Raw genomic sequence first — 57,671 nt, 5'->3', positions numbered from 1 at the left:
CTCCGGGCCGTCCGCGGCGGCGCGCCACGGGTAGCCCGTGCCCGCCACCGTACGGACCTGGCCGGTCGACAGGCTCAGGCCGCGCAGCAGGTGGTTGACCGTGTCCGCGACCACGACGTCGTACCCGGCCTGCTCCGCGACCGCGGGGGGCAGCAGGCACATGCCCTGCGGTTCGGAGAAACTCGCGGCGTCCGCCGGGCCGTCGTCGCGGCCCCGCTCGCCGGTACCGATCCGGCGTACCGGGGTCTCGCCGTCGGCGGCCAGCTCCACCAGGGAATGCCGAGCCGAATCCGAGACAAGTAGGTGCCCGGAGGGCAGCTCGATCGCCTTGCCCGGGAAGCGCAGCACCGTGTCCGATGCCGCGGGCGGCACGTACGGGCCGTCGCCGCGGCGCAGCGTGCCGGCCGCCTCGTGCTGGGCGATCAGCTCGTCCAGCATCCGGGACAGCCCCTCGGCGTGACCTTCCCCGGCCATGGACGCGACGAGGTAACCCTCCGGGTCGATCACCGCGAGGGTGGGCCAGGCCTTGGCCGCGTACTGCTGCCACATCAGCATGTCGGCGTCGTCGAGAACCGGGTGGCTGACGCCGTACCGTTCGACCGCCGCGGCCAGGGCCTGCGGGTCGCGTTCGTGCTCGAACTTCGGCGAGTGCACGCCGATGACCACGAGCGTGTCGCCGTACCGCTGCTCCAGCGGGCGCAACTCGTCCAGCACGTGCAGGCAGTTGATGCAGCAGAACGTCCAGAAGTCGAGCAGCACCACGCGCCCGCGGAGATCCTGCAGGCTCAGGGCCCGGCCGCCCGTGTTCAGCCATGCGCGGCCCTTCAACTCGGGTGCACGGACGCGGGGGCCGAGGGCGGGCGCGGGCGACGTCATGGGGTTCAGTGTGCCAACGGGCTCGTCCGGCGCTGATGCGGGGCCGAGACACGACAGTGTCCCGCGGTGTGGCCTCGCCCCGGGTCGGATGGTCGGCGCCTACCATGCTGGCGGTGACCGTATCCGCTTTATCCGTCGATGTCGGATCCGCGCCCGCGGCACCGGTCGCCGCCCCGCCGCGGCCCCGCCAGTACGCCCTCGACGCGCTGCGGGTCCTCGCCATTTGCGGCGTCGTCGCGATCCACGTGGTCAGCCAGTACGTGGACAATCCGGCCCGCGGCAGCCGAAGCTGGTGGATCGCCACCGCCATCGACCTCGGAGCGATCTGGACCGTACCCGTCTTCGTGATGATCAGCGGAGCCCTCGTCCTCGCCCCCGCGGCGCACCGCGCCGGACCGGCGGCGTTCTACCGCAAGCGGTTCGCCCGGATCGTCCCCGCGCTGATCGCCTGGCATGTGATCTATCTCGTCGTCGTCCGCATGCTCCTGCGCGGCGAGCACCTGACCGCCAAGAGCGTCACCAAAATGCTGATCGACGGCAAGACGTACACCGCCCTGTACTTCCTGTGGCTGATCGCCGGGCTGTACATCGTGGCGCCGGTGCTGGCCGCCTTCCTGCATGCCGGCATCGAGAAACGCGCGAAGATCATGGCCGGGGTGGCCCTGGGCTGGACGCTGGTCGCCTTCATGATTCCCGAGCTGGGCAGGACGATCGGCCTGAGCCGGCCCCTGACCCTCGGTGCCTGGACCATGTGGTGGCCCTACGTCGGGTACTTCCTGGCAGGCTGGGCCCTGCGCCGCACCCGGTTGGGCAGCCGCGGCATCGTCGTGGCCTCGCTGCTCGGCCTGGCCGTGCTCATCCCCACGATCCGGTGGTACGGGGCCGGTTACCCGCATCCCGCGCTACGGATCCTGTTCCCGGTGGGCTACCTCGGGGCGACCGCGGCCGTGGCCGCGATCTGCCTGTTCATCGTGGCGCTGAGCATCGGCGCACGCCACGAACCCGGACCGCGGGCGGCAACAGTGCTGGTACGCCTCTCCGACGCGTCGTTCGGCGTGTTCCTGGTGCACCTGCTGATCCTGGCGGTCATCCGGTCGGCGGCACCCGACCTCCCGATCGGTACGTCGCTGGCGGCGGCGTTGGCGACCTGGGCAGCCGTCGTCGTCACCTCGTTCGCGATCTCCATCGGTGCGGCACGGGTGCCGTACCTGCGCGCGATCTTCTAGCGGGTCAGCCGTTGGGTTTGAGGCAGAGGACCTGGGTCTTGTTGCCGTCCGTGGGGTTCAGCACGTACGGCTGGCCCGGGTCGGGGCACTTGTCCTTACCCTCCACGATGGACACCACCTGGTAGGACCCGGCGTCGCCACACGTCGCCTTGACCGCCTCATCGCCCGCACGCTTCACGCAGTCACCCTGGCTGACGCTGAACGCGGCACCGGAGCCGGAGCCACGCGAGATCAGCCACACGATGCCGAAAACGATGCCCAGCACGATCGCGGCGCCGAGCACCACCATGACGGTGACCGGCAGCACCCGTACATGCGGGGTTTCCGGCTTCTCCGGCGTCGCGTCGGGCGTACCCGTCGGCCCAGGATCGCCAGCCGCCACAGCCTGCCCTCCCGAACCGGGCCAATTGGGCGTCGCGTCGGATCCCGCCTGCCCGGGCCACTGGGCCGTCGGGTCGGCACCCGCGGCGGTGGGCCAAGGAGGACCGGGGTTCGCGTCGGCGGGCCACGGCGCGGCCGGGTTGGCGTCGGCGGGCCACGGCGCGGCCGGGTTGGCGTCGGCGGGGCCGGACCAAGGCGCGGACGGACCGGAATCAGCGGGGGCGGACCACGGCGCGACCGGGTTGGGATCGACCGGCCCGGCCCACTGCGCGGTGGGCTCGGCGTCGGCGGGCCCGGCCCACTGCATGGTCGAGTTGGCGTCGGCCGGGCCGGACCAGCTCGCGGCCGCATCCGGGCCGGGAGGAGTCACCGTGGCTCGCGCTGCCGCGCCGGGGAACACCCCGCCCGGCATGGAGCGCGGGTCCGGGCCGGGCTGCGGCGCCGCATCCGGCTCCGTCTGCGGCGGGAAGCCGTCCACCATAGGCGGGCGGGCATGCATCGACGGCAGCGCGGGCTCCGGCACATACGGCTTGTCGACCGGGTTGCGGCCCGCCATGTCGGTGGTGTCCTCGCCGTACCGGTCGAGAGGGTTGTCGCGTCCACGGCCCGCGCTGTCCGCACCGGAATCCTGGAACGGCGCGCCCGGTGACTCCGGCGCGACCTGCGGCGCCACGCGCGCGCTGGCCGTGGCCCGGGCCGGGGGACGGTTACCGCCCGGGGCCGGGGTCTTGGGGCCCAGCGGGGGCAGGTCCTGCGACGGGCCGCCGAGCTCACCGCCGGTGGGCTCATCGACCCGGCGGCCGGGGAACGGCGACACCGAGGCGAGGCTCTCGTCGGCCTGGGCCGCCGGGCGGCCGTAGACCCGTGCCTGCGGGGGTGCCGCCGGCCGGGGTTCCTCGGTGTCCGGCGCGACCCGGCTGGCTACGGGCACCGAGGCGCTGGCCGACACCGGGCGCGCGGAACCGGTCACGGACCCGGACTGCTCGCTGGGGTCGCGGGGTTGCGGGACACTGCGCCGCGCCTCGGCCATAACCGGGCCCGCGCTGCCCGGCGCGGCACCCGGCGATCCGGGTAGGGCGGGCGGGCCGTCCGCGCCGAACGATGCACCCGGGACTCGCTGGGCAAAGCCCGGGCCATCCGCGTCGGCGCGGTCCGGCGACGGAGCGCCGGAACCGAGCCGTGCGACCGGCGGCGCATCGAACGCTGCGGGGCTGCCGAACGGGCGCAGCCCGTCGGCCGGTGTCGTGTCGAACGCTGCGGGGCTGCCGAATGGGCGCGGCCCGTCGGACGGCGGCGCTTCAAAGGTTGCGGGGCTGCCGAATGGGCGCGGGTCATCGGTCGGCGGCGTGTCGAACGGCCGCGCGTTGGTGAACGGCCGCGGTCCGTCGGCCGGCGGCGTCGCGCCGGCGTTCCAGCCACCCGGGGCCGCCGGGTCCGCGCCGGCCGCGCCGAACGCCGAATCCTCGGGCCGACGGCCGTTGAGTGGCGCGAGTTCGGGCGAGTCGCCGTCGAGGGCGGGGCGGCGGGTGCGGATCGGCAGGCCGTTGTCCGCAACGCGTTCGCCGAAGGCGTCGGAGGCCGGTGTCGTACGCGCGGCGAAGCCACCGCTGTCACCGACCATCGAGGGCGGAGGGGCGTCGGGCAGAGCGCCGAGCGTGGCACCGGGCACGCGGGGCTGCTGGTCGCCGAACGCGGCAAAGCCCTGGGGAGCGTCGTGATCGGTGCGGGACGCGACCGGCGTGCGACGTTCGTCACCGGGGAACGTTCCGCGGACGTCGGGACCGAACCCGCTGACCTGCGGCGCTCCGGCGGAGGCGGGCTCGTCGCCGGACCGGCGCCCGAATGAGGACTCGGGGCTCCATGCCGAGCCCGGCGCGGGCGATGCCGCGGCGGTGGGGGGAGCCGGAGGCGAGAACGGTGACGGGGCCGCGTGCATCTCGCCGGCAGCGTCCCCGGGGTCGCCCAGCATTCCGCGCGTGGGCGATCCGGGTGCGAACCCTTGGATGTCGCCTCGGACGTCGAGCGGTGCGCTGGTCCCCGACCGGTACGGGTGTGGCTCCTCGGCAGCATCGAACGGATTCCGTTCCGACGCCGGGCCGGGGGTGGCAGGGGGCGGCGGCGCCCAGGCCGACGGAGGCGGCTGGTCCGAGCCGGGCGCACCCGAGGTGGGGCGGCCACCGGCGAACTCGGTCACCGGACCGGTCGGGGGCACCGCCGGAACGACGAACGGGGAGCCGCCGTTGGGGGTGGCGTGCGGTGGCGGGGCGTAGACGTTGGGGTCGGCGGCCGGCACCTGCGCCCGCCCGGCGGCCGGGGGGACCTGCGCGTGTCCAGCGGCCGGGGGAATCTGCGCCGATCCGGCGGCGGGCGGTGCCACCGACCGGGCGGACAGCGGGTGTCCGTCGGATCCGGGCGGGAACCGGTCGGCGCCGAAGTGCTCGGCTCCGTCGCCCGACGTGGCCTCGGCCGGCGGTCTGCCGGCGTGCTGCCCCTCGGACGTCATACGCGCCTCCTCCATACCTGTCGCCGTGCGGCCTTGCACGGACGCGGCCACCGGTCGTCGGACCGGCGGCCATGCCGGTTGCCCGGCCGGGCCGTGCGGGGTCGCCGGCTCCGGTGGAGCGGTGGCCCCGGTCGCCGTCCGGCCGGCCACGCCGGGTAAGACGACCAGTGCCCCACCGTACCGGTCGGTGCGGGTCGTCGGAATCCCGGTGTACTTCCTTAAGGTGCTCGTAAACCGCCGCTGGTTGCGCCGACCGGCGCCGCGACCTGCGTGTTTGTGATCACGACCGGCACGGGAAAAGGTGGGCTGTCCCGATGGCGGGAGCGCCCCGAGAAAGCCGAACGGCCCGCCCGGAAGGACCGGGCGGGCCGTTGTGCTGTCTGGATCAGATCGGCCGACGCTGGGCGAAGATCGCGATCTCGTCTCGCATGGCCTGAGTGGGTGCCGAGTGCCAGGCGCGGTCGATGGCGCGCTCCTGACTCTTGGCGATTCGGCGGCTTCGGATGCGGTCGATGGTGGTGCTGGCGCGGCTCACGGTCCCTGCCCTCGTCTTTGCTGCTCGTCTGTGTGGCACCACCAGTGTGGCGCACACGAGGACGAGACCGCAAACGATTCTGGGGTGATGACGCGCACTTGACCTAAGGATCGAAGGCCGAGAAACCCACTTGCCGAATAAACCTCGGCGGTCCTAGGTCCAGGACAGCAGCGCCCCCTCGGGGTCGGAGAGGAACGCGCCGACGTCGCGCAGGAACTTCGATCCCAGCTCGCCGTCGATGATCCGGTGGTCGAAGCTGAGTCCCAGCGTGGTGACCTGACGGACCTTGATCTTCCCCTTGTGCACCCACGGCATGGGACGGATCGCCCCGAACGCCAGGATCGCCGACTCGCCCGGAGGCAGGATTGGCGTACCCGTGTCGACCCCGAACACCCCGACATTCGTGATCGAGAACGTGCCGCCCTGCATGTCGGCGGGCGGGGTCTTGCCCGACTTCGCGGTTTGCACCAGCCCGTTGAGGGCGTCGGCCAGCTCACGCAGGGTGAGACGTCCGGCGTCCTTGACGTTGGGCACGATGAGGCCCCGCTCGGTGGCGGCGGCGATGCCGAGGTTCACGTACTCCTTGACGACGATCTCATTCGTCGCCCCGGACCACGTCGAGTTGACCATCGGGTGGCGCCGCAGCGCGACCAGGACCGCCTTCGCCACGAGCAGCAGCGGCGAGACCCGCACGTCGCGGAACTCGGGCCGAGCCTTGATCTTCTCCACCGTCTTCATCGTGCGCGTCACGTCGAGCGTGAGGAACTCGGTCACGTGCGGCGCGGTGAACGCCGACGCCACCATGTTCTCCGCGGTCAGCTTGCGCACGCCCTTGATCGGGATGCGCTGCTCGCGGGTGCCGTCGGTGACCAGGGCCACCGGTGCCGCGGCGACCGGCTCCGGCGCGGCGGCCGGGCGGGCCGCTGCCTGCTGGACGTCCTCCCGGGTCACCGAGCCGAGCGGGCCCGACCCGGCGAGCGTGCCGAGATCCACACCCAGGTCCCGGGCCAGCTTGCGGACCGGCGGCTTGGCGAGCACCGGACCGGCCCGGTGCGCGACCGGAGCCACGGCAACGGGAGCGGGCGCGGGTGCCACGGGTGCGGCCACGGCGGCGGGTGCCGAGGGAGCGGCAACGGGCTCCGTACCGCCGGTGCGGGGACGGCGCTTGGCCGCGGTGTTGCGCGGCCCGTAGCCGACCAGGATGGCCGTACGGCCGCCCGGCGCGGGGCCGCCGATGAGGCCCGGCTCCACCGCGCCCTCGGCCGGCGCGACCTCCACGGCCGCCAGCGACGCCGCGGACGGCACCGGTGCGGTGGGGGACTCCACGGACTCCGCGACCGGGCCCGCGCCCGGGTCGGTGTCGATCGCGATGATCGGCGAGCCGACCTCCACGGTCGTCCCGGCCTCGTGGAAGATCTTCGTGACCGTGCCGGCCCACTTGGCAGGGATCTCCACCGCGGCCTTGGCGGTCTCGACCTCGACGATCGGCTGGTTCAGCTCGATCGAGTCACCCACCTTGACCAGCCAGGACAGGATCTCACCCTCGGTGAGCCCCTCGCCCAGGTCGGGCAGGTTGAACTCCCTGATCCGCGACATCCGGGTCACCAGCCGAACGTACGGTCGACGGCGTCCAGCACCCGGTCGAGGTCCGGGAGGTATTCCTCCTCGACCCGCGCGGCCGGGTACGGGATGTCGTAGCCGGACACCCGCAGCACCGGGGCCTCCAGGGAGTAGAAGCACTCCTCGGTGACCCGGGCGGCGATCTCCGCGCCGAGGCCGACGTTGCCCGGGGCCTCGTGCACGACCACGCAGCGGCCGGTACGGCGCACCGACTCGAACACCGGCGCCATGTCCAGCGGCGAGAGCGTCCGCAGGTCGATGACCTCCAGGTCACGCCCGTCCTCGGCGGCCGCGGTCGCGGCGTCCAGGGCGGTCTTGACCATCGGGCCGTACGCCAGCACGGTCGCGTGCGCGCCGGGGCGGATCAGCCGGGAGGCGTGCAGCGGGTACGCGCCGGACAGCGAAGCGTCCAGCTCGACCGGGCCCTTCTCCCAGTACCGGCGCTTCGGCTCGAAGAAGATCACCGGGTCGTCGGACGCGATGGCCTGCTGGATCATCACGTACGCGTCGGACGGGTTGGCGCACGTCACGACCTTCAGGCCGGGGGTGTGCGCGAACAGCGCCTCGGGCGACTCGGAGTGGTGCTCCACCGCGCCGATGCCGCCGCCGTACGGAATCCGGATGACCATCGGCAGCTTGACCTTGCCCAGCGACCGGTAGTGCATCTTCGCCACCTGGGTGACGATCTGGTCGAACGCCGGGAACACGAAGCCGTCGAACTGGATCTCGCACACCGGCCGGTAGCCGCGGATGGCCAGGCCGACCGCGGTGCCGATGATGCCGGACTCGGCCAGCGGGGTGTCGATGACCCGGTCCTCGCCGAAGTCCTTCTGCAGGCCGTCCGTGATCCGGAAGACGCCGCCGAGCTTGCCGACGTCCTCGCCCATGATGACGACCTTGGGGTCGTTCTCCAGGGCGCGGCGCAGGCCGTGGTTGAGGGCCTTGCCCAGGGTGATCGTCTCGGCCATCAGTGGCCACTCCCCTCGAACGAGGCCTGGTAGCGGGCGAACTGCTCGCGCTGCACGTCCACCTCGGGCGAGCCGTGGGGGTAGGCGTTGTCGAACATGGTGACCGGCTGCGGGTCGGGCATGGCCAGGACGCGCTCGCGCAGGGAGAGGGCGACCTTGGCCGACGAGTCGTCGACCTCGGCGAAGAACGTGTCGTCGGCGAGCTTCTGCTTCGCCAGGAACGCGCGCAGCCGCAGGATCGGGTCCTTGGCCTGCCAGGCCTCGACCTCGCTGGCGATCCGGTAGCGGGTCGGGTCGTCCGAGCTGGTGTGCGCGCCCATCCGGTACGTGTACGCCTCGATCAGGGTCGGGCCCTGGCCGTTGCGGGCGTGGTCCAGGGCCGCGCGGGTCACCGCGTACGTGGCCAGGACGTCATTGCCGTCCACCCGGACGCCGGGGAAGCCGTAGCCGGCCGCGCGGCGGTACAGCGGGATGCGCGTCTGGCGCTCCAGCGGCTCGCTGATCGCGTACTGGTTGTTCTGGCAGAAGAACACCATCGGGGCGTGGAACACGCCGGCCCACACGAACGCCTCGTTCACGTCGCCCTGGCTGGTCGCGCCGTCACCGAAGTATGCGATCACGGCCTCGCCGTCGGGGCTGCCGGTCTTGCCGTCCATGGTGATGCCCATGGCGTAGCCGGTCGCGTGCAGCGTCTGCGAGCCGATGACGATCGTGTACGTGTTGAACTTGAACTCGTTCGGGTCCCAGCCGCCCTGGTCCACGCCGCGGAACAGGCCGAACGGCATGATCGGGTCGATGCCGCGGCAGTACAGCACGCCGTGCTCGCGGTACGTGGGGAACGCCATGTCCTGCGGGCGCAGCGCCCGGCCGGAGCCGACCTGAGCCGCCTCCTGCCCCAGCAGGCTGGCCCAGATGCCCAGCTCACCCTGTCGCTGCAGCGCGGTCGCCTCGGCGTCGAGCCGGCGGACCGTCACCAGATCCCGGTACAGCTCGCGGTACTCGTCGTCGGTGAAGTCGACCGAGTACGTCACGCCGTCGTCGGTGGTGACGCTGTCGACGCGCTCCCCGTCGGGGGTGAGCAGTTGCACGAACCCACCGGCCGGTACGTCGGCCCCGGGTTCGCTCGTGCCCTTCGCCATCCGTGTCTCCCTGTTCCTTCATCTGGGCCTGCGGCGGGTGTTGCCCGTCCGCGCGGCTGACCGCGCTCCCGGCACCCGCCGGAAGCTGTGTCGCCGCGCCTGGCCCGGGTGGGGTTGCCGCGCGGCGGTGTCAGCGGGGCAGGCCCCGCCGGGGAGCGACGGTCCCGCCGGGCGCTCCGCTGGTCGGCGAAGGCGACGGCGGCGGTGCCGTCGCCCCCCATCCTGACAGAGAACGTGAGTGGCACCACAGGTCGGGTCGATCACAGTCGGGAAATGTTGGCGAGCAATTGGCAGACTCCTTTGTCCGGTTAAGCACTTTTCGTGTGGTCACGAACGTACGAACAGCCGAGCTGCCCCGCTGCCGAACCGTGGATCCCTCGTTCACCTCAGCACTGGAGAGATAGCCGGATGCGATTTCGTTGATCTTCCGGCGGCCGGGTGCAGAGGAGGGTGCTGGTCGTGCCGGAACCGGACGACGACGACGGGCTCGTGCCGCCCATGAAGGTGTTGCGCAGGCGGCTCAACGGCGTATACCGCGCCGACGGGCTGTCCGCGCCGACCAGGCGGTACATCCTGATCGTCGTGCTGCTGGTGGGGCTCGCCTCGCTGCCCACCCTGGCCGCCATCACGGCCGGCCGGGACTACCTCGGCCGGGACCGCACCGGGGCCATGGACGTGCCGCTGTTGCCGCCCCCGTCCGGCGGTCAGGTCGTGCCGGCGCCGGGCGGTGTCCCCCAGATCACACCGCAGGCGAGCGCCGATGCGGGCGCGCAGCCGGCTCCCAGCGAGACTGCGCCCAGCGCGTCTGCCACGCCACCACCCGGGGATGCGGACCCGGGGGGCGAGCGGGCCACAGGGGCGGCCGGGCCGTCCGGATCGTCCGGATCGTCCGGATCGGAGGGTGGTCATCCGGAATCCGACGGCGAACGGTACGGGCACACCCGGCCGCGCCCGGGCGGCGGTTCGCCGACCGGAACCCCTGGCGGCTCGCCGTCCGGCGGAAGCAGGCCCGGCGGTTCGCCGTCCGGGGGCGGGAAGTCCGGGGGTTCGCCGTCCGGGGGTTCGCCGTCCGGTGGTGGCAGGCCCGGCGGTTCGCCGGGAGCCGGCGGTCCGCAGGGCGGAGGCGGGGAGCCCGGTGTCCCGCAGGGCGGAGGCGGGGAGCCCGGTGTCCCGCAGGGCGGAGGCGGGGAGCCCGGTGTCCCGCAGGGCGGAGACGGGGAGCCCGGTGTCCCGCAGGGCGGAGACGGGGAGCCCGGTGCTCCGCCGCCCGGCGAGAGCGGTGACCCGGGGACGCCGCCGTCCGCGGAGCCCGGATCCCCTTCGGCCGAGCCGGGCACGCCACCCGCGGGCGGGCCGCCCACCGAGCCCGGCACCCCGCCCGCGGAACCTGGAACCCCCTCTCCCGGGAATCCGGACACACCCTCGCCGGAAGAACCCGGGCCGCCCGCGGAACCGGACCCGTCGGGACACGAAGCGCCGCACGGGTGGCCGGACCATCCGTCCGAACCCCCGTCCTGGTGCACCGACGATCACCGCTGCTGGGATCCGTCGCCGGAGACCACCACCACCGGCCCGTCCATCGACAACTGGAGGTCAGACATGGCCGAACGACCGCGTAACCTGCGTACCGCCACTGCCGCGGCGCGGGCCCACAACAGTCACCGGTACATCGGGTACGGCAACGGCTGTCCCCAGGCCAACCGGCCGTACTGGGGCAGTCATCGGGCCGGGGACCGGCGGTGGGACGACTACGGCTGGCCGGGCTCCCGGGCGGGCCGCCACCACGCCGACCCCGACGATCCGCCGTCGTGGTGGTGAGTCAGGACGGGTCGCCGTTCAACCGGTGGCGGTTGGCGTCGATCCACGCGTCGATCGCCTCGGCGTCGTTCGGGTCGACTCCCTCGGAGATGAGCTGGGCCACCGCGGCCGTGGCCGGGCTGCGTCGCTCCCCGGTCGCGTAGAGCCGGGCGAACTCGTCGATCATCTCCTCGACCACGGTGCCGGTCTGCTCGACCGCGGCCTCGGGCAGGTCCCGCCGCCGGGTGGCGTACGCCGACCAGGCCCGGGTCACCCGCGGCAGCATCGCGGCGTCGTCCATGTCCAGCACGGCCCGGCGGTGCACCCAGTCCAGCAGGAACAGCCCTGCGACTGCGGGACTCCAGCGCAGCGGGTCGGCGTCGGGCAGCCCGGTCGCGTGATCGAGGATCAGGCTCAGGCAGAAGTGCAGCGAGGACAGTTCGTCGTCGCCGCGCACCGCGGCCAGCCCGCCGTCCTTCGCCTCGGCGGAGGCGAGGAAGTCGCGCACCAGCCGCTCACGGTCCGGCGCCGCCGGCTCGGCCGGCTCGGGCAGTGGCGGTGTGGTGGCGGCGGGCAGCAGCGCCAGCCGGGCGGCGGCCAAGGCCCGGTCGGTCGCGAGGGAACCGTCGTCGGGCAGATCGCCGAGGCCGTCCGTGACCTCCAGATGCCGGCCCACCTCGACCCGCACCCGGCCCGGATCCTCCTCGCGGAACCAGGTCAGCTCGTCGGTCGCGCACATCTGGCGGACCTGGCCGAGGATGCGCTGCGCCGGGCCGCCGACGAAGACGTCCTTGGTGATGCCGATGTTGTGGTCGATCAGCGCCACGACCGCGTGGTCCGGCCCGCCGTCGTCGCTGTCCTCGTACGCGAAAGTGACCAGATAGGACGTCTGGTCGCCGTACACGTCGCCGTACGCGTAGCAGCCGGTGGCGTGGACCCGGCCCAATTGCGCGCTCCACGCCGGAGCCTGCGCGCCGGGGCGGACCTCGGCTGCGCCCGCGGCGTCCGGCACGAGCGTCGCGAAGACCTCACGGATCGTGGTGGCCGCCGCGGTACGCCGGCGCGCGGTCGCGGTGAGGAACCGGCCGACGAACTCGCGCACCGCCGCGGCCCGGTCGTGCTCGGCGACCGCGTACACGCTGCCGAGCAGAGCGGTGCCGAGCATCTCGGCGTCCAGGGCGCAGTCCAGTTTTGCCACGTCGCGGGCGGCGTGCAGGACCGCCTCGTACGGAGTCTGGGGTGCGGCCATGCCGCTCAGCGTACCCGTCCGTGCGCATTGCGCAGCTAGTCGGAGCGCACCGCGATGAGCGCCTCGCGGGCCTGCGCGTACGCGTTCAGCACCTCGCGGACGGGCGCCACCACGTGCTCCCGGGCGACCTCGGTGACCGACGCGCGCAGGCGCTTCTCGGCCCGTCGCCGGGCGCGTCGGGCGCCCGCGGCGATCACCGGTCTGAGCAGTAGGGCGACCAGCACCCCGAGCAGCAGCCCGCCGAGCAGCAGCAGCGTCGGCAGCGGGACGGCACCCACCGTCGGGGCGCTCAGGTGCGGCAGGCCGAGCGCGCGTGCCGCGTACCCGATGATCAGCCAGCCGAGGCCCGCGAGCGCGGTCAGGGTGAGCAGCCACTGCAGCAGGCCCACGGCGCGCCACCACGTCGGGGCGCGGCCCATGCCGAGGTCGGTCGCCGCGACGGCCCGGTCGAGCGCGTCCGGCAGGTCCGCGGCGCGGGAGCGCGCGGCGGCGTGCAGCGGCGGCGCCCACACCGCGGGCAGCGGCGCGGCGGCCCGGTTCGCGACGGCCCGCACGCTGAGCGTCACCGCGGCGCGCTGCGCCGCACCGGCCTCCGGCAGGGAGGTACGGGCGACCGGTGCGTCCGGTGGTGCCTCACTGGCCGGTGACGTGTCCAGGTGCAGCCGCTTCAACGGGTCGGGCCGCAACCGGCGCAGCCCGCGTACCAGCGGCCACCCGGTCCCGGCCGCCGCCCGGTGCCGGTACGCGTTCCCGGCGGCCTCGGCCACCGCGGGCACCCCGGCGGAGGCGGCGAGCGACCCGGCGAGCTGCCGTACGGTCGCCCGGTCCACTTCGTCCTCGGCGGCCGGCGGGCCCATGGTGGCCGCCAGTTGTTCCCCGACGGTGTCCAGGTCGCTGCCGAGCCGCCGCAGCGCGGCGCGGCGCTGCGTCACGGTCTGCTCCAGGGCGCCGCGCAGGTCGGCCAGCATTCCGGGCTGCTTCGCGGAGGTCGCCAGGACCGGCGGCGCGCCCAGCCCGTCCTCGTCGAGCAGTCGCCGGAGATCGTCGAGGACCAGATCGGTGTCCGACGAGGACAGCCGGTCGGCCTGGTTGAGCACCACGATCGTGACGCCCGCGTGCCGCCGGAACTGCTTCAGGTACGCCTGGTGCAGGACACGGTCGCCGTACTTCTGCGGGTCCACCACCCAGATGATCAGGTCGACGAGGCCGAGAAGCCGGTCGGATTCGAGCCGGTGGCCGCGCTCGACCGAGTCGAAGTCGGGCAGATCCAGCAGCACGAGCCCGTGCAGGGCGGCCTCGTCGTCGCCGTCGAGGGCGCTCTCCCGCAGGAACCGCTGCCGGGGCAGCACACCGATCCAGTCGAGCAGCTGCGATGCCGGTTCCAGGGGGCCCCACACGCACGCGTGCGCGACACCGGTCGTGGGCCGGCGCACCCCCACGGGTGACAGTTTGAGCCGGGCCAGCGCATTGAACAGGCTGGACTTGCCGCTGCCGGTGCTGCCCGCGAGTGCGACCACGGTGTGTTCGCGGGACAGGGCCAGCCGGTTGCCGGCGCGCTCGACCAGGGTGTGCGCGGCCACCAGGTCGTGGTCCGGCAGGTGCGGGTCGACCGCCCGCAGGAACCGTTGCAGCGCGTCGATCCGGTCGGTGAGCCGGGTCGCGTCCGCCTCGGGCAGGTCGTCGTCGGTGCGTGGGTCGCGGACCCGGTCGATCAGGTTCATGGTGTGCCCGCCTCGGCGGGAGTCGGGGCGGTCAACGCGAGGTCCTCCCGGGCGCGTTCCACGTCGGCGGCGGCGCGGCGCAGCGCGGCCCCGGGCTCGGGGTCGAGGCCCACCGCGGCGGTCCGGGCGCGGTAGCGGGCGGCCTCCGCGTCCAGCAGGGCGTCGACCCGGGACAGCAGGTCCGTGCGGGCACGACCGGCCAGCGTACGGATCGCCTGGTCACCGAAGAGCGCTTCGAGCACCTTCTGGGCGGCGACCGTGGTCCCCGCGCCGACGGCCACTTCCAGCCCGGTGGGGATGAACGCGGTCGTCGTGAACACCGCGACCATCACGGCCAGCCCGGCGCCGTTCGCCGCGTACGCGGCACCGCGGGCCGCCACCCGCTTGTCGCCGCCTTCGGTGCGGACGAGGTCGAGCACGAAATGCTGCCAGTCGCGGACCACCCGCTCCGCGCGTTCGGGCAGGTCGGCGGAGGGCTGCTGCAGCTCGGGCTCCAGCAGGGCGGCACCGGCCGGGTGCGCCTGCCACGCCGCGTACGCCTGCTCCGCGGCGTCGGCGGCGAGGCCGCGGAGCAGCGTGACGAGCTGGGATTCGAGGGCCGCCTGCAGGTGGTGCCCGGGGGCGGGGCGTCCGGTGACGGCGGAGACGATCCGGTCGCGCAAGCGCCCGATCCGGGACTCCAGACTGCGCAGGAACTCGCCCGTACCCAGGAACTCCTGCCACCGCGCCAGCACCTCGCCGCGCAGCAGGTGCCCGTCGCGCAGCCCGTCCTCGATGGCCCGCCGGGCCGTCCGGTACGCCGCGGTGACCCGTTCGTCCAGCGTCCGGGCGGCCTCCGCCTGCTCGTCGGCCGCGGCGGCCAGCCCCTCCACGGCCGGGCCCAACGCGGCCAGCGCGCCGTCCAGCGTCTGCCGGACGACCGCGGCCCGGGCGCTCGCGTCCGCGGCGAGCCGTGCGAACCAGTCGTGCAACGGCCGGACCACGTCCTCGGCGAGCAGACCCTGACCGTCGAGCGTGGTCTCCGGGAGCACGAACAGCGGCGCCGCGGTCAGGTCGTGCGCGTCGAGCATCTCGCGCAGGTGGGCGGAGACCTCCCCGGCGGCTTCCTCGGGGGCGCGGTCGAGCACGAGCGCGATGACCGTGCCGCGCAGCCGCGCGGTGGTGAGCAGTTCCCACGGGACTGCGTCCGCGTACCGGGCCGCCGTGGTGACGAACAGCCACAGGTCCGCCGCGGCGAGCAACTGGGCCGCGAGCGCGCGGTTGCGGTCCACCACGGAGTCGATGTCGGGGGCGTCGAGGAACGCGAGCCCGGCGCCGAGCGCGGGCGCGGCGACCAGCCGCAACGCGCCCGGATCCGAGGTGGACTCCGCGGTACGGGTCAGCCCGGGCAGCAGCTCCCCCTGCCGGAACCAGGCCAGATCCGCCGGGTGGCTGACCAGTACGGGCGACCGGGTCGTCGGGCGCAGTACCCCGGCCTGGCTGACGGGCGCCCGGACCAGGCTGTTGACCAGGGTGGACTTCCCGGCGCCGGTGGAGCCGCCCACGACGACCAGCAGCGGGGCGTCGAGCCGTCCAAGCCGGGGCAGCAGGTAGTCGTCGAGCTGGGACACGAGTGCGGCCCGGACCCGCCCGGCCTCGACCGCGGACGGCATGACCAGCGGGTACGCCGTGCTGTCCAGGGTGGTCCGGAGGCGGGACAGCGCGGCGCGTCCGGCGGGCTCCGGGCGGACGGATTCACCCATGTCCGTCGATGTGTCGCCGGGGGGTGGGTTGCGGGGCTCGGGGAGTTGCGCCTCCCGCACCTTGGGTTTTCTGCCCGCCGTGGGACCTTCCGGGTCGTGTGCGGGGGCGACGGCGGGCAGGGCCGGTGCTCCGGCCGCGTCACCGTGCGTCGTCACGGGGTAAAGCGTGCCCGATCTATGCAACGCAGACAACAGGTGCCGCCCGGCCGTGACCGGACAGGTATGTCCCTCCGACCGGACTTGCGCCGGGTACGCTCAAGTCCGACTTGACGGTTGCCCCCCGCGTGGCATCATTGAGTCCGGTCCACTCAACTTGAGAGCGCATCCCTCGGGCGGCGCCCAACGGCCCGGGGACAACCAGGCCCGCAAGAAGCGAGGAAGCGAACATGGCACGAGCGGTCGGCATCGACCTCGGCACCACGAACTCCTGCGTCAGCGTTCTGGAGGGCGGCGAGCCCACCGTCATCGCGAACGCCGAGGGCTCCCGGACGACCCCGTCGATCGTCGCCTTCGCGCGCAACGGCGAGGTGCTCGTCGGTGAGGTCGCCAAGCGCCAGGCGGTGACGAACCCCGACCGGACCATCCGATCGGTGAAGCGGGAGGTCGGCACCAACTGGTCGATCGACATCGACGGCAAGAAGTACACCCCGCAGGAGATCTCGGCGCGGGTGCTGATGAAGCTCAAGCGCGACAGCGAGGCGTACCTCGGCGAGCAGGTCACCGACGCGGTGATCACCGTCCCGGCGTACTTCAACGACGCTCAGCGGCAGGCCACCAAGGAGGCCGGCGAGATCGCGGGCTTCAACGTCCTGCGCATCGTCAACGAGCCCACCGCCGCCGCCCTCGCGTACGGGCTGGACAAGGGCTCCAAGGAGCAGACCGTTCTGGTGTTCGACCTCGGCGGCGGCACGTTCGACGTCTCGCTGCTGGAGCTGGGCGAGGGCGTCATCGAGGTCAAGTCGACCTCCGGTGACAACCACCTCGGCGGCGACGACTGGGACCAGCGGATCATCGACCACCTGGTCAAGACGTTCCGTGGCGAGCACGGCATCGACCTGGGTGCGGACAAGATGGCGCTGCAGCGGCTGCGCGAGGCCGCGGAGAAGGCCAAGATCGAGCTGTCCGCGGCGACCACGACCAGCATCAACCTGCCGTACATCACGGCCGGCCCGTCGGGCCCGCTGCACCTGGACATGAACCTGACCCGGGCCGAGTTCCAGCGCATGTCGCAGGACCTCCTGGACCGCTGCAAGGGCCCGTTCGAGCAGGCGATCAAGGACGCCGGGATCAAGGTCGCCAGCGTCGACCACGTGATCCTGGTCGGCGGCTCCACCCGGATGCCCGCGGTCAGCGAGCTGGTCCGCCAGCTCACCGGCGCGGAGCCCAACAAGGGCGTGAACCCGGACGAGGTCGTCGCGGTCGGCGCGGCTCTGCAGGCCGGTGTGCTCAAGGGTGAGGTCAAGGACGTCCTGTTGCTCGACGTGACCCCGCTGTCGCTGGGCATCGAGACCAAGGGCGGCATCTTCACCAAGCTGATCGAGCGCAACACCACGATCCCGACCAAGCGCTCCGAGGTGTTCACCACGGCCGACGACAACCAGCCGTCCGTGCTGATCCAGGTGTTCCAGGGTGAGCGGGAGATCGCGGCGTACAACAAGAAGCTCGGCACGTTCGAGCTGACCGGCCTGCCGCCCGCGCCGCGCGGCGTGCCGCAGATCGAGGTCACGTTCGACATCGACGCGAACGGCATCGTGCACGTGGCCGCGAAGGACATGGGTACGGGCAAGGAGCAGAAGATGACGATCACCGGCGGTTCCGCGCTGCCGAAGGACGACATCGAGCGCATGATGCGCGACGCTCAGGACCACGCCGACGAGGACAAGAAGCGGCGCGAGGACGCGGAGACCCGCAACCTGGCCGAGCAGCTCCAGTGGCAGACCGAGAAGTTCCTGGCCGAGAGTGGCGACAAGCTTCCCGAGGACACCAAGGGCAAGATCGGAGATGCGCTGGGCGACCTGCGCAGCGCGCTCGGCGGCACGGACATCGACAAGATCAAGTCTGCTCATGAGGAGCTTGCCAAGGTCTCCCAGGAGGCCGGTTCGCTGCTCTACGCGCAGCAGAGTGCCGAGGGCGCCGAGGGCGGCCCCGGTGCGGGCGCGGGTGCCGGCGGCGCGCAGGGTGCCGGTGCGGGCGCGGGCGGCGCCGCTGCCGGTGGCGCCGACGACGTGGTGGACGCCGAGATCGTGGAGGACGACAAGAAGTGAGCAACGCGGACGACGGGAACGACGGTCAGGCGGCCGAGCGCGTCGTCATCCGCGACCGGCGCAAGATCGACCCGAACGCGAAGGGCTCGGCCGCTGCGGCGGCGAAGGACAAGGAGCCCACGGGCGGCGGCGCACATCGGGCACCGGGACAGGATGACGACGACCTCGCCGCGATCGGCCTCGGCGCGGAGCTGGAAGCGCTGCGCACCGAGCTCGACGAGCGCACCCGCGACCTGCAGCGGGTGACCGCCGAGTACGCCAACTACCGCAAGCGGGTCGACCGCGACCGGGGCGCGGCGGCCGAGCAGACCATCGGTTCGGTGCTCACCGGGCTGCTGCCGGTTCTCGACGACCTCGACCGCGCCCGTGAGCACGGCGACCTGGTCGGGCCGTTCGCGACCGTGGCCGAGGCACTCACCGCCGCGCTCGGCAAGTACGGGCTGGTCGCGTTCGGCGAGAAGGGTGACCCGTTCGACCCGACCCGGCACGAGGCGGTGGCGCACCAGATGTCCGCGGATGTCACGGAGCCGACCTGCATCGAGGTCATGCGCCGGGGCTACCTGCTCGGCGACCGGCTGCTCCGTGCGGCTCTGGTCGCGGTGGCCGACCCCGCATGAGCATGAACAGCGTCCGTCCCGCCCGCCGTCACGGCGGGCGGGACCGTCGGGTGAAGGGGGTGGACTAGATGAGTTCGAAGGACTGGCTGGAGAAGGACTTCTATGCCGTTCTCGGGGTGGGCAAGTCCGCCTCCGCCGACGAGATCAAGAAGGCGTACCGGAAGCTCGCCCGCGAACTGCACCCCGACCGCAATCCGGGCAACCGGGAGGCGGAGGAGAAGTTCAAGGCGGCGTCCGAGGCGTACGACGTGCTGTCGGACGACAAGAAGCGCAAAGAGTACGACGAGATGCGCTCGCTGTTCGGCTCCGGCGCGTTCCGTCGCGGTGCCCGGCCGGGCGGGGCCCAGTTCGACCCGTCCGACCTGTTCGGCAGCTTCGGTGGCGCCGGTGCGCCGCCGGGCGCCGGGGACCGCCGGTTCGGTGGTGCCGGGTTCTCGGACATCTTCAGCTCGATCTTCTCGGGCGGCGGGGCGGGCCCGCGCCGCGGTCCGCAGCGCGGCCGCGATGTCGAGGCCGAGGTGACTCTCGACTTCGTGCACGCGGTGCAGGGCACCACGCTGCCGCTGACGCTGCGCTCGCCCGGAGTCTGCGACACCTGCCACGGCAACGGCGCCAAGCCCGGGACCACGCCCCGGACCTGCCCGGCCTGCCACGGGTCCGGCCTGATCTCCCGTAACCAGGGCTCGTTCAGCTTCTCGGAGCCGTGCCGGGAGTGCCAGGGCGCGGGCACCATCGTGGAGGTCAAGTGCCCCGAATGCCGGGGCACCGGCGGGGTCACGAAGAACCGGACGATCAACGTACGCTTCCCCGCCGGCGTCGCGGACGGCCAGCGGATCCGGCTGTCCGGCCGCGGCGAGCCGGGGGAGCGCGGCGGCCCCGCCGGCGACCTGTACGTGCAGGTGAAGGTACGGCCGGACGACCTGTTCGGGCGCAGCGGCGACGACCTCACGCTGACCGTGCCGATCACGATCGCCGAGGCCGTGCTCGGGACGGACCTGCCGGTGCCCACGCTGGACGGCACGGTCACGTTGCGGGTGCCCCCGGGGACACCGAGCGGCCGCAAGCTGCGGGCGCGCGGCAAGGGGGTCGCCCGGCGCGACGCCCCGGCCGGGGACCTGCTGGTCACGGTCGAGGTGCAGGTACCCTCATCGATTTCCGACGAGGCGCGGGACGCGCTGGAGACGTTCGCCAAGCTCACCCCGCCCGCCGGGCGTGAGCGCATCGAGGCGCGGCGGCACCGTCCCGGATAGGACCGGGCAACGGTTCGGGTCGGACCGGACAGCAGGAGGTGGCACATGTACGAAGAAATCGAGATCTCGGTGGAGCATGCCTCCGACGCGAAGGTCCTGATCATTTCCGTTGCGGCCCGGCTCGCCGGGATGCATCCGCAGACCCTGCGACAGTACGACCGGCTGGGGCTGGTGCAGCCCGGCCGGGCGGGCGGCGGCGGCCGGCGGTACAGCGAGCGTGATGTCGCCCTGCTGCGCGAGGTGCAGAAGCTCAGTCAGGAGGAAGGCGTCAACCTCGCCGGCATCAAGCGGATCATCGGGCTGGAGCAGCTCGTGGCGGATCTTCAGCAGCGGGTCATGGAGCTCGAGAGTCAGCTCGACGACGCGTACACGCGGATCGCCCAGCTCGAGGCGGTCGGCCCGTACCCGGGGCGGGACCTGGTCCGCCAGGATCGCCCGTCGACCGCGTTAGTCGTGTGGCGCCCGCGCCGCAGTACGGACCGGTGAGGCAATGTGGCGGCGGCCCCGATGACCTCGGGGCCGCCGCCACATGGTCGCGCGGCGGAGCGCGGCCGCACGGGCTGCCCAGGAACGATCAGCGGCGGCCGAACAGGCCCAGTCGGCGCGGATGCCGGACCAGGCCGCCCTCGATCCAATCCTGGTAGTCGAACAGCTCGGGGCGGGTCATGAGGACCCGGCAGTTGTGCGCCCAGATGGACATCGGCTCGTCGCCGACCTCCTCGGCGCGCTCGATGTACTTCTTCAGCCGGCGCTTGCGCTGGCTCGACGCGTTCGCCCGGACACCGTCCGCGGCGTAGATGTACATGCAGTGCAGCGCGAACCGGCGCGCCGGGCACTGCCGGTCCATCGCCAGCTCGAACAGGGTCGGTGCGAGGACGTCGCCGGCGATGAGCAGATCCCAGTCGGGCGGCATCGCATCGAGCGGCACCGCCTCCGGGTGGTACGCCCAGGCCTGCAGCTCCTCCGGCCGCGGATCGACCGGGTTGGCGAATCCGAAGAATGTCGACTCACGCACGCTCACGCCGCCGCCCTCGCCTTACCCTGTCCCCCACGGCGCCACTACGCCGTGAACTGTTTCCTTAACACGAAGTTGTCGCCGCGACACGGTAGCGCGACCAAACGGGGCTGCGGAAGGCCCCGAAATCACAATCCGGTACTGAGAAGTAGCATTGCGCAGCCCAGGTGCCGGAAAGCGGCGTCAGTCGCCGGCCGCCAGGGGCGCCGCCGGGCGGCGGGTCGCCCCATTCGCCGCCGGACCCGGGTAGGGCGATGCCGGCCCGGCGTGCCGCCAGGTAGCCGGTGAGGACGCGCCCGGCAGTCTGCTCAGGCGCGGGCGGGCACCCGCTTGCCGGTGGACGTCGGTGCGGTGGCGTGGGGCACGGCGAGCGGCACGGTGTCGGGTCGCCCGGCGGTCGGCGGCGGGTCCGCCGCGGGCAGCGTGAACGTGAACCGGGAGCCGCCGCCCGGGTTGTCGTGCGCGGTGATCGTGCCGCCGTGGCGGCTGACGATGCGGTGGCAGATGGCGAGGCCGAGTCCGCTCCCCGTGTAGCCACCGCCGGAGTGGGCGCGATGGAAGTCGTCGAAGATCGCCTCGTGCTGTCCGGGCGGGATGCCGATGCCGTTGTCGGCGATGGTGACCTCGACCAGGTCACCGCACAGCGTGCTGGTGATCTTCAAGTACGGGGTGACCCCCGACGCGGTGTACTTGATCGCGTTGCCGATGAGGTTGTCCAGCAGTTGCCGGACTGCTCCCGCGTCGGCGTGCACCGGATGAAGCCGGCCCAGGGCGACCCGGGGGACGGGACGCCCGGCGGCGGTGGCCGCGTCGGCGCGCGCGGCGGCGACGTCGGCGACCAGCCCGGCGAGCTCGACCCGGGTGGGCGTCAGGTCGGCGTCGCGGGCGGACGTGTACGCCAGCAGGTCGTTGATGAGTCCCCGCATCCGGGTGGCGGCGCGGGACACCCGGCTGAGGCTGTCCCGTGAGCGGGTGATCGCGGGCTGTTCGGCGTCGAGGGCGTCGGAGGCGACCTCGGTCCAGCCCTCGACGGCGGTCAGTGGGCTCTGCAGGTCGTGGGCGACCGCACCGGCGAAGTTGGCGAGCTGGTCGCGGTGACGGCGTTCCGCGGTGACGTCGTGATAGAGCACGACGGCGCTGCGGCAGCCGCGCTCGCCGGGCAGCGGGGTGGCGGTGACCTGGACGATCCGGGCGTCGTGGTCGCCGGGCTTGCGGACGAGCAGGTCGTCGCCCTCGACGTGGGCGCCGGCCAGGGCCCGGGTGTGCGGCAGCGCGTCGGTGGTGACCGGGCTCCCGTCGAGGTGGCGCAGCCGCCGGTGAGCATCGCCCACCACGCTGACTTCTCCCAGCAGGCGTACCGCTGCGCGGTTGCGCAACACGACCCGGCCCTCGGCGTCGACGACGGACAAGCCGTCGCCCATCGAGTCGATGATCGTGCTCAGCAGTGTGGCGTGCTGCCGCGCCTGGCCACGCTGGTCGGCGAGTTCACGGAACAGGCCCGCGCGCTCGTCCCGTTCGAGCGCGAGGGCCAGCGAAGCGACCGCGGTCAGGGCGACGAGCAGGTGGGCGATCACCGCGCGGAGGTACGGGTCGGCGATGTCGGCCAGGGCGCCGTCGCCGTGCAGGGTGACGGCGACCGCGACCCCGGCGAGGATCAGGTTGTGCAGCACGAGGAAGCCGGTACGCAGGCGGATGGCCACCCAGCCCGTCACGACGATCAGCGGCAGCCCGTTGTCGTACGTGTCCCCGATCACGTAGGCGCCGGCTGAGCAGGACACGATCGCCAGGTACTCGGCGACCCGCCACCGGGCCGTCGCCCGCAGGTTCCGGATCATGTTCCGCGACCATCCGGCAACGGATCCGTGCCGGCCCCGGAAGGCGCTCATGGTGGGGCCGAACCACAGTCCGACCGTGCCGATCACGACCGTTCCGGCGACGTCGCGGGTGATCCAGGCGTCGAACGCCGACGGGTCGGGTTGCCCCGTGACGAGCCAGTTGCCGACCTGGGCGACGGCCGCGCCGGCGACCACCGCGATCACGGTCGTGCCCAGCGCCCTCGCCAGGTCTCGGGGAGTGGACAGCCGCAGGTCACGGCCGGCTCGGCTCGCCGGGCGGGCCAACAGCAGAACGAACGCGGTGGCCTGCACGACGTTGGCCAGGGCGAGAACCGCGCCCAGGGCCGGGCCGCCGCCGGTGACCGCGTTGCCGATCAGGCCGATCGCGCCGAGGGCCAGGGCGTCCACCCACCGCAGGCGGGCTCGCCGCTGGGCACAGAACCAGATGAAGGCGACTCCGGCGGCGGGCCACAGCAGGGCGAGGTGAGAGCCGCCGATCACGGTCATTCGGCCGACGGCGAACGCGACCGCGTAGGCGGCGGCGAACCCGGCCGACCGCAGCAGCGAGACTTTGACGCTCATCGGGTACGCCGAAGCCGGCCCATCGGCCCGGCCAGCCTCGTAGGCCGCAATGCCCCCCGCGGTCATGTGCCGCCTCCACCCGCTTGCCGAAAACGTCCGACTTTCCCTTCGGCCGGTTGTCAGGGCCGCTGAGGCGGCCTGAGGAATCCACTTCGGCTGTGGCAACGGTCACACCACCGGCGCGCAGCGCCGTTGTCGGAGTGGACGGCCGGACTTAGGGTTGAGTGGAATACGCTCAAGTCTGCGAACGCTGTACCCGGGCGGAACCACCGATCAGGGGAGCACATGAACGCCGAACGCCTCACCACCAAGAGCCGCGATGTGATCACCGGTGCGGTCGCCTCCGCCAGTACGCGCGGGCACGCCTCGGTCGAGCCGTGGCACCTGCTGCTGTCACTGCTGGACACCGGCGGCTCCACCGCCTCGGGCCTGCTGCGCGCGGTCGGCGCGAACCCGGCCGAGGTGCGCCGCCTCGCGGCCCGCGCGGTCGAGCAGATCCCGTCCGCCCGCGGCGCGAGCATCGCCGAGCCCAGCCTGTCCCGCGAGTTCGTCAACGCGATCGGCGAGGCCGAGCTGATCGCCAAGCCGCTCGGCGACGAGTACGTCTCCACCGAGCATCTGCTCGCCGGGCTGGCCCGGGTGGGCGGCGGGGTCGGCAAGGCGTTGCGTGACGCCGGTGCCACCGAGGAGACCCTGGTCGCGGCATTCCCCTCGGTGCGCGGGGGAGACCGCCGGGTGACGAACCAGGACCCGGAACAGACGTACCAGGCGCTGGAGAAGTACAGCGTGGATCTCACCGCGCTGGCCCGCGAAGGAAAGATCGACCCGGTGATCGGCCGTGATGCCGAGATCCGCCGGGTGATCCAGGTGCTCTCGCGGCGTACGAAGAACAACCCGGTCCTCATCGGTGAGCCCGGCGTCGGCAAGACCGCGATCGTCGAGGGCTTGGCCCAGCGCATCGTGGCCGGGGACGTGCCCGAGACGCTGCGCGACAAGAAGCTGGTCTCGCTCGACCTGGGCGCGATGGTCGCCGGGGCGCAGTACCGCGGCCAGTTCGAGGAGCGGCTCAAGAGCGTCCTGGAGGAGATCCGCAACTCCAACGGCCAGGTCGTCACGTTCCTCGACGAGCTGCACACCGTCGTGGGTGCGGGCAAGGGCGAGGGCTCCATGGATGCGGGCAACATGCTCAAGCCGATGCTGGCCCGCGGCGAGCTGCGCATGGTCGGCGCGACCACGCTGGACGAGTACCGCGAGCACATCGAGAAGGACCCCGCGCTGGAGCGGCGCTTCCAGCCCGTCGTGGTCGGCGAGCCCACGGTCGAGGACACGATCGGCATCCTGCGCGGGCTCAAGGGGCGGTACGAGGCCCACCACCGGGTCCAGATCACCGACGCCGCGCTGGTCGCGGCCGCCAGCCTGTCCGACCGCTACATCAGCGACCGGTTCCTGCCGGACAAGGCGATCGACCTGATCGACGAGGCCGCCTCCCGGTTGCGTATGGAGATCGACTCCCGGCCGGTCGAACTGGACCAGCTCCAGCGCCAGGTCGACCGGATGCGGGTCGAGCGGCTGGCGCTGGGTAAGGAGACCGACCCCGCGTCGGTCGCCCGCCTGGAGCGCCTGGAGCGCGACCTCGCCGACCGCGAGGAGGAGCTGACCGCGCTGACCGCCCGCTGGGAACGCGAGCGCGGCGGCCTCAACCGGGTCGGCGAGCTGAAGAAGCGGCTCGACGAGATGCGCGTCGAACTGGAACGCGCGCAACGCGACGCCGAGTGGGAGAAGGCGTCCCGGCTGCAGTACCAGGAGATTCCCGCCCTGGAGCAGGAGCTGGCCAGCGCGTCGGAAGCCGAGGAGGAGAAGGCCGAGCCGCCCATGGTCAAGGAGGAGGTCGGCGCGGACGACATCGCCGAGGTGATCTCCTCGTGGACCGGCATCCCGGCCGGCCGGATGATGGAGGGCGAGACCGCCAAGCTGCTGCGCATGGAGGACTCGCTCGGCGCGAAGGTGGTCGGCCAGCGCGAGGCCGTCGAGGCGGTCTCCGGTGCGGTGCGCCGGGCCCGGGCCGGCGTCGCCGACCCGGACCGGCCCACGGGCAGCTTCCTGTTCCTCGGCCCCACCGGCGTCGGCAAGACCGAGCTGGCCAAGGCGCTCGCGGGGTTCCTCTTCGACGACGAGCGGGCCATGGTCCGCATCGACATGAGCGAGTACGGCGAGAAGCACTCCGTCGCCCGCCTCGTCGGCGCCCCTCCCGGGTACGTCGGCTACGAGGAAGGTGGGCAGCTCACCGAGGCGGTGCGGCGTCGCCCGTACTCGGTGGTGCTGCTGGACGAGGTGGAGAAGGCGCACCCGGACGTGTTCGACGTGCTGCTGCAGGTCCTCGACGACGGGCGGCTCACCGACGGCCAGGGCCGTACGGTCGACTTCCGCAACGCGATCCTCGTGCTGACGTCCAATTTGGGCTCGTCGGTCGTCTCCGACTTCACGCTCAGCGACGAGGAACGGCGCGAGGAGGTCATGGCGACCGTGCGGGCGCACTTCAAGCCCGAGTTCCTAAACCGGCTCGACGACATCGTGGTGTTCCACGCGCTGACCGCACAGGACCTCGCGGCCATCGTGGACATCCAGCTCGGGCGCCTGCGTAACCGGCTCGCCGACCGGCGGCTGAACCTGGAGGTCACCGACGCCGCGGTGCAGTGGCTCGGCGAGCACGGCTACGACCCGATCTACGGTGCCCGTCCGCTGCGCCGCCTGGTGCAGTCGGCGATCGGCGACGCACTGGCCAAGGCGCTGCTCGCGGGCCAGATCGTGGACGGCGACACCGTCCAGGTCGACCTCAACGACGCCAAGGACGGCCTGTCGGTCGGCCGCGGCTGACACCGACATGAACGGGCCCCGCCGGGTGGCGGGGCCCGTTCGTCCTAGTTCTTCGGCTCCTGTCGCCGGTACGCGTGGGTCATGAGAATGTCCGTCAGCGAGTGTTCGCCCTCGCGGGACCAGATCCGGATCCCGTCTCGGATCAGTTGATAGCGCACGTCGGTGTACCGGGTCTGCGTGTCGTCATGGTGCACGACGGTCAGGGTGTCGGCATGCGGCATGGGGACTCACCGGTCCTTGTCATGTCTGGGGCGGCTGCGGCGCGGTCACGCAGCGCGCGTCACGGGGAAGGTGCCCGGATCCGGTCTGCCTGGGCCCCGGCGGTTTGTGGGCGGGGGTGGCGACCTGGGCGGACAACGGGCGCGGCCGGGGAGGTCTCCTGCCGACGAGGCGCCACGAGTACGCATGTTACGGGGCGACGCCGAAAACTGTCGCCCCCTCGATCGAGCGATCCGGTCCACACCGGCCGATGCTCGTCCGCCCGATCTCGCCTGCCGTGGCGGTTCGCGTGGCCGGAGTCGCGGGCCGTGCGTCCGAACGGTACCGTGAGTGGATCAAGGAGGGGATCTCCGTGGCCGTTCCCATGTATCCACCGGCGCCGGCGCCGAGGACGCGACCGGCACCCGTCACCGTCTCGTCCTACCTGCTGTACGCGACAGCTGCGCTGTCTCTGCTCGGCGCGATCATCACGCTCAGCAGCATCGGAACGATCGAGAGCGTCACCCGCGAGGTGTACCGGGGCACTGCCGCCGAGGGCACCGAGGCCGTCGCCGTGGTGGGCAGCGTCATCGGGCTCGTGATCAATCTGCTGTTCGCCGCGGCGCTCGCGGTGCTGGCGATCTTCAACGGCAAAGGCCGCAACGGGTCCCGGATCACCACCTGGGTGCTGGGCGGCATCGCTCTGTGCTGCAGCGGTGTGGGCCTGGCGGGCACCGCGGCTTCGGGGCTGCTCAGCGGCATGGACACCCGTCGTCCGGGCGGGGGTCCGTCCGCGCGCGAGTTGCAGGACCGTCTCCACGAGGCGCTCCCGTCCTGGTACACCCCGGTCACCACGACGCTCTCGGTGCTCATGCTGCTCACGTTGCTGACCGCGCTCGTGCTGCTGGCGCTGCCGGCGGCGAACCCGTACTTCCGGGCCGCGGAGCCGGTGTGGGATCCGTCGCTGCCGTTCCCGGGGTATCCGGGCTATCCCGCGGCCCAGCCGCCGTACCCGGCGCAGCCCGGCTATCCGGCACAGCCCTATCCGAGTGCGCCGCCGTTTGCAGGGCATCCCCCGCCCCCGGTCCCGGGCCAGCCGGTCGGTGGTCAGCCGCATCCGGGTCAGCCGCATCCGGGTCAGCCATATCCGGGTCAGCCGGGCACCGGGCAACCGGACGCCGGTCCGCCGTTCCCGGGTCAGCCGGGCGCCGGTCCGCCACAGTATCCGAGCTCGGCGCCGGAAGGCGGTCCGGCGCAGGAGGGCGGTGCGGTGCCGGAGGGCGGTGCCGTGCCGCCGGAGCGCGACGACCGTCCGGGCGCGCCGCCGGACCCGACTTCCCAGCCCTGAGCTCGGCAGCAGGGGCGGCGGCCGGAGCGGCACCCGGGTAGGTTCGGCGCAACATCACCCGGGGAGCCGTCGCATGTCCTACCCAGTTTCGCCGCCCGCCGCCGTGACCGCGGCGCCCGCGGTTGCCCCGTCGCGGCGCCGTCCGGTGCCGGTGACGCTCGCGGCGGCCCTGCTGGCTCTGATGGGCCTGACCGGCCTCGGCTACGCGATCACCACGATCGTGGTCGCCCCGGGCGTCGTGGCGCGCTTCCGGGACGCCGCCGGTGCAGCGGACGGCGCCGAGGTCGACGGTTTCGTGACCGTGGTCTGGATCGGTGCCGCGGTCGGTGCGGTTGTCTCGGTGATTCTTTTCGCCCTGTTCGTGGTGCTGGCGCTGGGGCTGCGCCGCGGCAGCAACGCAGCCCGGATCGGCACCTGGGTGATGTCCGGCCTGGGGCTGCTCGCCGGTACTGCGGCCCTGGTGACGATCCTGGTACAGCGCGGCGGCGAGGCGGATCCGGAGTCGCTGGGCGCGGTCTTGAGCGGCGCGTACCCGGATCGGTGGATCGGGCTCAACGTGGGTGCGGCGCTCGCCCAGATGGTGGGTTACCTGATCGTGGCGGTGCTGCTGCTGATCGCACCCGGTTCGTTCTTCCGGCCGGGCGGGTCTGGCACCGCCGATCACAGTTACGGTCCCGGTGGAGTGAATGGTCACGCTGCGCTGAACGGCCATGGCTCGCCGTATGGAATGAGCCCCTCGGGGTACTCGGCTGGTTACTCGCCGGTTGTATCCATAACGCCCACGTCGGGGCAGGACGACGAATCCTGGTCGCGTCCGTCGAGCTGAGTCGCGGGTCGCATCGACGTTTGTGGGTCACCCGAACGGGTAACGTTCGGCACTGGAGGACAGGCTTGCGCCGACTGTCCGGATGTTCACCGCGGACCTGCTCGGGGGTTGTTTCGCCCGCTGAACGGACAGACGTTTGTCAATGTTGTGTAAGTCCTGTGGATTCGATCTGAGGAAGCTGGAGGCGGGGGGATAACCCGACGATCGTTCGGAAACCCGCTTTGAGCTGCCTCAATGGGCGTGGAAGACGTTTCCGAAGCCCTACAGTAAACAAGCCTTACAGATTCTGAGCGGCAATGCTGAGGGTCTATAGTTCCCTTTCGGCCCTGGCCGGGTGGAACGGTCCGTTTTCCATCCAGCCAGTACCCTCGATGTCATGGAAGCGCACCACGACCTGCGTAAATTCATCACTGAAACGACCGTCGCGCAGAGTCGTCGCGTGCTTTCATCGGGTCGTGCAGCGTTGTGTGACGGCATCAATCCGGACAGTGGGACCGTACGGCACAACGCGGTCGTACGAATGCGGTGTGTGTCGATCCGTCGGGGCGCGGATCGACACATTGACAATGTGGGGCGTCTCACTCCCTCGGTGTGGATCGAGAGCCCGACAGCGATGGACAGCGACCAGACGGCTGCTGAGGCGTTGCAGGAGGCAGGGACCGAAGTCGGTGTCGAGGTAATGGTCGATCAGCGAACGGAAGCGGCCGTCCGGGCCGCCGCCTTGACGCACCGATCGGCTGACCCGACGACCGATCTCGGCCTTACGGCCTGAAAGTTAGCCGGTTCGTTCCTGCCCGCATGCAGGAGAATCGATGCAGTTGGTGGAAGGATGGAGATCGTGGGAACTGCGTTGGCGGAAATGACAATGCCTCAGATCTCGCCGCTTGCCGGCGAGCCAATTGAACGTGCCGACGCCGAGCGTCTGGCGGGAGTGCTCAAAGCACTCGCCGACCCTGCGCGGCTGCGTCTGCTCAGCCTCATCCAGTCCGCAACGGACGGCGAGGCGTGCGTCTGTGACCTGACCGCTCCACTGGGTCTGTCGCAGCCGACCGTCAGCCATCATCTGCGGATCCTGACGGAGGCGGGTCTGCTTGAGCGCGAGAAGCGCGGTGTCTGGGCGTACTACCGCCTGGTGCCGACCGCCATCGCCACCATCGCCGACCTGCTGACCCCGCCGCGCAAGCGGGCCACGAAGAAGGCGCGCTGACCGGAAGCCGACGCCTGGCGTCACAGTGACCAACGTGACGCCAGGCTGGATTGCGAGACCTCCCACAGAGTCCACCCCCGAGGACCCGAGGAGCCACCGGTGAACTACGTGCCCGGCGATCTGCGCGATCAACTCGCCCACGTGGGCTACGACGTCGTCCAGTCCGGCCTGGTCTGCGGATCGGGCGGCAATCTGTCCGCACGCATACCCGACGAGGACGCCTGCTGGGTCACCGGCGCCGGTTCCTGGCTGGACCGGCTCAGCCGCGTGACGTTCGCCGCCGTACGGATCTCCGACGGCGGGCCCGCGGTGATCGGCGCCATCCCGTCCCGCGTCGAGCCGACCAGCGAACTACCGCTACACCTGGCGTTGTACCGGGCCCGGCCCGACGTGAACGCCATTGTCCACCTGCACCCTCAGACGGCGTTGCTGCTCGACGCACTGGGGGAACACGTCCGCCTCGTCACGACCGACCACGCGTTCTATCTGCGCCGGGTCGTCACGGTCCCGTTCCGCCTGCCGGGGACGGTCGAGCTCGCCGCACTCACCGCGGCCATGTCCGCCGACGGCACCGACTGCCTCGTGCTCAGCCAGCACGGCAGCGTGGTCATGGCGGACAGCGTGGAGCTGGCGCACAAGCGGGCCCGGAACCTGGAGGAGGCGGCCATGTTGACCTACCGGGCGCTGGCCGCCGGTCGCCTGGACGGGCTCCGGGAATGCCCCGAGGAGTTCCTCGATCGCCTCGCCGGCTCGGCGCCGGTCACGGTCTGACGGTTCGGGCCTGGTCGGCCCGGGCCCAGTCCGTGCCGGCCGGGTCAGGTCGGCGCGGGTCAGCTTCCCGGACGTGCCGTTCAGGCTCCCCCTACGCGCCGGTCAGCTTTCCGGACGCGTCGGGCTATGCCCGGTGGCTGCCGCGGTGGTGGGGACGGTGCTCCTGCTCCTCGTCCTGGGCCGCCTCGGCCAGCCCGGCGATGCTCGCCGCCGCGACCACGCCGATCGCCGTCTCTGCCTCGCCGGACTCGGTGCCGCGCCGCTTGGCGCGCCGCTCGCGGATGATCTCGATGAAGATCGGCAGCATCGAGATCACGATGATCAGCGCGACCACGGGCAGGATGTAGTGGTCGATCTTGTCGCCGACCAGCCGGTAGATCTGGTCCGCGAGCAGGTAGCCGGCCAGCAGGATGCCGTCCACCCAGAGGACCGCGCCGACGATGTTCCAGATCAGGAACTTGCGCGCGGGCATGCCCAGGGTGCCCGCGACCGGGTTCAGGAACGTCCGGACGATTGGGATGAACCGGGCGAGCACCACGGCCTTCGCGGGGCCGAACTTCTCGAAGTAGTACTCGGCCTTCGCCACGTACTCCTGCTTGAAGAGGCGGGAGTCGGGGCGGTCGAACATCCGGCGGCCGTACCGGGCGCCGAGCCAGTGGCCCAGCTGAGCGCCGATGATCGCGCAGATCGGGGCGCCGATCATCAGCCCGGCAATCGAGACCTTGGTCCCCGAGCCGAACATCGATTCCGCCACCGGTGACGCTGCCACCCCGGCCAGGAACAGCAGCGAGTCGCCGGGGAAGAAGAAGCCGACGAGCAGGCCGGTCTCGGCGAACAGGATCGCCCACACGCCGATCAGCCCGAACGTCTTCAACAGCGACGTCGGGTCCATCGGATTGAGGGCGAGATGCTCGGTCAGGGCACGGATGGTCACGCCATGCAGGGTACCGGGGCGGGCTGTGGGCGTGCTGTGCTCCGTCCGGGTGGCCCGGCGGGCCCCACGGACGAAAATCTGGACCTGCGTGCCCGGCCGGAGGCGGCCCGTTCAGCACGGCCGCGGTGGCCGGACGCCGGGGCTGCCGGCGGACCGGACCACCCGCTGCACACCCAGCGGTGGGCGCTCAGCGGTAGTCGTCGTCGAACGGAACCTCCTGGGCCTGCTCCTGCGCGTCCCACTCGGGCGCCTCCAGGTCCTCGAGGACCCGCGGCTCGGCGACCTCCTCCCAGCTGGGATCCGCGATTGCGGCCTGCTCGGCGGCGTCGGCCTCCGCGGCTTCCACATCGAGGTGGTTCGGCTGGGTCATCGTCGGCTCCCTTCGATGGGGCGGACTGCGCCTTCCACGGTACGACCGGTGCGGCGTCGCGCGGACCCTGATCCCGCCGGATGGGCACGGAAAACGGGGCGATTTCCCCCGGCCGCCGGGACTGCGGAATACTGCCTGCTGGAGGACAGCGCGGTCCTGCCCTCTGGCGCCGTACGCAAATATCCCGTACGCAAGGATCAAGGAGCTCACCGATGCCTATCGCTTCCCCTGAGGTCTACGCCGAGATGCTCGACCGCGCCAAGGCCGGCGCGTTCGCGTACCCCGCGATCAACGTGACGTCCTCGCAGACGCTGAATGCGGCCCTGCAGGGCTTCGCGGAGGCGGGCAGCGACGGCATCATCCAGATCTCCACGGGTGGCGCCGAGTACGTCTCCGGCCCGACCGTCAAGAACATGGTCACCGGCGCGGTCGCGCTCGCCGAGTTCGCCACCGAGGTCGCCAAGCACTACCCGGTCAACATCGCGCTGCACACCGACCACTGCCCGAAGAACAAGCTCGACGGGTACGTCCGTCCGCTGCTGGCGATCAGCAAGGAGCGGGTCGCCGCGGGCAAGGCCCCGCTGTTCCAGTCGCACATGTGGGACGGCTCCGCCGTGCCGCTGGACGAGAACCTGACGATCGCCGAGGAGCTGCTGGCCCTCTCCGCCGCAGCCAAGATCATCCTGGAGGTGGAGATCGGCGTCGTGGGCGGCGAGGAGGACGGCGTCGTCGGCGCGATCGACGAGAAGCTGTACACCACGGTCGAGGACGCCATGGCCACGGTCGCCGCGCTCGGCACGGGCGAGAAGGGCCGGTACATGGCCGCCCTGACGTTCGGCAACGTGCACGGCGTCTACAAGCCGGGCAACGTCAAGCTGCGCCCGGAGATCCTCAAGGACATCCAGGAGGCGGTCGGCGCCAAGGTCGGCAAGGAGAAGCCGTTCGACCTGGTGTTCCACGGCGGCTCCGGCTCGCTGCTGTCCGAGATCCGCGCCGCCCTCGACTACGGCGTGATCAAGATGAACATCGACACCGACACCCAGTACGCCTTCACCCGGCCGGTGGCGGACCACATGTTCAAGAACTACGACGGCGTCCTGAAGGTCGACGGCGAGGTCGGCAACAAGAAGGCGTACGACCCGCGCGCCTGGGGCAAGCTGGCCGAGAACGGCCTGGCCAAGCGCGTCGTCGAGGCCTGCGAGCACCTGCGCTCCGCGGGCACCACGTCCGCGAAGTAGTCGCCCGCCGCGCGGCCGGTCCCCGTGCGCGGGGACCGGCCCCGGCCGCGACACGCCGTGGTCTGGGTACGATCGTCCGGTTGTTCAACCGGTGGTAGGTGATCGTGCTCGGCATCGAGGGTTACGAACCCGAGTGGCAGCACGACGCCAATGCCCTGGCCGCGGTGCACCGTCCGATGTTCGCCCGCCTCATCGGCTGCGAGCTGCTGGCGGGCTGGCTCATGTGGGACATCTCCGCGCGGGGCTGGTTCGCCGACGGCCCGGTGATCCTCGGCTTCAGCGGCCCGCACGGCCGCGGCGGCGCCAATGTGGAGATCACTCACCGCAAGTTCGACGAGTGCGCGATCACCTGGGATCAGGTCGACATGACCGCACCGATCGACTGGTACGGCACCGGCATCCAGCTCGACTGGCGCGCCGACCCGCACGCCGCGCTGCGCCGCGCCCGCGGCCGGGTGCTGCGCGAGGTCAACATCATCGAACGGATCACGGTCGCCGACTGGCTGCCGCGGGTGCTCCACGCGGTGGAGTTCCGCTTCGACGAGGCCCGGCTCGCGGTCTACAACGCGATGGACGAGAACGGCCTCACCGACGTACCCGAGCGGGACCTGCCGGTGCACAGCTGGCGCCGGGTCCGGGTGGCCTAGGCGGTCAGCGCGGTCATCGCCTCGTCCAGCGAGTCGGTCACCACGATCAAACCGGACTGATCACCGTACGGGGAACGGGTCAGCAGCGGGCGCAGCAACTCCTCGACCGGCAGGCCGGCCCAGTGCGCCGCGTTCAGGAACACGAACGCGCCGCTCGGGCCGTCCGTCCGGTAGAACGTCTTCGTCGCGGCCTGGAACACCTCCTGCACCGTGCCCGCCCAGCCGGGCGCGAACACGATGCCGCCACGGGACAGGCGCAGGATCGAGTCCTCCCGTACCGCGTTGGAGAAGTACTTGCCGATCTGGCCCGCGAACAGGTTCGCCGGCTCGTGGCCGTACAGCCAGGTGGGCAGTGCCAGGCCGCCGTGGGTGAGCCGCGCGACCACGTCGCCGGGTGCGGACGCCGGCGCCGGATACGCCTCGCGCACCCGCAGCGCCGCGGCCGTGTACGGGTCGTGATCCCGGAAGTCCGGCGCGGCCGCGAGCAGGTCGATCGCCGTCGTCAACTCCGTCTCCGGGCGGCTCGCGAAGTACGCCCCCAGGTTCGCGGCCTCCATGACCCCGGGCCCGCCGCCGGTCACGATCAGCCGGCCCGCGTTGGCGAGCCGCCACGCCAGCGTCGCCGCCATCCGGTACGCGGCCGAACCCCGCGGCTCCGCATGACCGCCCATGATCCCGACCGCGCCGCTGATCCCGACCGTGCCGTCGGGCCCGTGCGCGGCCACCCACGCGTTGAGGGCCTTGCCGAGCGCGTTGTCGATGCCCGCGTCATGCAGCCGCTGCGCCAGCGCCTCCCGGATGTCCGGGGTCGCCCCGCCGTGATCGCCGAAGTGGCCGTACACGACCGTGTCGTACATGCCCGCGAAGCCGTGCCGCTCGAAACCGAACGCCAGATCCTCCGGCGTGTACAGCTGTGCCGGATGCGTCGGGTACGGCCGGGCGGGGAACGGCGGGATCAGATGGGCGCCGCGCCGGATCAGGTCGATCTCCACCTCGGCCGACAGCAGCCGGCAGCCCACGAACAGGGTGTCCCGCACGTCGACCCGGCTCAGGTCGGGCGGGTCCACGTCCAGCTTCAGACCCAGGACGACCAGGTGGGCGAGCGAGCCGGTCGCCAGATGGACGTCCAGTTCGGCGCGCGACTCGATCTCGCCTGCGGTCTCGTCGAACGGCGGCTCGCTGCCGAACACGGGCTGAAGTGGATCACCGGGCACTCCTAGCAGGCTAGCCGCCGAACGGAAGGCTCGTGCGCGGTCTGCGCGTACCCCGGCGGCGTGCGGGCCGGGCGGGCGGGTTGAATGGGTTCATGCAGAACCTGCTTCCCGAGCCGCCCGCCACCCGCCTGCCCGTCGAGGACGAGGCGGACAAGGCCCTCGCCGAGGCCGCACAGAGCGGCGCGGACGATGCGTACGAGGCGGTCGCCGCCCGGTTCCCGGCGTACAGCGGTGGGTGGGCCGCGCTGGCCGCGAACGCGCTCGCCGCGGGGCGGACGGTGCCCGCGTACGCGTACGCCCGCACCGGTTACCACCGCGGGCTGGACGCCCTGCGCCGCAACGGGTGGAAGGGCCACGGCCCGGTCCCGTGGGCGCACGAGCCGAACCGGGGTTTCCTGCGCTGCCTGCACTCCCTGTCGCAGGCCGCGGCCGCGATCGGGGAGGCCGACGAGGCGGCCCGGTGCGCCCAGTTCCTGCGCGACAGCGATCCGGCCGCCGCCGACGCCCTGAGCTGATCTCCCCGACCCGGAGCGTCCGCCCGCTGCAATGCGGCGGACTCTCCGGGCGGCGGCTTCCGGTCTAGAGGCCCTCGGCGACCGCGGCGGCGATCTTGAGCCAGGCGTCGCGGCTGTTGGCGGACAGTTGCCCGTAGCGGAGAGGCTCACCCGAGTCGATCAGCCGCTCGTACGGCGCCAGCAGGACGGCCCGCGTACGCGCCGCGAAGTGCCGCTGGATCGCGGGCAGGTCGATGTCCTTGCGGGTCGGTGGCATCGACACCACGCTCACCGCCTGCCGGACCAGTCGCTGCCGGCCGCTCTGCTCCAAGTGGTCGAGCATCCGCGCCGCGGTCTCGGCCGAGTCGTTACGGGCCGACATCGTGATGACGAGCTGATCGGTGGCGTCCATCGCCGCCTGCCAGTTCTGCGCGCGCACGTTGTTGCCGGTGTCCACCATGATCAACTTGTAGAACCGGCTGACGATCTCCCGGATCTCGGCGAACGCGCTCGCAGTGAGCATCTCACCCGCGGTCGCCGACTCGTCCGAGGCGAGCACGTCGAACATGCCCTCGCCCTGCGCGCGGACGTACTGCGACAGGTCGCCCACCCGCCCGTGCGAGCCGCGGAACAGATGCAGGTCGCGCATCATGTCCCGGACCGTACGGGCGTGGAAGTCCTGCTGCGCCCGCATGCCCAGGGTGCCCTGGGTCTCGTTGTTGTCCCAGGCCAGCACGTACCCGCCGCGCTTCTGCCCGAACGTCATGGCCAGCAGCAGCACCGCGACCGTCTTGCCGGCCCCGCCCTTCGGGTTGACCACGGTCACCTGCCGCAGGCCGCCGAAGTTGCGCCGGACCTTCTCGACGTCCTGTTTGAACTCCATCTCGCGGCGGCCCGGGGCCAACCGGAGCAACCCGAGGGTGCCCTTCGTGACCATCGCCCGGGCGCCCATCGTCGCGGTCGGCTCGGCCGGCTTGGCGAGCCGGCGCCGGGCGAACTCCTCGGCCGTCGGAGTCCCGTCGGACACCCACGGCGTCTGCTGATACGGGTCCACGGTCGCCTGGTCGCCGCCGGGCTGGTGCATCTGCGGATGCGGCGGCACCGCCCGGGTGTCCATCGTGGGCGGATACGGGCCGGGCGGCGGCTGGTGCGGCGCCCGCGTGCCGGGGGCGTCGGGGTCCGTCGCCCACGGCTGGGGGCCCGTGCCCTGCGTCCCGCGCCCCTGCTGCGCCGGTGCCTGCGGTCCGAGACCCTGCGGTCCCTGGCCCTGGAGTCCACGACCCTGCGGGCCGTGATTCTGGGATGGCTGTCCTTGCGGGACGAGGGACTGGGGTCCCTGCCCATGCGCGCCGTGAGCCTGGGGTCCGGTTGCCTGCGGGGTGTGGCCCTGTGGCGACTGTCCCGACGATCCGGGCCCGGGCGGGAGCGGTGCGGATGACGGCTGCGGGTGCTGCGCCTGCGCAGGTGGCGCCTGCGGGCTCGTTGGGCGTGGTCCCGGCTGGGTGTTCGCGCCCTGTTGCGGGGATGTCTCCGGGTGCGCGTGCCGGGCCGGGTTCCTGCCCTGCTGGACCTGTGAGCCCTGCCCGGGCGGGCTCGACACCGGCGGTGTTCCCGGCCCTGGACGGCTTCCGGCGCCGGACCGGGGATCGGGACCGGGCCGGGTTCCGGGGCTGGGCGGCGTTCCGGGACCGGGCCGGGTTCCGGGAGCGGGCGGGGCTTCGGGGCCGGACGGGGTCTGTGGAGCCAGCCTGCGGGGTGCTTGCGGGTCGCCCGGTGGCTGCGCGGTGGGCGGCACCGGGCCCGCCCGGTAGACCGGACCCGTCGCCTGCTCGTCGGCAGGTGCGACCTGGCGACGCGGGGTGACGGTCGGGTGGTAGGTGGCCCGGTCGGCGCCGGGAAGCACCCCGGACGGCCGGTCCTGCGCGGCCCCCGGCTCGGTCGGGCCGGCGTGGGCCGGTCCTGCGTGGGCCGGATTCGCATGGGCGGGGCCGGGCCGGGCCGGGCCCGCGGGAGCCGGCCCTCCCTGAGCCGCCGGCGGCTGAGAGGCTCCCGGCTGCGCCGGTTGCCCGGGCCTACCCGGACCGGAGGGGGCGCGGCCGTGCGGAGCCTGGTCGGCGGCGGGCTGACGGTGCGGCGCCTGGGCCTGGTCCGCGGCGGGCGGACGGCGGGTCGGCTGGGCCTGGTCGGCGGTGGGCTGACGGTGCGGCGGCTGCGCCCACGGCGACTCCGCCTGCGTGGACGCGTCCGTGACCGGTCCGCCGATCGGCCCACCGGGAGTGGCCGACCGGCCGGCGCCGGAAACCGGTGCCGTCCCCGAGACCGGGCGAGTCGGCGTGACGTGAGCGGTCCCGGGGACCGCCGCGCTGGCCGAGACGTGCGTACCGGCCCGGTCCGCGGGCCGGTAGACCCCCGGCTCCGCCGGCGGGCGACTGCCGGACACCGGCACCGCGGGCGGCGCCGAGTGCGGAACGGGCTTGCCGCCGTGCACGGGAGCGTTGAGCTCCTCGGCCGGCCAGAACGGTTCCACGTCCCGGGCTGGGGGCGTGGAATTCGAGCCCGGGACGTAGACGCGCTCAGCGTTCTCGTCCTCCACGGGTGCTACCTCCGCTTTTTCGTACCTCAGTTCGTACCCAGAGTTGCACAGCCGGTCAGCTTGCGTACACCGCCCAGGCTCCGGGCTCGGTCCACCACGAGCGCTTGCGGGTCATCGTGCCGTCCACGCCGTCGTCGAGAAACGGCAGCTCACCGTCGCGGGGAAGGACGCTGACGGCCCGGCCGCGGGCGCGGCGCACCTCCACGCGTACCCGGGTCGTCCGGAATCGGCGTTTGACCGTGACCGGCACGGCCACCGCGACCTCGAGCCGCCCGTCTGTGGGGTCGGCGCCGGTGAGCAGCGGCAGGCCGTCGACCTCGGCGTAGCCGGTGCCGTTGCCTATGGCACAGGCGAGAACCGGGTCGTCACCGTCGGTGAGTACCGCGTCGTCGACCTCGACGCGGCCGCGCCACGGCACCGCCCGGCCGTCGCCGTCGGAGCCGCCGATCAGCGCGCCGTCCAGGGTGACCGAGCCGCCGTCGTTGCGCAGCAGGTCGAGGCGGCGCACCGTGCTGCCGAGCGCGGCCGCGGCGACCGCGGCCGGCTCCCGGGGCAGGCCGAGCTGCGCCGCCAGGTCAGTCGTGCTCGCCCGGTCCAGCGGGAGGATGGCCACGGGTGGCAGGTTCGGCACGGTGCGGCCGTCGGTCAGTTCGGCGGGCCGGCGGCTGGGTGGCGGCGCATAGCGCCGGACGAGCCGGCGCAGCACCGCGCGCAGCTGCCCGTCCGTCGCGGTCGCGACCACCAGCCGCAGCTTGCTGTCCGCGTCTGGCCAGGACAATCCATCCGTACGCGGCTCCGCGTCGAAGCGGGCGATCACCTCGTCGATCTCCGCGTCGGACGCGGCGGTGACCGTTTCGACCCGGGCGCCCGCCTCCCGCAACGCGTCCGCGCAGGCCAGTACGGGCGTGCGCGGCGCGCATATCCCCTGGTCGGCGCGTTTGCCCCCGGAGGAGGAGCACGCTTCCCCACAGGCGCCGTCGGCGTGATCCGCGCGGCATGCGCTGCCGGTGTGGGCCTGCCGGTCGCTGCCGTCGCCGGCGGGAGCGGTGGCGTTGCCGGGTTCGGCGCAGCCGCCGCAGGACGAGCCGCAGCCGCCGCTGCCCTCGGCGAGGCTGAGCACCACGACGTCGTACACCGGGTCAGTCCTCGCCCAGCATGGAGTGCCGTTCGATGGCGGCCTCGCGGCCGGGGCCGACGCCCACCACGGAGATGCGGGCGCCGATGCGCTGCTCGACGTACTCGACGAAGCGCTGCGCGTCCTTCGGCAGGTCCTCGAAATTCCGGCAGCCCGAGATGTCCTGCTTCCAGCCGGGCAGGGTCTCGTAGATCGGCACGGCGTGGTGGAAGTCGGACTGGCTGACCGGCATCTCGTCGTGCCGTACGCCGTTCACCTCGTACGCCACGCACACCGGGATCTCGTCCAGCTCGTCGTAATTGTCCAACTTGGTCAGCACGAAGTCGGTGACCCCGTTGATCCGCTGGGCGTACCGGGCCATCACCAGGTCCAGCCAGCCGATACGGCGCGGACGGCCCGTGGTGGTGCCGTACTCGTGGCCGACGTCACGCAGGTGGTCACCGAATTTGTCGTGCAGCTCCGTCGGGAACGGCCCCTCACCGACCCGGCTGGTGAACGCCTTGAGCACCGCAACCACCCGGTCGATCTTCGTGGGCGGGATGCCGGCGCCGGTGCAGGCGCCGCCGGCGGTGGCGTTCGAGCTGGTCACGAACGGGTACGTGCCGTGGTCCACGTCGAGCAGCGTCGCCTGCCCGGCCTCGCACAGCACCACCTTGCCGGCGTCGATGGCCTGGCTCAGCTCCAGCGCGGTGTCGGCCACGAACGGGCGCAGCCGGTCGACGTACGACAACAGATCCGCGATGACCTCGTCGGGCTTGATCGCGCTGCGGTTGTAGATCTTGGAGAGGACCTGGTTCTTGAAGCCGAGCGCGGCCTCGACCTTCTGCCGCAGGATCGACTCGTCGAACAGGTCCTGGATGCGCACGCCGAGGCGGTTCATCTTGTCCGCGTACGTCGGGCCGATGCCGCGGCCGGTCGTGCCGATCCGGCGGGCGCCCAGGAACCGCTCGGTGACCTTGTCCAGCGACCGGTTGTACGACGCGATGACGTGCGCGTTCGCGCTGATTCGCAGCCGTGACGTGTCGATGCCGCGGGCCTGCAGCGCGTCGATCTCCTGGAACAGCACGGACAGGTCGACCACCACGCCGTTGCCGATCACCGGGGTGACGCCGGGGGTGAGGATGCCGCTGGGCAGCAGGTGCAGCGCGTACTTCTCGCCGTCGATGACCACGGTGTGGCCGGCGTTGTTGCCGCCGTTGAACTTGACGACGTAGTCGAGGCGGTCGCCCAGCAGGTCGGTTGCCTTGCCCTTGCCCTCGTCGCCCCACTGGGCGCCGACCAACACGATCACAGGCACTTCGTTCCACGCCTTCCGTCGAACACGTACGCGGAGAGGCCCGGGTACTGCCGAAGTTTACGCGAATCTGTCGCGCACCCATGTCCCCCGCGCCCACCTGGTGATCAAGGGTCACCGTGCTGACCTCGGAACGGAGCGCGGAAGTAGGATCGGCGAACGTGCGCGTACTTCTGATCGGGTCCGGGGGGCGCGAGCACGCGCTCGCGCTCGGGCTCACCGCTGACCCCGCCGTCCAGCTCGTGGCCGCCCCCGGCAACCCGGGCATCGCCGGGCTCGCCGAGCTGCGTGACGTGACCGCCACCGACCCGGCCGCGGTGGCCGCGCTCGCCGTCGAGGTGGGCGCCGACCTGGTCGTGGTCGGTCCCGAGACCCCGCTGGTGGCGGGCGTCGCGGACGCCGTACGGGAGAAGGGCATCGCCTGCTTCGGGCCCTCCGGGGCCGCCGCCCAGCTGGAGGGGTCGAAGGCGTTCGCCAAGGACGTGATGACGGCCGCCGGGGTGCCGACCGCCCGCGCGTACGCGTGCGTCACGCCCGAGGAGGTCGCCCGCGCGCTGGACGAGTTCGGCGCGCCGTACGTGGTGAAGAACGACGGGCTGGCCGCGGGCAAGGGCGTCGTGGTGACCGACGACCGCGCGGCGGCCGAGGCGCATGCCCGCGACTGCGGCCGGGTGGTGATCGAGGAGTACCTGTCCGGGCCCGAGGTGTCGCTGTTCGTGGTGACCGACGGGACCGCGGCGGTGCCGCTGATGCCGGCGCAGGACTTCAAGCGGGTCGGCGACGGCGACGCGGGGCCGAACACGGGCGGGATGGGCGCGTACGCGCCGCTGCCGTGGGCGCCCGCCGACCTGGTGGACCGGGTGATGGCCGAGACGGTGCACCCGACGCTGGCGCGGATGCGCGAGCGGGGCACGCCGTTCGCCGGGCTGCTGTACGTGGGGCTGGCGCTGACGCCGGCCGGGCCGCGGGTGATCGAGTTCAACGCGCGGTTCGGCGACCCGGAGACCCAGGTGGTGCTGGCGCTACTGGAGACGCCGCTAGCGGGGCTGCTGCACGCGGCCGCCACGGGCGAGCTGGCCGCGCATCCGCCGCTGCGCTGGCGTCCGGGTGCGGCGGTGACAGTGGTGGTGGCGAGTCACAACTACCCGGGGACGCCGCGTACCGGGGACGTCATCGAGGGTGCGGACCGGGCCGGGGTGATCCACGCGGGCACGGCGCGGCGCGCGGACGGGGCGCTGGTGTCGGCGGGCGGGCGGGTGCTCAGTGTGACCGCCACCGGCGCCGATCTGGCGGGCGCGCGCGCTGCCGCGTACGCCCTGGTCGACGGGATCACCCTGGACGGCTCGCACCATCGCACGGACATCGCGCTGCGAGCCGCCCAGGGAAAGATCACCGTGCCCTGACCGGGCTGGGGTCCGGCCGGGCCGGGTTCAGCCCTTCGGCAGGTCGAACAGCTTGGCGACCTGGGCCGCGAGGCCGAGGTCGCCCTTCGCCTTGATCTTGCCGGTCATGAACATCATCATCGGGTTGCCGTCGCCCGAGACGACCTTCAGGAACGTCACCGGGTCCATGGTCATGGACAGCTTCGGATCGCGGGCCGGCTCCTTGGTGACGGTGCAGGCGCCGTTCTCGATCACGGTCTCGTACGTGTCGTCGCCCGCGGCGCCGCCCGTGATGCTCCAGTGGATGACGGCCTGGGTGTTGCCCGCCTTGTCCGCGCGGAACAGCCCGGGCATCCGGTCGAACACCTCGTCGAGGATCTTGCCGCGGTCGCCGGACGCCATGACCTCGGCGATCTTCGCGTCCGGGGTGGACTTGACGAGCTGCGCGAACTCCTTCGGGCCGATCGAGGCGAGCGACTCGGAACTGAAATCAGTCATCGTGGACCTTTCGCTGTGAACGCCGGACCTACTCGCGAGTAACCTTAGCGAGGTTGCCTTCGGTTCGCAGTCTGCCACCCCCAAAGATCTGTTGGACAGTCGGCCCGGCCGTACCCTAAACTGCCCAACATGTCTTTGGGAGAAGGATCGCGCGACCGCCCCCCGCGCGGCACGCCACCGGCCGGCGCAGACGACGCGGCCGCCGACCGCCGGACCGCCCTGCGGGCCACGGCACATCCGGTCCGGCTGCAGATCATGTCGCTGCTCACCGGCGCTCCGCTGACCGCCGCGGAGGTCGCCCGTGAGCTCGCCCTGACCCACGCCAACGCCAGCTACCACCTGCGTACGCTGCTCGCCGCCGGGATGATCGTGCCCGCCGGCGAGGAACGCATCCGCGGCGGCATCGCCAAGCGGTACCGGTACGACACCGCCCACGACCTCGAAGCCCAGCGGGCCCGCGGGCGGACCGCCGCCGACCGCGCCATCTACCCCGCGCTCGCCAACGAGCTGATCCGCCGCAGCGCCCAGGCGCACTTCCCGGCGGGCGGCACGAACCTGATGGCCGACGCGGAGGTCTGGGTCGACCCCGAACTCTGGCGTGACATCCGGGACCGGATCGCCCAGGCCGCCCGCGACCTGCACGACGCCGCCCAGCCGCCGCGCACCCCGGGGACCGTGCGGACCAGCACCACGGTCGCCATGTTCGAGATGGCCCCCATCGACCCGGACCAGCCCGCATGATCCGCGGGACGCTGGCCCCGCTCCGGCTGCCCCGGCTGCGCCTGCTGCTGCTCGGGCGCACGATCAGCGCGCTGGGCAACGCGTTCGCGCCGATCGCGCTCGCGTTCGCCGTCCTCGACCTCACCGGCTCGGCCGGCGACCTCGGCCTCGTCGTCGGCGTCCGTACCGCGGTCAACGTCGCGTTCCTGCTGTTCGGCGGGGCGCTCGCGGACCGGCTCCCCAAGCACCTGCTGATGGTCGGCGCGAGCCTGGCCGCCGCCGCCACTCAGGCCGCGGTCGCCACGCTCGTGCTCACCCACGCGGCCACCGTGTCCAGCCTGGTCGCGCTGTCCGCGGTCAACGGCGCGGTCGCCGCGCTCATGATGCCCGCCTCGGCGGCGGTCCTGCCCCAGATCGTCCCGGCCGACGTGCGCCAGCAGGCCAACGCGCTCAACCGGCTGTTCCTCAACGGCGCCGCGATCCTCGGGGCGCCGTTGGGCGGGATGGTCGTCGCGGGCATCGGGCCCGGCTGGGGCATCGCGGTCGACGCGGTGACGTTCCTGGCGGCCGCGCTCTGCTACGCCCTGCTGCGGCTGCCCGCAACCCGGCCCCCGGCCGTCGCCGAACCGCCCGCCGGGGCGGAACCCGTCGCGGGCGAGCCGGTCGCGGCGACACCCGCCCGCAGCGGCATCGTCGAGGAGCTGCGTACGGGCTGGACCGAGTTCGTGTCCCGCACCTGGCTGTGGGTCGTGGTCGCCGGGTTCTGCGTGGTGAACGCGTCCCTCAGCGGCGCGATGATGGTGCTCGGCCCGGTCGTCGCGGACGCCACGGTCGGGCGCCGCGCCTGGGGGCTCGTGCTGGCCGCCGAGACCGCGGGCATGATCCTCGGTGCGCTGGTCGCCATGCGGGTCCGGTTCCGCCGGCTGCTGCTGTTCGGCACCGCGTGCACCGGGTTCGTGGTGCTGCCCGTGCTCACGCTCGGCGTGTCCCCGCACCTTGCCACGATGGTCGCCGCCACGTTCGTCGCCGGTCTGGCGGTCGAGCAGTTCGGGATCGCGTGGGAGACCACGATGCAGGAGCACATCCCCGAGGACAAACTCGCCCGGGTCTACTCGTACGACATGGTGGGCTCGTTCGTGGCGATCCCGGTCGGCCAGGTGGTTGCCGGGCCGGTCGCGCTGGCGGTCGGCGTACGGCCCACCCTGATCGGCGCGGTCGTGCTCATCGGCGTCGCTGTGCTCGGCATGCTGAGCAGCCGGGACGTCCGTCACCTGGAGCATCGGCTCCCGGAGCGGGCGGCGGCGCCCATGGAAGAATCGCGGGCGTGACCGTACCGAACGTCCTCGCCGCCCGCTACGCCTCCGCCGACCTCGTCGCCCTGTGGTCGCCGGAGGAGAAGATCCGGATGGAGCGCCGGCTCTGGCTCGCCGTGCTGCGCGCGCAGCGCGACCTCGGCGTCGCCGTGCCCGACGGGGTGGTGGAGGCGTACGAGGCGGTCGTCGACGACGTCGACCTGGCAAGCATCGCGGAGCGGGAGCGGGTCACCCGGCACGACGTGAAGGCGCGTATCGAGGAGTTCAGCGCGCTCGCCGGGCACGAGCACATCCACAAGGGGATGACCTCGCGCGACCTCACCGAGAACGTCGAGCAGCTCCAGATCCGCGCGTCGCTGGAGCTCGTCCGCGACCGGATCGTCGCCACGCTGGCGCGGCTGGCCGCGCGGGCGGTCGAGCACTCCGACCTGGTGATGACCGGGCGTTCGCACAACGTCGCGGCCCAGGCCACCACGCTGGGCAAGCGGTTCGCGAGCGCGGCCGAGGAGCTGCTCATCGCGTACGAGCGGGTGGCCGACCTGATCGAGCGGTACCCGCTGCGCGGCCTCAAGGGCCCGGTGGGCACCGCCGCCGACCAGCTCGACCTGCTCGACGGCGACGCCACGAAGCTGGCCGAGCTGGAGCAGCGGGTCGCCGGCCACCTCGGATTCCGGCGCGTACTGACCAGCGTCGGGCAGGTCTACCCGCGGTCGCTGGACTTCGACGTGGTGTCCGCGCTCGCCCAGGTGGTCGCCGCGCCGTCGTCGCTGGCCACCACGATCCGGCTGATGGTCGGCCAGGAGCTGGTCACCGAGGGCTTCAAACCGGGCCAGGTCGGCTCGTCGGCGATGCCGCACAAGATGAACACCCGCTCGTCGGAACGGGTCAACGGCCTCGCCGTGATCGTGCGCGGCTACCTCTCGATGGTCGGCGAACTGGCCGGGGACCAGTGGAACGAGGGCGACGTCTCCTGCTCCGTGGTACGCCGCGTCGCGCTGCCGGACGCGTTCTTCGCCACCGACGGGCTGTTCCAGACGTTCCTCACGGTGCTCGACGAGTTCGGCGCGTACCCGGCGGTGATCGCCCGTGAGCTGGACCGCTTCCTGCCGTTCCTGGCCACCACGAAGATCCTGGTGGCGGCGGTCCGCAGGGGCGTGGGCCGGGAGGTGGCCCACGAGGTCATCAAGGAACACGCGGTGGCCGTGGCGCTCGCCATGCGGGAGAAGGGCGCCGCGGACAACGACCTGTTCGACCGGCTCGCCGCCGACGGCCGCCTCGGGCTGTCGCGCGCCGAGATCGACGCGCTGGTCGCCGACCGGGCGGCGTTCGTCGGCGCGGCCCCGGCCCAGGTCCAGATCATCGCCGACCGGGTCGCGGAGATCGTCGCGGCGCACCCGGGCGCGGCCGGTTACGCGCCCGCCCCGATCCTGTAAGAGGCCATCGATACGGTTCGACCGATTCGGCGCGCCGGTCACGCTCGGTGAAGGGGTGGAGACGCCCGCCGAAGTTACCTGTTCAGCATGTGTGATCGTCGGCCTGCCGACACCGACCGATACGCCGCGCAGGAAGGTCACAGGGTAGGCTTTGGCCGCTCGCCCCGTTCCCGGGGCACCCGCTGCGCACCTACAGTCAGGAGTGCCCGTGTCCCGCGTCGTCGTCGACGTCATGCTCAAGCCGGAGATCCTTGATCCGCAGGGCCAGGCGGTCGCCAACGCGCTGCCCAGGCTCGGGATCTCCGATGTCTCGTCCGTCCGCATCGGCCGGCGCATCGAGATCGAGTTCGCCGGTGAGCCCGACCTCGACCGGGCCCGCGAAATCGCCGACAAGCTGCTCGCCAACCCGGTGATCGAGGACTTCTCGATCCGCCTCGACGACACGGTTGCCGAGGGCGCGTGACCATGCGGATCGGTGTGGTCACGTTCCCCGGCTCGCTCGACGACGGCGACGCAGCGCGGGCGGCGCGGATCGCCGGCGCCGAGGTGGTTCGTCTGTGGCACGGCGACCCGGACCTGCACGGGGTCGACGGCGTGGTCCTGCCCGGCGGCTTTTCGTACGGTGACGCCCTGCGCTGCGGCGCCATCGCCCGGTTCGCCCCGGTCATGGAGACCATCGCGGACGCCGCCCGGGGCGGCCTGCCCGTGCTCGGCATCTGCAACGGCTTCCAGATCCTGTGCGAGGCGCACCTGCTGCCCGGCGCGCTCACCCGCAACCAGCACCTGCACTTCCGTAACCGCGACCAGTGGCTGCGCGTGGAGGCGACCGCGACGGCGTGGACCAACGCGTACGCGCCCGGCCAGGAGATCCTGATCCCGGTGAAGAACGGCGAGGGCTGCTTCGCCGCAGACCGGCGCACCCTCGACGAGCTGGAGGCCGAGGGCCGGGTCGTCGCCCGCTACCTGCGCGGCAACCCGAACGGCTCGCAGCGCGACATCGCCGCGATCACCAACGCGGCCGGCAACGTGGTCGGCATCATGCCGCACCCGGAGCATGCGGTGGAGGCGCTGACCGGCCCCTCGCTCGACGGCCTGGGCTTCTTCACCTCCGTCCTGCGGCACCTCGCCGGGGGCGGTCACGGCGCGGCGGCGCGCGTCGGCGATCTCGTCGGCGCACAGTTCACCGGGGGAGCCGGCACGCAGGTCCTGGGGGGACCGGGCATGCAGGTGGCAGGGGGACAGGGCGCGCAGGTCGCGGGAGGACATCTCGCGGGGGAACACGGCGCGCAGCTCGCAGGGGGACAGGGAGCACAGCAATGACCACGCAGCCCGACACCGCGACCAGCGGCGCGGCCACGCCGCGCGGGGTGCCCAATCAGCCGCCGGCCGCGTCGGGGGCGCCCGCCAAGCCGTCCGGGTTCGCCGCCACGGACGTGCTGGTCAGCCAGTTCGACGACGGCCCCGACACGGTGCAGCGCGCCGTCGCCACGCCCGAGGAGCTGCAGCCGCACGCGGACCTCGGCCTCAAGGACGACGAGTACGAGCGGATCCGCCAGATCCTCGGCCGCCGCCCCACCGCGTCCGAGCTGGCCATGTACTCGATCATGTGGAGCGAGCACTGCTCGTACAAGTCGAGCAAGGTGCACCTGCGCCAGTTCGGGGAGAAGGCGCCGCAGAACACCCGGATGCTCGCCGGCATCGGCGAGAACGCGGGCGTCGTGCAGATCTCCGACGACCTCGCGGTCACGTTCAAGGTGGAGTCGCACAACCACCCCAGCTTCGTCGAGCCGTACCAGGGCGCGGCGACCGGCGTCGGCGGCATCGTGCGCGACATCCTCGCGATGGGCGCCCGCCCGATCGCGGTAATGGACCCGCTGCGCTTCGGTGCGGCCGACCACCCCGACACCGCCCGCGTGCTGCCCGGCGTCGTCGCCGGCATCGGCGGGTACGGCAACTGCCTGGGCCTGCCCAACATCGGCGGCGAGGTCGTCTTCGACCCGTGCTACCAGGGCAACCCGCTGGTCAACGCGCTGAGCATCGGCGTGCTGCCGGTAGAGCGGTTGCAGAAGAAGGAAGCCGCGGGCGTTGGCAACGTTGTCGTGCTGCTCGGTGCGCGTACCGGCCGCGACGGTATCGGCGGCGTCTCCGTGCTCGCCTCGGCCACGTTCGACGAGGGCGCGGAGCAGCGCCGCCCGTCCGTGCAGGTCGGCGACCCGTTCATGGAGAAGCTGCTCATCGAGAGCTGCCTGGAGATGTACGACGCCGGCCTCATCGTCGGCATCCAGGACCTCGGCGGTGCGGGTCTGACCTGCGCCCTGACCGAGACCGCCGCGGCCGCGGGCACCGGCATGCGGATCTACCTGGAGCGGGTGCCGCTGCGCGAGCCGTCGATGTCGCCGACTGAGATCCTGGCCAGCGAGTCGCAGGAACGCATGCTGCTCATCGTCGCGCCCGAAATGCTCGACCCGGTGCTGCAGACGGCCGAGAAGTGGGGCGTGTGGGCCACCGCGATCGGCGAGGTCACCCCGAGTGAGACCCCCGGTCTGCCCGGCCGCCTCGTCATCAGCTGGAACGACCACGTCGTCGTCGACGTGCCGCCCGGCTCGCTGGCCGACGACGGCCCGGTGTACGCCCGCCCGATCCGTGAGCCCGCCGACCTGATCCTGCTGCAGGCCGACCGCGCCGAGACGCTGCCGCGTCCGTCCACCCCGGACGAGCTGCGCGAGACCGTGCTGCGGATGGTCGCGTCACCGAACCTGTGCGACAAGACCTGGGTCACCGAGCAGTACGACCGGTACGTGCTCGGCAACACCGTGCTCGCCCAGCCGGAGGACGCCGGGGTGCTGCGCCTCGACGAGCAGACCGGGCTCGGCGTCGCGCTGTCCGTGGACGGCAACGGCCGGTTCGCCCGCCTCGACCCGTACGAGGGGGCGAAGCTGGCGCTGGCCGAGGCGTACCGCAACGTGGCCGTCACCGGTGCCGCGCCGATCGCGGTCACGGACTGCCTGAACTTCGGCTCGCCCGAGGACCCGGCCGTCATGTGGCAGTTCGCCGAGGCGGTCCGCGGCCTCGCCGACGGCTGCCAGCAACTCGGCATCCCGGTCACGGGCGGCAACGTCAGCTTCTACAACCAGACCGGCGCTGCGGCGATCCACCCCACTCCGGTGGTGGGTGTGCTCGGCGTCCTCGACGATGTCGCCCGGCGGGTCCCGATGGGCTTCCAGCCGCCCCCCGGCCCGGACGGCGACCTGCTGTTCCTGCTCGGGGAGACGGCGTGCGAGCTGTCCGGTTCCGAGTGGGCGTGGGTCACCCACGGTCACCTGGGCGGCCGGCCGCCCAAGGTGGACCTCGTCCAGGAGCAGCGGCTCGGCGCGCTGCTGGCCGCCGCGTCCGAGCGGGGCCACGTCAACGCCGCGCATGACCTCTCCGACGGTGGTCTCGCCCAGGCGCTCGTGGAGTCCTGCCTGCGCCGCAACGTGGGCGCCCGCATCACGTTGCCGGTGCAGGGTGAGGACGTGACGCCGTTCGTCCACCTGTTCAGCGAGTCGGCGGGCCGGGCCCTGGTCGCGGTGCCGCGGGGGCACGACATGGCGTTCGTCGCGCTGGCCGCGGAGCATCACGTCACGTGCACGCCGGTCGGTGTGACCTCGGCGGAGCCGGAGCTGGAGCTGCACGGCCAGTTCAGCATCGGGCTGGACGAGCTGCGGACCGCGTACTCGGAGACGATGCCCCGCCTGTTCGGCGGTGCCGCCGGGCTGACCGCCCGCCAGGCGGCGGAAGCCGCCGCGGCCGGAGGGGACGAGGCGCTGGCTGCCGCGCCGGTGGTGCCGGGCCCGGCGAAGGCCGTCGAGCCGACGACCACGCCGCCGACCGCACCGCTGCCGACCGCGCCGACGTCGGCTGCCGCCACTGACGCGGCAGTCACTGGTGACACGCCGGCCGCTGCCACCCCCGAGCAGCAGCCGGTCGGCGACGACCCGGCATCCGCCACCGCCGACGCCACGTCCCCCGCGGATGCGGCACCGACGGAGTCGGCGGCGTCGCAGCAGCCGGGCGACAACGAGTCGGACGACAGCAACGAGCAGGGCTGATCCGCTTCGCCGCGTGAACCGCGCCACGGCGACCCATCCGGTCACCGTGGCGCGTTTTCGTGCCGGTACCGCCCCGGGCGACCACGGTCAGCGAACGACGAAGAAGGCCGGCTCCGTGGGACGGAGCCGGCCTTCTTCAGTGTCTGATCAGTCGTTACGCCACTGCTGCTGCTGTGGCGGCTGCGGGCCGGGACGGCCACCCTGCTGTTCGCCGGGGTAGTAGCCGCCCTGGTCATCGCCGCGTCCACCACGCCCCTGGTCACCGCCGCGGCCCTGATCGGGCGCGCCGCCATAGCCGCCGCCGGGGCGGCCGTACACGGCGCGGGCGTCGTAGCCGCCCTGGTCGGCGTATCCGGCGCCGCCCTGGTCGGGGTAGGCGTTCCCGGGCGGTTGCTGGCCGTATCCCGGACCGGCCGGGTATCCGCCGCCGGGGCCGTAGCCGCCGGCCGCCGGGCCGTAGCCGCCGCCCGCTGCGGGGCCGTAGCCACCCGCGTCCGGGGCGTACCCGCCATCGGCCGCGCCCGGCCAGGCGCCGTAGCCACCCTGGTCACCGCGGTTCGGGCCGCGTCCGCCGCCGGGTGCGGGCGGGTAGTCACCGGGCCGGTAACCGCCACCGCCACCGGCGCCGGGCCGAGCCCGACCCGCGGCCGGGTAGCCGGGCTCAGCCGGATAGCCGCCCTGGTCGCCGTAGCCCTGGTCATACCCGGCGCCCTGGTCGTAGCCACCGCCCCCGGGCTGCGGGCGGTACATGCCGGTCGGCTCGTCGTAGCGCGGTGCCGCCGCTGCGGCGCCGTACCCGTCGGCCGGGCCGTACCCGGCGTACGCGTCGCCCTGCTCGGGGGCGGCCGGGTAGCCGTAGTCGTCGTAGCCGCCCGGCTGGGCGGGAACGGCCGCACTGCCGTACTGCCCACCACCACCGCCGTACCCGGCGGCAGCCCCGTACCCGGCGGCTGCAGCAGCGGCGGGCGCGCCGTACGCCCCCGCGGCGCCGGCCGCGGCGGGCGCGGTCCCCCAGCCGCCCGGACCGGCGAAGTTGCCCTGGGGCACGGCCGGAGCGCCGTACGGATCGGGGAACTCGTCCTCGACCGGCTGATGCATCATCGTCGGCGCGTCCGCGAGGGACGGCGATGCCGTGACCATCGTGGCCTCGCCGGCGCGGGCGGCCGGGGGTGCGGACACCCGGGTGGCGTCCCCGACCGCGTACCGGTTCGCACCGCCCGCGGGCGTCGTGGCGCTCGCGGCGGCCGGAGCGTCGGAGTCGTCGCCGCCCTTGCGCCGCATCAGCACGAGCACGATCGCGCCCACCCCGGCGGCGACAAGCAGTCCACCGAGGACGATGAACAGCATCGAGCCGGAGCCGCTGCTTTCTTCCTTGGCGGCCTGAGTCTGCTGCGGGGCAGCGGCGGGGGCGTCGTCAGTCTGGTCGTCCGGCGCCTGGACCGCGGAGTCCGTGGACGGCTGCGTGGTGGCCGTGACGGACGCCGACGGCGTGGGGGTCGGCGTGCTGTTTAGCGCGGCGAGGGTCATCGGTACGAAGATGGCCCGGTCGGCCTCACCCTGCACGTTGACCGTGACGGTCTTGAAGCCCGACTTCGCGGCACCGACGATGATCGCGCCGGCCGCGATGGGCTGCTGGTCCGACGAGGTGAACTGGTAGCCGCCGTCGTTGTTGCTCGTGGTGCTGTACCGGTGTCCGGCGCTGTCCTGCAGGCCCACGGTCGCGCCGGCCAGGACCTTGCCGTCGCCGTCCTTGACCTTGCCGGTGATCTGCCGTACGGCCTTCGGCTTGTCCGCGCCTCGGACCGTGACGGTCTGGGACGCGTTGCCGGTCTCCGCGCCGAGCGCCGCGGCGATCTGGACCTGGACCGTCTTGGTCTGGCCCGCGTCGACCGGCGGCGCGGTCAGCTGCGCGGTGAACTGCTTGCTCTCACCGGGGGCGATCTGGACGACCGGGCTGCAGTCGCCGCTGCAGTTCATCCCACTCACCGAGACGCGGACGGAGTTGTCGCCGCCGGGCGTCGCACCGTTGGTGTTGGTGATCGTGTACGTCACCGTCGTGCGGCCGCCTGGCGGCAGGTCCGTGGAGGACATGCTGTCGATCGCGACCGTCGGTGGAGCGGCCTGGGCCGCCGCCGGTGCGATCGCCAGGATCCCACCGGTCAGTGCCAGGAACGCACCGGCCTGGACAGCCCGGGCACGTAGGTGCGTTGTCACGTCCACCGCCTTCCGGTCGCACGGTCTCCGGCTACTGAGGTTGCCCGGTAGATCCCGCGACGAGTACACACCGTCGGTCACTATGCCTTGTTATACGTCCTCTGCGCGACCCAGGGCCGCCGAGCAATATTCGTAGGCCGGGTCGTATCGTCCCGACGTGTCCCGTGCGCACAATAAATCCGAGTCCCTAGCGGCCGTGTTGGACGCGCTGGATCGCGGCGTTCAACCCGACCGAACGATGCTGCGTGACGCGGTCCGGCAGACCCTGACGGACCTTGCGCGTCGCGCACCCGGCCGTTCGGTGGAGGTGCGGGTTCCACCGTTCGGTGCGATTCAATGTGTCGAAGGTCCGCGGCATACCCGCGGCACACCGCCCAATGTGGTCGAAACCGATCCGGTGACCTGGGCGCTGCTGGCGGCGGGCCGGCTGGGCTGGGCCGAGGCGGTGGCTGCGGGGCGGGTCCGCGCGAGCGGCATCCGTACGGACATTTCCGCCTTCCTGCCCATGATCGACGACGACTGAGCTTGCCGTCCGGGCAGGTGGCGGCGGGTGACCGCCCGGCGTCGCCGGGGCTGGGCCCGCCGCTGGTCGTGGTGACTGAGGCCGGGTGGCGTCCGTCCGGCTCGCGTACACTGGTCGGTCGGAACTGACCCGCGAGTCGAGCAGACCACGTGAGGGAGCGAGCAGGTGCCCCGAGGCGACGGCCGGTTGACCGACGATCTCGACCCACAGGAGCACGGTCCCCGGGATGCCTGCGGCGTCTTCGGGGTCTGGGCGCCTGAGGAAGAGGTCGCCAAACTCACCTATTTCGGGCTATTCGCCCTGCAGCATCGCGGCCAGGAAGCAGCGGGCATCGCGGTGAGCGACGGCTCCGGCGTCGTGGTCTACAAGGACCTCGGCCTGGTCTCCCAGGTCTTCGACGAGCCCACCCTGGCCAGCCTGCGGGGGCACCTCGCGATCGGCCACACGCGGTACTCGACCACCGGCGGCTCGAACTGGGAGAACGCCCAGCCGACGATCCGTGCCACCACCGCGGGCACGACCATCGCGCTGGCTCACAACGGCAACCTGGTCAACACCGCGGAGCTGGCCCGCGAGGTCGCCGAGCGCGGCCTGGAGGGCGACCGCCTGGCCACCTCCGACACCGCTCTGGTCACCACGCTGCTGGCCGCCCGGCCCGACCTGTCGGTCGAGGCCGCGGCGCTGGAGGTGCTGCCGACGCTGCGGGGCGCGTTCAGCTTCGTCTTCATGGACGAGAGCACTCTGTACGCGGCCCGCGACGCCCAGGGCGTCCGCCCGCTGGTCCTCGGCCGGATGGAACGGGGCTGGGTGATCGCCAGCGAGACCGCCGCGCTCGACATCGTCGGCGCGAGCTTCGTGCGTGAGGTCGAGCCCGGCGAGATGATCGCGGTCGACGAGCACGGCCTGCGCTCCAGCCGGTTCGCCGCCCCGGAGCCGAAGGGCTGCCTCTTCGAGTACGTCTACCTGGCCCGCCCGGACACCACCATCGCCGGGCGCAACATGTACTCGGCCCGGGTGGAGGTCGGCCGCCGGCTGGCCAAGGAGCACCCGGTCGAGGCCGACCTGGTGATCCCGGTGCCGGAATCGGGGACTCCGGCGGCGATAGGGTACGCCGAGGCGTCCGGGATCCCGTACAGCGCGGGGCTGACCAAGAACGCGTACGTCGGCCGTACCTTCATCCAGCCGTCGCAGACCATCCGCCAGCTCGGCATCCGGCTCAAGCTCAACCCGCTGCGCGAGGTGGTCCGGGGCAAGCGCCTCGTGGTGGTCGACGATTCGATCGTGCGGGGCAACACCCAGCGCGCCCTGGTCCGGATGCTGCGCGAGGCCGGTGCGGTGGAGGTGCACGTACGCATTTCCTCGCCGCCGGTGCAGTGGCCCTGCTTCTACGGCATCGACTTCGCCACCCGCGCCGAGCTGATCGCCAACGGCCTGGAGACCGACGGGATCCGCCGTTCGATCGGCGCGGACACGCTGGGTTACGTTTCCCTGGACGGCCTGGTCGCGGCAACCGAGCAGCCGAAGACGCGGCTCTGCATGGCCTGCTTCGATGGTCAGTATCCGATCGAGTTGCCGGCCGGGGATCTGATCGGCAAGCACCTGCTCGAGGGCGTGGGCCGTCGTGCCTCGATGCCCTCGGCGACGCCGGAGGCGGCGACCGCCGCGGTGGCGGAGCTGGAGGCCGAGTATGAGAATGCCGAGCACAGCGACGAGAATCGGGGGACACCCCTCGTCGCCAGTCCCGGTGGCGGGGACGCGTTGAACCGTCCCTGACCGGGAACCCACCGCAGTACACCGACGTCTAACACCGGCAGCACCGGCAAGCAACCGCGCACCATGCGCACAAAGGGGAGAAACCGTGACGCACGTGTCCGAGCGCAGCAGTGCCGGAGCCGATGGCGCCGACCGCCAGCCCTGGACGGCGGGCGGGGGCCGCGCGCAACGTAAGCGGACGGTCACGTACGCGGACGCCGGGGTCTCGATCCACGCCGGCGACCGCGCGGTCGAGCTGCTCAAGACCAAGGTCAAAAAGACCACCCGGCCGGAGGTGATGGGCGACCTGGGCGGCTTCGCGGGCCTGTTCCGGCTGAACGCGGGCAAGTACCGCAGCCCCATCCTCGCCTCCTCGACCGACGGCGTCGGCACGAAGCTGGTCATCGCCCAGCAGCTCGACATCCACGACACGATCGGTATCGACCTGGTCGCCATGGTCGTCGACGATCTGGTGGCGTGCGGCGCCGAGCCGCTGTTCCTGCTCGACTACATCGCCTGCGGCGAGGTCGTGCCGGACCGGGTCGCCGAGATCGGCGCCGGCATCGCCGACGGCTGCCGGTACGCGGGCTGCGCCCTGCTGGGCGGCGAGACCGCCGAGCACCCCGGCGTCATGCGCCCGGACGAGTACGACGTCTCCGCGACCGGCGTCGGCGTCGTGGAGGAGAGCGAGATCCTCGGCCGGGAGAAGGTCGAGGTCGGCGACGCGGTGATCGCGATGCGCTCCTCCGGCCTGCACTCCAACGGCTACTCGCTGGTCCGGCACGTGCTGCTGGGCGCGGGCCGCATGCGGCTGGACACCGTGGTCGACGACTTCGGCGGCCAGCGGACCCTGGGCGAGGAACTGCTGACCCCCACCAAGATTTACGCCAAGGACTGCCTGGGCCTCATCGAGGAGACGGACGTGCGGGCGTTTGCCCACGTCACCGGCGGTGGCATCCCGGGCAACCTGGTCCGCATCCTGCCGGACCACGTCGACGCGGTCGTGGACCGCGCGACCTGGCGCCCGCAGTCGATCTTCGACCTGATCCAGGCCAAGGGCCGCATCGACGACGCGGAGATGGAGGCCACGTTCAACATGGGCGTGGGCATGTTCACGATCGTCTCCGCGGAGGACGCGGACCGGGCGATGGCGTACCTGACCGGCCGCGGCGTCGAGGCGTGGCAGGTCGGCGAGGTCGTCGAGGGTACGGGCCAGGTGCAGATGGTCGGCCAGCACACGCGCGGGTGAGTTCCTGCGTGGTAAGTGTGCAATGATCCGCGCGTGTCGCTCGTCGATGCGCGCGGATCGTCGTGTCCGGTATCGAAGTGTCTGAGCAAGCGGAGGGGTGGGCCCACTCGGGTGGACGGCGGCACATAGCCTGACCTGAGTCGACGACGTTGGCGGACGGAGGTGGACGGGTGGCCGTTTCGCGGCCTCGACACGGGGGCCCCTTCAACGGCATGCGCGGCATTTCGACCGTGCCCACCTACGTCGTCATGCAACCCACCACGCTCTGCAATCTTGACTGTTCCTACTGTTATCTGCCGTTCCGTGCCGAGGACCGGCGGATGTCCGTCGCGGTGGCCGAGGCGGTCGCCGCCGCGGTCGAGCCGTGGGCGCGTGCGGGGCGGTTCTCGGTGGTGTGGCACGGCGGGGAACCGCTGGCCACCGGCCGCGATCATCTTGCCGGGTTGCTCGCGCCGTTCGGGCCGTCCGTGGAACATCACGTCCAGACCAACGCCACCCTGATCGACGACGCGTGGTGCGAGTTCTTCGCCGCGTACGGCGTGCGGGTCAGCGTCAGCGTGGACGGGCCCCGCGACCGCAACGGTGACCGGGTCAACCGGGGCGGCCGTCCCGCGTACGACCGGATCGTCGCGGGCATCGAGGCGTTGCGCCGGCACGGCATCCCGTTCTCCGCGCTGTGCGTGGTGGGGCGCCCCGAGCCCGGCCTGGCCGCCGAGCTGTACGCGTACTTCCTCGATCTGGGCTGCGACGTGCTCGGCATCAACGTCGAGGAGCTGGAGGGCGTCAACACCCGGGCCAACCGGCATCCCGCTGCGGGCGTGACCGCGTTCTGGGCCGAGCTGGTGGCGGCGTGGCGCCGCGACCCCCGGATCCACGTACGCGAGATCGAGTGGTCGCTGCGCTACGTGGCGTCGGTGCTCGACGGCACCGCGGACGACGTGCTGCCGCGCCGGCTCGACCCGATCCCCACGGTCGCCCACGACGGCTCGGTGGTGCTGCTCTCGCCCGAGCTGGCCGGCTTCTCCGACCCCCACTACGGCGACTTCACCAGCGGCAATGTGCTCACCACACCGCTGGCGCAGATCATCGCGGACGCGACACGCACGCCGTGGATCGCGGAGTTCCTCGACGGGGTCGAGGCGTGCCGGGCCACCTGCCCGTACTTCGGGTTCTGCGGTGGCGCGCACGCGGCGAACCGCTACTTCGAGCACGGACGTTTCGACGGCACGACGACGGACCATTGCCGCAACAGCAAGATTCGCCTACTCGAGGGAGTGCTGGACCATGCACGAGATCACGAGCCCACGGCCGCTTTCTGACCGCGGGGAGACGGATCCCGTGACGGCACGGGTGCGCGACACCCGGGCCGGGCTGGCAGCACTGCTGCAGGAGGCGGAGGACGCACGGCGGCAGCGGGCGGAAACCGGGACGCAGGAGGGTTCCGCGGTCTGCGCGTGGAACCACTTCGAGAACATCCCGACGTTCTACAACTGGAACAACCGCCCCCGCTGACACGCCGACAGCAAGGCGAGCCCACGCGGGTCACCCCGCGTGGGCATCTTGTCCCTTACCGAAAACGCCGATCCGCCTCGGCCCGCGACACACAGGAGCACGCGGAATGCCGCGTGCTCTGCGCAGTACGAAGGTCAGCGCCGCGATGACGACCAGGAGTCCTGGTCGTCGTCCGGGTCGTCGTCATCGTCGTCGACGAACTCGTCCGTGTCGTCGTCGAAATGATGATCGGACTTACCAGCACCCGCCAGTTCGCGCTGCAAGGCGGTGAGGTCGGTGTTCGGGGAGTGGTACTTCAACTCCCGGGCCACCTTCGTCTGCTTGGCCTTAGCACGGCCGCGCCCCATGGCTCGACCCCCTCGCACAGAATTCGGGGCAGCCCGAAGGCGGGCCCCGATGACGTCAGGCATCTCTCGTGGCTCTTACGGTACATGGACGATGCCGCCTTCGGCACCTCGGGTTCTGTGTGACACCGTCGCGCGTCGCGGCCTGTCGGGGACCGGACGCGCGACGGTGTCAAG

46 protein-coding genes and 2 pseudogenes (1 of these 48 cut by a window edge) are annotated in these 57,671 nt (G+C 72.3%); 27 read left to right on the top strand and 21 right to left on the bottom strand.

The features are described from left to right. On the bottom strand, positions 1 to 876 hold the 5' end (the start) of the coding sequence (locus ACMCNK_RS20900; protein ID WP_412738076.1) for an NHL domain-containing thioredoxin family protein. The gene continues 969 nt to the left of window position 1, outside the view; only the first 876 of its 1,845 coding nucleotides appear in the window; its start codon is at positions 874 to 876; the stop codon falls past the left edge of the window. Positions 877 to 989: 113 nt separating this feature from the next. On the opposite strand from ACMCNK_RS20900, the gene ACMCNK_RS20895 reads away from it, so the two are divergent. Next, positions 990 to 2,102: an acyltransferase gene (locus tag ACMCNK_RS20895; RefSeq protein ID WP_412738075.1), complete on the top strand. Its 1,113-nt coding sequence runs from the start codon at positions 990 to 992 to the stop codon at positions 2,100 to 2,102. A 4-nt stretch (positions 2,103 to 2,106) separates the two neighbouring features. Here ACMCNK_RS20895 and ACMCNK_RS20890 read toward each other — a convergent pair whose 3' ends face one another. From ACMCNK_RS20890 to pdhA, 5 genes are all read right to left on the bottom strand, one after another. After that, positions 2,107 to 4,986 carry a hypothetical protein gene (locus ACMCNK_RS20890; RefSeq protein ID WP_412738074.1) on the bottom strand — a complete coding sequence of 960 codons (2,880 nt, stop codon included), beginning with the start codon at positions 4,984 to 4,986 and terminating at the stop codon, positions 2,107 to 2,109. A gap of 385 nt (positions 4,987 to 5,371) precedes the next feature. Further along, positions 5,372 to 5,521: a hypothetical protein gene (locus ACMCNK_RS20885; protein WP_412738073.1), complete on the bottom strand. Its 150-nt coding sequence runs from the start codon at positions 5,519 to 5,521 to the stop codon at positions 5,372 to 5,374. Positions 5,522 to 5,674: 153 nt separating this feature from the next. Continuing rightward, a complete protein-coding gene (locus ACMCNK_RS20880) occupies positions 5,675 to 7,126 on the bottom strand; it encodes a dihydrolipoamide acetyltransferase family protein (protein WP_412738072.1) in 1,452 nt (483 codons plus the stop codon). Beyond that, positions 7,123 to 8,112 carry an alpha-ketoacid dehydrogenase subunit beta gene (locus tag ACMCNK_RS20875; protein WP_412740934.1) on the bottom strand — a complete coding sequence of 330 codons (990 nt, stop codon included), beginning with the start codon at positions 8,110 to 8,112 and terminating at the stop codon, positions 7,123 to 7,125. Before ACMCNK_RS20875 ends, ACMCNK_RS20880 begins: the two co-directional genes overlap by 4 nt. Further along, positions 8,109 to 9,248, bottom strand: coding sequence for a pyruvate dehydrogenase (acetyl-transferring) E1 component subunit alpha (gene pdhA, locus ACMCNK_RS20870; protein ID WP_412738071.1), 1,140 nt, complete (start codon positions 9,246 to 9,248; stop codon positions 8,109 to 8,111). Before pdhA ends, ACMCNK_RS20875 begins: the two co-directional genes overlap by 4 nt. 459 nt (positions 9,249 to 9,707) lie before the next feature. On the opposite strand from pdhA, the gene ACMCNK_RS20865 reads away from it, so the two are divergent. After that, positions 9,708 to 11,066: a hypothetical protein gene (locus ACMCNK_RS20865; RefSeq protein ID WP_412738070.1), complete on the top strand. Its 1,359-nt coding sequence runs from the start codon at positions 9,708 to 9,710 to the stop codon at positions 11,064 to 11,066. A 1-nt stretch (position 11,067) separates the two neighbouring features. Here ACMCNK_RS20865 and ACMCNK_RS20860 read toward each other — a convergent pair whose 3' ends face one another. Genes ACMCNK_RS20860 through ACMCNK_RS20850 form a run of 3 tightly spaced genes read right to left on the bottom strand, consistent with a single transcriptional unit; the run spans position 11,068 to position 15,913 of the window. Continuing rightward, the gene (locus tag ACMCNK_RS20860; RefSeq protein WP_412738069.1) at positions 11,068 to 12,294 is read right to left on the bottom strand and encodes a hypothetical protein; all 1,227 of its coding nucleotides are present in this window, start codon (positions 12,292 to 12,294) and stop codon (positions 11,068 to 11,070) included. A gap of 35 nt (positions 12,295 to 12,329) precedes the next feature. Then, a complete protein-coding gene (locus ACMCNK_RS20855; RefSeq protein ID WP_412738068.1) occupies positions 12,330 to 14,015 on the bottom strand; it encodes a GTPase in 1,686 nt (561 codons plus the stop codon). After that, positions 14,012 to 15,913 (bottom strand): ABC transporter, encoded by a 1,902-nt coding sequence (locus ACMCNK_RS20850; RefSeq protein ID WP_412738067.1) that lies wholly within the window; start codon positions 15,911 to 15,913, stop codon positions 14,012 to 14,014. Before ACMCNK_RS20850 ends, ACMCNK_RS20855 begins: the two co-directional genes overlap by 4 nt. A gap of 230 nt (positions 15,914 to 16,143) precedes the next feature. Between ACMCNK_RS20850 and dnaK the strand changes: the two genes are divergently transcribed. The 4 genes from dnaK to ACMCNK_RS20830 all read left to right on the top strand — a co-directional run bounded on the left by dnaK (position 16,144) and on the right by ACMCNK_RS20830 (position 20,374). Further along, the gene (gene dnaK / locus ACMCNK_RS20845) at positions 16,144 to 18,021 is read left to right on the top strand and encodes a molecular chaperone DnaK (RefSeq protein ID WP_412738066.1); all 1,878 of its coding nucleotides are present in this window, start codon (positions 16,144 to 16,146) and stop codon (positions 18,019 to 18,021) included. Then, complete coding sequence (grpE, locus tag ACMCNK_RS20840; RefSeq protein ID WP_412738065.1) at positions 18,018 to 18,638, top strand: nucleotide exchange factor GrpE; 621 nt, start codon at positions 18,018 to 18,020, stop codon at positions 18,636 to 18,638. The genes dnaK and grpE overlap by 4 nt, the downstream gene beginning before the upstream one ends. A 68-nt stretch (positions 18,639 to 18,706) precedes the next feature. Next, on the top strand, positions 18,707 to 19,888 hold the full coding sequence (gene dnaJ, locus ACMCNK_RS20835) for a molecular chaperone DnaJ (RefSeq protein ID WP_412738064.1): 1,182 nt from the start codon (positions 18,707 to 18,709) through the stop codon (positions 19,886 to 19,888). 45 nt (positions 19,889 to 19,933) lie between these two features. Continuing rightward, positions 19,934 to 20,374 carry a heat shock protein transcriptional repressor HspR gene (locus tag ACMCNK_RS20830; protein WP_412738063.1) on the top strand — a complete coding sequence of 147 codons (441 nt, stop codon included), beginning with the start codon at positions 19,934 to 19,936 and terminating at the stop codon, positions 20,372 to 20,374. A gap of 88 nt (positions 20,375 to 20,462) precedes the next feature. On the opposite strand, the gene ACMCNK_RS20825 is transcribed toward ACMCNK_RS20830, so the two are convergent. Together ACMCNK_RS20825 and ACMCNK_RS20820 are read right to left on the bottom strand one after the other, a co-directional pair. Continuing rightward, a complete protein-coding gene (locus ACMCNK_RS20825; RefSeq protein ID WP_412738062.1) occupies positions 20,463 to 20,909 on the bottom strand; it encodes a hypothetical protein in 447 nt (148 codons plus the stop codon). Between the two features lie 302 nt (positions 20,910 to 21,211). Continuing rightward, positions 21,212 to 23,320 (bottom strand): ATP-binding protein, encoded by a 2,109-nt coding sequence (locus ACMCNK_RS20820; RefSeq protein WP_412738061.1) that lies wholly within the window; start codon positions 23,318 to 23,320, stop codon positions 21,212 to 21,214. A 285-nt stretch (positions 23,321 to 23,605) separates the two neighbouring features. Between ACMCNK_RS20820 and clpB the strand changes: the two genes are divergently transcribed. Beyond that, complete coding sequence (gene clpB / locus ACMCNK_RS20815) at positions 23,606 to 26,194, top strand: ATP-dependent chaperone ClpB (RefSeq protein WP_412738060.1); 2,589 nt, start codon at positions 23,606 to 23,608, stop codon at positions 26,192 to 26,194. Positions 26,195 to 26,238: 44 nt separating this feature from the next. On the opposite strand, the gene ACMCNK_RS20810 is transcribed toward clpB, so the two are convergent. Continuing rightward, positions 26,239 to 26,415: a hypothetical protein gene (locus ACMCNK_RS20810; protein WP_412738059.1), complete on the bottom strand. Its 177-nt coding sequence runs from the start codon at positions 26,413 to 26,415 to the stop codon at positions 26,239 to 26,241. A 350-nt stretch (positions 26,416 to 26,765) separates the two neighbouring features. Here ACMCNK_RS20810 and ACMCNK_RS20805 point away from each other — a divergent pair, with 350 nt between their 5' ends. The 5 genes from ACMCNK_RS20805 to ACMCNK_RS20785 all read left to right on the top strand — a co-directional run bounded on the left by ACMCNK_RS20805 (position 26,766) and on the right by ACMCNK_RS20785 (position 30,544). Beyond that, positions 26,766 to 27,740 carry a hypothetical protein gene (locus ACMCNK_RS20805; protein ID WP_412738058.1) on the top strand — a complete coding sequence of 325 codons (975 nt, stop codon included), beginning with the start codon at positions 26,766 to 26,768 and terminating at the stop codon, positions 27,738 to 27,740. Positions 27,741 to 27,813: 73 nt separating this feature from the next. Further along, the gene (locus tag ACMCNK_RS20800) at positions 27,814 to 28,566 is read left to right on the top strand and encodes a hypothetical protein (RefSeq protein ID WP_412738057.1); all 753 of its coding nucleotides are present in this window, start codon (positions 27,814 to 27,816) and stop codon (positions 28,564 to 28,566) included. A 376-nt stretch (positions 28,567 to 28,942) separates the two neighbouring features. Next, on the top strand, positions 28,943 to 29,338 hold the full coding sequence (locus ACMCNK_RS20795) for a hypothetical protein (RefSeq protein WP_412738056.1): 396 nt from the start codon (positions 28,943 to 28,945) through the stop codon (positions 29,336 to 29,338). 57 nt (positions 29,339 to 29,395) lie between these two features. After that, a complete protein-coding gene (locus ACMCNK_RS20790; protein WP_014440216.1) occupies positions 29,396 to 29,773 on the top strand; it encodes an ArsR/SmtB family transcription factor in 378 nt (125 codons plus the stop codon). Positions 29,774 to 29,872: 99 nt separating this feature from the next. Further along, positions 29,873 to 30,544, top strand: coding sequence for a class II aldolase/adducin family protein (locus ACMCNK_RS20785; RefSeq protein WP_412738055.1), 672 nt, complete (start codon positions 29,873 to 29,875; stop codon positions 30,542 to 30,544). 124 nt (positions 30,545 to 30,668) lie between these two features. Here ACMCNK_RS20785 and ACMCNK_RS20780 read toward each other — a convergent pair whose 3' ends face one another. After that, positions 30,669 to 31,478, bottom strand: coding sequence for a DedA family protein (locus ACMCNK_RS20780; protein ID WP_412738054.1), 810 nt, complete (start codon positions 31,476 to 31,478; stop codon positions 30,669 to 30,671). Between the two features lie 187 nt (positions 31,479 to 31,665). Then, positions 31,666 to 31,848: a hypothetical protein gene (locus ACMCNK_RS20775; RefSeq protein WP_412738053.1), complete on the bottom strand. Its 183-nt coding sequence runs from the start codon at positions 31,846 to 31,848 to the stop codon at positions 31,666 to 31,668. 212 nt (positions 31,849 to 32,060) lie between these two features. On the opposite strand from ACMCNK_RS20775, the gene fbaA reads away from it, so the two are divergent. Then, positions 32,061 to 33,086 carry a class II fructose-bisphosphate aldolase gene (gene fbaA, locus ACMCNK_RS20770; RefSeq protein WP_412738052.1) on the top strand — a complete coding sequence of 342 codons (1,026 nt, stop codon included), beginning with the start codon at positions 32,061 to 32,063 and terminating at the stop codon, positions 33,084 to 33,086. Between the two features lie 98 nt (positions 33,087 to 33,184). After that, positions 33,185 to 33,733, top strand: a complete 549-nt coding sequence (locus ACMCNK_RS20765) for a hypothetical protein (protein WP_412738051.1) — start codon at positions 33,185 to 33,187, stop codon at positions 33,731 to 33,733. On the opposite strand, the gene ACMCNK_RS20760 is transcribed toward ACMCNK_RS20765, so the two are convergent. Continuing rightward, on the bottom strand, positions 33,730 to 34,947 hold the full coding sequence (locus ACMCNK_RS20760) for an LOG family protein (protein ID WP_412738050.1): 1,218 nt from the start codon (positions 34,945 to 34,947) through the stop codon (positions 33,730 to 33,732). The two genes, ACMCNK_RS20765 and ACMCNK_RS20760, sit on opposite strands and share 4 nt — an antisense overlap. Positions 34,948 to 35,039: 92 nt before the next feature. Here ACMCNK_RS20760 and ACMCNK_RS20755 point away from each other — a divergent pair, with 92 nt between their 5' ends. Continuing rightward, positions 35,040 to 35,462, top strand: coding sequence for a DUF3151 domain-containing protein (locus tag ACMCNK_RS20755; RefSeq protein ID WP_412738049.1), 423 nt, complete (start codon positions 35,040 to 35,042; stop codon positions 35,460 to 35,462). Positions 35,463 to 35,526: 64 nt separating this feature from the next. Here the strand turns inward: ACMCNK_RS20755 and ACMCNK_RS20750 are convergent. The 3 genes and pseudogenes from ACMCNK_RS20750 to ACMCNK_RS20740 all read right to left on the bottom strand — a co-directional run. Then, positions 35,527 to 36,855, bottom strand: a pseudogene (locus tag ACMCNK_RS20750) (chromosome partitioning protein); the annotation flags it as partial. A 1,234-nt stretch (positions 36,856 to 38,089) separates the two neighbouring features. Beyond that, positions 38,090 to 39,169 carry a hypothetical protein gene (locus ACMCNK_RS20745; RefSeq protein WP_412738048.1) on the bottom strand — a complete coding sequence of 360 codons (1,080 nt, stop codon included), beginning with the start codon at positions 39,167 to 39,169 and terminating at the stop codon, positions 38,090 to 38,092. 4 nt (positions 39,170 to 39,173) lie between these two features. Beyond that, positions 39,174 to 40,466, bottom strand: coding sequence for an adenylosuccinate synthase (locus ACMCNK_RS20740; protein WP_412738047.1), 1,293 nt, complete (start codon positions 40,464 to 40,466; stop codon positions 39,174 to 39,176). A 158-nt stretch (positions 40,467 to 40,624) separates the two neighbouring features. Here ACMCNK_RS20740 and purD point away from each other — a divergent pair, with 158 nt between their 5' ends. Then, positions 40,625 to 41,866, top strand: a complete 1,242-nt coding sequence (gene purD, locus ACMCNK_RS20735; protein WP_412738046.1) for a phosphoribosylamine--glycine ligase — start codon at positions 40,625 to 40,627, stop codon at positions 41,864 to 41,866. 27 nt (positions 41,867 to 41,893) lie between these two features. On the opposite strand, the gene ACMCNK_RS20730 is transcribed toward purD, so the two are convergent. Next, positions 41,894 to 42,343 carry an SCP2 sterol-binding domain-containing protein gene (locus ACMCNK_RS20730; RefSeq protein ID WP_412738045.1) on the bottom strand — a complete coding sequence of 150 codons (450 nt, stop codon included), beginning with the start codon at positions 42,341 to 42,343 and terminating at the stop codon, positions 41,894 to 41,896. 129 nt (positions 42,344 to 42,472) lie between these two features. Here ACMCNK_RS20730 and ACMCNK_RS20725 point away from each other — a divergent pair, with 129 nt between their 5' ends. The 6 genes and pseudogenes from ACMCNK_RS20725 (at position 42,473) to purL (ending at position 49,900) form a co-directional block, all read left to right on the top strand. Next, complete coding sequence (locus tag ACMCNK_RS20725; protein WP_412738044.1) at positions 42,473 to 43,084, top strand: helix-turn-helix domain-containing protein; 612 nt, start codon at positions 42,473 to 42,475, stop codon at positions 43,082 to 43,084. After that, a complete protein-coding gene (locus ACMCNK_RS20720; protein WP_412738043.1) occupies positions 43,081 to 44,391 on the top strand; it encodes an MFS transporter in 1,311 nt (436 codons plus the stop codon). The genes ACMCNK_RS20725 and ACMCNK_RS20720 overlap by 4 nt, the downstream gene beginning before the upstream one ends. After that, positions 44,388 to 45,809: an adenylosuccinate lyase gene (gene purB, locus ACMCNK_RS20715; protein ID WP_412738042.1), complete on the top strand. Its 1,422-nt coding sequence runs from the start codon at positions 44,388 to 44,390 to the stop codon at positions 45,807 to 45,809. Before ACMCNK_RS20720 ends, purB begins: the two co-directional genes overlap by 4 nt. A gap of 208 nt (positions 45,810 to 46,017) precedes the next feature. Next, entirely contained in the window at positions 46,018 to 46,272 is a 255-nt protein-coding gene (purS, locus tag ACMCNK_RS20710) for a phosphoribosylformylglycinamidine synthase subunit PurS (RefSeq protein ID WP_130509738.1), read from the top strand. Continuing rightward, a pseudogene (gene purQ, locus ACMCNK_RS20705) lies at positions 46,269 to 46,934 on the top strand (phosphoribosylformylglycinamidine synthase subunit PurQ); the annotation flags it as partial. The gene purS and the pseudogene purQ, both read left to right, overlap by 4 nt. 191 nt (positions 46,935 to 47,125) lie before the next feature. Beyond that, positions 47,126 to 49,900, top strand: coding sequence for a phosphoribosylformylglycinamidine synthase subunit PurL (gene purL, locus ACMCNK_RS20700; protein WP_412738041.1), 2,775 nt, complete (start codon positions 47,126 to 47,128; stop codon positions 49,898 to 49,900). 147 nt (positions 49,901 to 50,047) lie between these two features. On the opposite strand, the gene ACMCNK_RS20695 is transcribed toward purL, so the two are convergent. Continuing rightward, positions 50,048 to 52,114 (bottom strand): carboxypeptidase-like regulatory domain-containing protein, encoded by a 2,067-nt coding sequence (locus ACMCNK_RS20695; RefSeq protein ID WP_412738040.1) that lies wholly within the window; start codon positions 52,112 to 52,114, stop codon positions 50,048 to 50,050. Positions 52,115 to 52,352: 238 nt separating this feature from the next. Between ACMCNK_RS20695 and ACMCNK_RS20690 the strand changes: the two genes are divergently transcribed. From ACMCNK_RS20690 to amcA, 5 genes are all read left to right on the top strand, one after another. Further along, complete coding sequence (locus ACMCNK_RS20690) at positions 52,353 to 52,637, top strand: sterol carrier family protein (RefSeq protein ID WP_412740933.1); 285 nt, start codon at positions 52,353 to 52,355, stop codon at positions 52,635 to 52,637. A gap of 165 nt (positions 52,638 to 52,802) precedes the next feature. Continuing rightward, a complete protein-coding gene (purF, locus tag ACMCNK_RS20685) occupies positions 52,803 to 54,410 on the top strand; it encodes an amidophosphoribosyltransferase (RefSeq protein WP_412738039.1) in 1,608 nt (535 codons plus the stop codon). A gap of 85 nt (positions 54,411 to 54,495) precedes the next feature. Next, positions 54,496 to 55,638 carry a phosphoribosylformylglycinamidine cyclo-ligase gene (gene purM, locus ACMCNK_RS20680; protein ID WP_412738038.1) on the top strand — a complete coding sequence of 381 codons (1,143 nt, stop codon included), beginning with the start codon at positions 54,496 to 54,498 and terminating at the stop codon, positions 55,636 to 55,638. A gap of 212 nt (positions 55,639 to 55,850) precedes the next feature. After that, entirely contained in the window at positions 55,851 to 56,957 is a 1,107-nt protein-coding gene (amcB, locus tag ACMCNK_RS20675) for a cyclophane-forming radical SAM peptide maturase AmcB (RefSeq protein ID WP_412738037.1), read from the top strand. Beyond that, positions 56,923 to 57,150, top strand: a complete 228-nt coding sequence (amcA, locus tag ACMCNK_RS20670; RefSeq protein ID WP_412738036.1) for a multiple cyclophane-containing RiPP AmcA — start codon at positions 56,923 to 56,925, stop codon at positions 57,148 to 57,150. The genes amcB and amcA overlap by 35 nt, the downstream gene beginning before the upstream one ends. Before the next feature lie 134 nt (positions 57,151 to 57,284). Here amcA and ACMCNK_RS20665 read toward each other — a convergent pair whose 3' ends face one another. After that, on the bottom strand, positions 57,285 to 57,497 hold the full coding sequence (locus ACMCNK_RS20665; RefSeq protein WP_412738035.1) for a DUF3073 domain-containing protein: 213 nt from the start codon (positions 57,495 to 57,497) through the stop codon (positions 57,285 to 57,287). Between the last annotated feature and the right edge of the window lie 174 nt (positions 57,498 to 57,671).

Source organism: Krasilnikovia sp. MM14-A1259 (assembly GCF_047159535.1).
In the GTDB taxonomy this organism is placed as follows: Bacteria; Actinomycetota; Actinomycetes; order Mycobacteriales; family Micromonosporaceae; genus Actinoplanes.
This window is presented reverse-complemented; position numbering and strand designations above follow the sequence as displayed.

Excerpts from the sequence above, each read along its gene's own strand:
- ACMCNK_RS20890 (WP_412738074.1), bottom strand. The coding sequence starts at position 4,986 with ATGACGTCCGAGGGGCAGCACGCCGGCAGACCGCCGGCCGAGGCCACG.
- pdhA (WP_412738071.1), bottom strand. The coding sequence starts at position 9,248 with ATGGCGAAGGGCACGAGCGAACCCGGGGCCGACGTACCGGCCGGTGGG.
- ACMCNK_RS20860 (WP_412738069.1), bottom strand. The coding sequence starts at position 12,294 with ATGGCCGCACCCCAGACTCCGTACGAGGCGGTCCTGCACGCCGCCCGC.
- ACMCNK_RS20855 (WP_412738068.1), bottom strand. The coding sequence starts at position 14,015 with ATGAACCTGATCGACCGGGTCCGCGACCCACGCACCGACGACGACCTG.
- dnaK (WP_412738066.1), top strand. The coding sequence starts at position 16,144 with ATGGCACGAGCGGTCGGCATCGACCTCGGCACCACGAACTCCTGCGTC.
- dnaJ (WP_412738064.1), top strand. The coding sequence starts at position 18,707 with ATGAGTTCGAAGGACTGGCTGGAGAAGGACTTCTATGCCGTTCTCGGG.
- ACMCNK_RS20830 (WP_412738063.1), top strand. The coding sequence starts at position 19,934 with ATGTACGAAGAAATCGAGATCTCGGTGGAGCATGCCTCCGACGCGAAG.
- ACMCNK_RS20820 (WP_412738061.1), bottom strand. The coding sequence starts at position 23,320 with ATGAGCGTCAAAGTCTCGCTGCTGCGGTCGGCCGGGTTCGCCGCCGCC.
- clpB (WP_412738060.1), top strand. The coding sequence starts at position 23,606 with ATGAACGCCGAACGCCTCACCACCAAGAGCCGCGATGTGATCACCGGT.
- ACMCNK_RS20810 (WP_412738059.1), bottom strand. The coding sequence starts at position 26,415 with ATGCCGCATGCCGACACCCTGACCGTCGTGCACCATGACGACACGCAG.
- ACMCNK_RS20800 (WP_412738057.1), top strand. The coding sequence starts at position 27,814 with ATGTCCTACCCAGTTTCGCCGCCCGCCGCCGTGACCGCGGCGCCCGCG.
- ACMCNK_RS20795 (WP_412738056.1), top strand. The coding sequence starts at position 28,943 with ATGGAAGCGCACCACGACCTGCGTAAATTCATCACTGAAACGACCGTC.
- ACMCNK_RS20790 (WP_014440216.1), top strand. The coding sequence starts at position 29,396 with ATGGAGATCGTGGGAACTGCGTTGGCGGAAATGACAATGCCTCAGATC.
- ACMCNK_RS20775 (WP_412738053.1), bottom strand. The coding sequence starts at position 31,848 with ATGACCCAGCCGAACCACCTCGATGTGGAAGCCGCGGAGGCCGACGCC.
- fbaA (WP_412738052.1), top strand. The coding sequence starts at position 32,061 with ATGCCTATCGCTTCCCCTGAGGTCTACGCCGAGATGCTCGACCGCGCC.
- ACMCNK_RS20755 (WP_412738049.1), top strand. The coding sequence starts at position 35,040 with ATGCAGAACCTGCTTCCCGAGCCGCCCGCCACCCGCCTGCCCGTCGAG.
- ACMCNK_RS20730 (WP_412738045.1), bottom strand. The coding sequence starts at position 42,343 with ATGACTGATTTCAGTTCCGAGTCGCTCGCCTCGATCGGCCCGAAGGAG.
- ACMCNK_RS20725 (WP_412738044.1), top strand. The coding sequence starts at position 42,473 with ATGTCTTTGGGAGAAGGATCGCGCGACCGCCCCCCGCGCGGCACGCCA.
- ACMCNK_RS20720 (WP_412738043.1), top strand. The coding sequence starts at position 43,081 with ATGATCCGCGGGACGCTGGCCCCGCTCCGGCTGCCCCGGCTGCGCCTG.
- purL (WP_412738041.1), top strand. The coding sequence starts at position 47,126 with ATGACCACGCAGCCCGACACCGCGACCAGCGGCGCGGCCACGCCGCGC.
- ACMCNK_RS20690 (WP_412740933.1), top strand. The coding sequence starts at position 52,353 with ATGCTGCGTGACGCGGTCCGGCAGACCCTGACGGACCTTGCGCGTCGC.
- amcB (WP_412738037.1), top strand. The coding sequence starts at position 55,851 with ATGCGCGGCATTTCGACCGTGCCCACCTACGTCGTCATGCAACCCACC.
- amcA (WP_412738036.1), top strand. The coding sequence starts at position 56,923 with ATGCACGAGATCACGAGCCCACGGCCGCTTTCTGACCGCGGGGAGACG.
- ACMCNK_RS20665 (WP_412738035.1), bottom strand. The coding sequence starts at position 57,497 with ATGGGGCGCGGCCGTGCTAAGGCCAAGCAGACGAAGGTGGCCCGGGAG.